39 protein-coding genes and 1 other RNA gene are annotated in these 52206 nt (G+C 72.1%); 22 read left to right on the forward strand and 18 right to left on the reverse strand.

Annotated features, from left to right (window positions below; translation table 11 throughout):
* Positions 1–144 precede the first annotated feature (144 nt).
* The 5 genes from IO20_RS0130445 to IO20_RS0130465 are packed head-to-tail and all read right to left on the reverse strand — an operon-like array spanning position 145 to position 5558.
* Positions 145–1455: a DUF58 domain-containing protein gene (locus IO20_RS0130445; protein WP_030556520.1), complete on the reverse strand. Its 1311-nt coding sequence runs from the start codon at positions 1453–1455 to the stop codon at positions 145–147.
* A 12-nt stretch (positions 1456–1467) separates the two neighbouring features.
* Positions 1468–2451, reverse strand: coding sequence for an AAA family ATPase (locus IO20_RS0130450; RefSeq protein ID WP_030556518.1), 984 nt, complete (start codon positions 2449–2451; stop codon positions 1468–1470).
* Complete coding sequence (locus IO20_RS0130455; RefSeq protein WP_030556516.1) at positions 2448–3644, reverse strand: DUF4350 domain-containing protein; 1197 nt, start codon at positions 3642–3644, stop codon at positions 2448–2450. Before IO20_RS0130455 ends, IO20_RS0130450 begins: the two co-directional genes overlap by 4 nt.
* Positions 3641–4333 (reverse strand): DUF4129 domain-containing protein, encoded by a 693-nt coding sequence (locus IO20_RS0130460; RefSeq protein WP_030556515.1) that lies wholly within the window; start codon positions 4331–4333, stop codon positions 3641–3643. Before IO20_RS0130460 ends, IO20_RS0130455 begins: the two co-directional genes overlap by 4 nt.
* Positions 4334–4337: 4 nt before the next feature.
* Positions 4338–5558 carry a DUF7847 domain-containing protein gene (locus IO20_RS0130465; protein ID WP_030556513.1) on the reverse strand — a complete coding sequence of 407 codons (1221 nt, stop codon included), beginning with the start codon at positions 5556–5558 and terminating at the stop codon, positions 4338–4340.
* Positions 5559–5888: 330 nt separating this feature from the next.
* Between IO20_RS0130465 and mtrA the strand changes: the two genes are divergently transcribed.
* The 6 genes from mtrA to IO20_RS0130495 all read left to right on the forward strand — a co-directional run bounded on the left by mtrA (position 5889) and on the right by IO20_RS0130495 (position 13321).
* Positions 5889–6566 (forward strand): two-component system response regulator MtrA, encoded by a 678-nt coding sequence (gene mtrA / locus IO20_RS0130470; protein ID WP_030224028.1) that lies wholly within the window; start codon positions 5889–5891, stop codon positions 6564–6566.
* A gap of 1 nt (position 6567) precedes the next feature.
* On the forward strand, positions 6568–8586 hold the full coding sequence (gene mtrB, locus IO20_RS0130475; protein WP_078946283.1) for an MtrAB system histidine kinase MtrB: 2019 nt from the start codon (positions 6568–6570) through the stop codon (positions 8584–8586).
* Between the two features lie 118 nt (positions 8587–8704).
* Positions 8705–10468, forward strand: a complete 1764-nt coding sequence (locus IO20_RS0130480; RefSeq protein ID WP_051875075.1) for an LpqB family beta-propeller domain-containing protein — start codon at positions 8705–8707, stop codon at positions 10466–10468.
* Positions 10469–10579: 111 nt separating this feature from the next.
* The gene (locus tag IO20_RS0130485; protein WP_030556507.1) at positions 10580–11389 is read left to right on the forward strand and encodes a ComF family protein; all 810 of its coding nucleotides are present in this window, start codon (positions 10580–10582) and stop codon (positions 11387–11389) included.
* A 293-nt stretch (positions 11390–11682) separates the two neighbouring features.
* Entirely contained in the window at positions 11683–12363 is a 681-nt protein-coding gene (gene hpf / locus IO20_RS0130490; protein WP_030556506.1) for a ribosome hibernation-promoting factor, HPF/YfiA family, read from the forward strand.
* A gap of 205 nt (positions 12364–12568) precedes the next feature.
* On the forward strand, positions 12569–13321 hold the full coding sequence (locus tag IO20_RS0130495; protein WP_030556504.1) for a response regulator: 753 nt from the start codon (positions 12569–12571) through the stop codon (positions 13319–13321).
* Between the two features lie 13 nt (positions 13322–13334).
* On the opposite strand, the gene IO20_RS0130500 is transcribed toward IO20_RS0130495, so the two are convergent.
* Positions 13335–14507 (reverse strand): winged helix-turn-helix domain-containing protein, encoded by a 1173-nt coding sequence (locus IO20_RS0130500; protein ID WP_030556502.1) that lies wholly within the window; start codon positions 14505–14507, stop codon positions 13335–13337.
* A 75-nt stretch (positions 14508–14582) separates the two neighbouring features.
* Positions 14583–15170 (reverse strand): GNAT family N-acetyltransferase, encoded by a 588-nt coding sequence (locus IO20_RS0130505; RefSeq protein WP_030556500.1) that lies wholly within the window; start codon positions 15168–15170, stop codon positions 14583–14585.
* Positions 15171–15409: 239 nt separating this feature from the next.
* Between IO20_RS0130505 and secA the strand changes: the two genes are divergently transcribed.
* Entirely contained in the window at positions 15410–18220 is a 2811-nt protein-coding gene (secA, locus tag IO20_RS0130510; RefSeq protein ID WP_030556498.1) for a preprotein translocase subunit SecA, read from the forward strand.
* Positions 18221–18308: 88 nt separating this feature from the next.
* Here the strand turns inward: secA and IO20_RS41675 are convergent, their stop codons facing one another.
* Positions 18309–18845: an Rv3235 family protein gene (locus IO20_RS41675; protein WP_245685113.1), complete on the reverse strand. Its 537-nt coding sequence runs from the start codon at positions 18843–18845 to the stop codon at positions 18309–18311.
* A gap of 274 nt (positions 18846–19119) precedes the next feature.
* Between IO20_RS41675 and IO20_RS0130520 the strand changes: the two genes are divergently transcribed.
* Both IO20_RS0130520 and IO20_RS0130525 read left to right on the forward strand, forming a co-directional pair.
* Positions 19120–19626 carry a DUF6912 family protein gene (locus IO20_RS0130520; RefSeq protein ID WP_030556058.1) on the forward strand — a complete coding sequence of 169 codons (507 nt, stop codon included), beginning with the start codon at positions 19120–19122 and terminating at the stop codon, positions 19624–19626.
* A gap of 57 nt (positions 19627–19683) precedes the next feature.
* Positions 19684–20352, forward strand: a complete 669-nt coding sequence (locus IO20_RS0130525) for an HAD family hydrolase (RefSeq protein ID WP_030556059.1) — start codon at positions 19684–19686, stop codon at positions 20350–20352.
* A 154-nt stretch (positions 20353–20506) separates the two neighbouring features.
* On the opposite strand, the gene IO20_RS0130530 is transcribed toward IO20_RS0130525, so the two are convergent.
* Positions 20507–21061: a DJ-1/PfpI family protein gene (locus tag IO20_RS0130530; protein WP_030556060.1), complete on the reverse strand. Its 555-nt coding sequence runs from the start codon at positions 21059–21061 to the stop codon at positions 20507–20509.
* 431 nt (positions 21062–21492) lie between these two features.
* On the opposite strand from IO20_RS0130530, the gene IO20_RS0130535 reads away from it, so the two are divergent.
* The gene (locus tag IO20_RS0130535) at positions 21493–26454 is read left to right on the forward strand and encodes an NAD-glutamate dehydrogenase (RefSeq protein WP_030556062.1); all 4962 of its coding nucleotides are present in this window, start codon (positions 21493–21495) and stop codon (positions 26452–26454) included.
* A 101-nt stretch (positions 26455–26555) separates the two neighbouring features.
* On the opposite strand, the gene IO20_RS0130540 is transcribed toward IO20_RS0130535, so the two are convergent.
* From IO20_RS0130540 to IO20_RS0130550, 3 genes are read right to left on the reverse strand one after another with little or no spacing between them, the layout of a single operon-like run.
* Positions 26556–27872, reverse strand: coding sequence for a glycosyltransferase 87 family protein (locus tag IO20_RS0130540; RefSeq protein WP_030556064.1), 1317 nt, complete (start codon positions 27870–27872; stop codon positions 26556–26558).
* A 42-nt stretch (positions 27873–27914) separates the two neighbouring features.
* Positions 27915–28616 carry an ABC transporter ATP-binding protein gene (locus IO20_RS0130545; protein ID WP_425423759.1) on the reverse strand — a complete coding sequence of 234 codons (702 nt, stop codon included), beginning with the start codon at positions 28614–28616 and terminating at the stop codon, positions 27915–27917.
* A 22-nt stretch (positions 28617–28638) separates the two neighbouring features.
* Entirely contained in the window at positions 28639–29559 is a 921-nt protein-coding gene (locus IO20_RS0130550) for an ABC transporter permease (RefSeq protein WP_030556068.1), read from the reverse strand.
* A gap of 140 nt (positions 29560–29699) precedes the next feature.
* On the opposite strand from IO20_RS0130550, the gene IO20_RS0130555 reads away from it, so the two are divergent.
* On the forward strand, positions 29700–30308 hold the full coding sequence (locus IO20_RS0130555; protein WP_106978694.1) for a TetR/AcrR family transcriptional regulator: 609 nt from the start codon (positions 29700–29702) through the stop codon (positions 30306–30308).
* A gap of 55 nt (positions 30309–30363) precedes the next feature.
* Here IO20_RS0130555 and IO20_RS0130560 read toward each other — a convergent pair whose 3' ends face one another.
* The 4 genes from IO20_RS0130560 to IO20_RS0130575 all read right to left on the reverse strand — a co-directional run bounded on the left by IO20_RS0130560 (position 30364) and on the right by IO20_RS0130575 (position 38043).
* Complete coding sequence (locus IO20_RS0130560; protein WP_030556072.1) at positions 30364–31239, reverse strand: carbohydrate ABC transporter permease; 876 nt, start codon at positions 31237–31239, stop codon at positions 30364–30366.
* Positions 31236–32570: a carbohydrate ABC transporter permease gene (locus IO20_RS0130565; protein ID WP_078946256.1), complete on the reverse strand. Its 1335-nt coding sequence runs from the start codon at positions 32568–32570 to the stop codon at positions 31236–31238. The genes IO20_RS0130560 and IO20_RS0130565 overlap by 4 nt, the downstream gene beginning before the upstream one ends.
* Positions 32571–32579: 9 nt before the next feature.
* Positions 32580–33944, reverse strand: coding sequence for an ABC transporter substrate-binding protein (locus tag IO20_RS0130570; RefSeq protein ID WP_030556075.1), 1365 nt, complete (start codon positions 33942–33944; stop codon positions 32580–32582).
* 124 nt (positions 33945–34068) lie between these two features.
* Positions 34069–38043: an FtsK/SpoIIIE domain-containing protein gene (locus IO20_RS0130575; RefSeq protein WP_030556077.1), complete on the reverse strand. Its 3975-nt coding sequence runs from the start codon at positions 38041–38043 to the stop codon at positions 34069–34071.
* A gap of 446 nt (positions 38044–38489) precedes the next feature.
* Here IO20_RS0130575 and IO20_RS0130580 point away from each other — a divergent pair, with 446 nt between their 5' ends.
* The 4 genes from IO20_RS0130580 to IO20_RS0130595 all read left to right on the forward strand — a co-directional run bounded on the left by IO20_RS0130580 (position 38490) and on the right by IO20_RS0130595 (position 43898).
* Positions 38490–40211, forward strand: a complete 1722-nt coding sequence (locus IO20_RS0130580) for a serine/threonine-protein kinase (RefSeq protein WP_030556079.1) — start codon at positions 38490–38492, stop codon at positions 40209–40211.
* A 118-nt stretch (positions 40212–40329) separates the two neighbouring features.
* Positions 40330–41571 carry a serine/threonine-protein kinase gene (locus tag IO20_RS0130585; RefSeq protein ID WP_030556080.1) on the forward strand — a complete coding sequence of 414 codons (1242 nt, stop codon included), beginning with the start codon at positions 40330–40332 and terminating at the stop codon, positions 41569–41571.
* Positions 41572–41646: 75 nt separating this feature from the next.
* Positions 41647–42750, forward strand: coding sequence for a peptide chain release factor 2 (gene prfB / locus IO20_RS0130590; protein ID WP_030556082.1), 1104 nt, complete (start codon positions 41647–41649; stop codon positions 42748–42750).
* Positions 42751–43136: 386 nt separating this feature from the next.
* On the forward strand, positions 43137–43898 hold the full coding sequence (locus IO20_RS0130595; RefSeq protein WP_030556084.1) for an LPXTG cell wall anchor domain-containing protein: 762 nt from the start codon (positions 43137–43139) through the stop codon (positions 43896–43898).
* Between the two features lie 141 nt (positions 43899–44039).
* Here the strand turns inward: IO20_RS0130595 and IO20_RS0130600 are convergent, their stop codons facing one another.
* On the reverse strand, positions 44040–44222 hold the full coding sequence (locus IO20_RS0130600; RefSeq protein WP_030556085.1) for a hypothetical protein: 183 nt from the start codon (positions 44220–44222) through the stop codon (positions 44040–44042).
* A gap of 235 nt (positions 44223–44457) precedes the next feature.
* Between IO20_RS0130600 and ftsE the strand changes: the two genes are divergently transcribed.
* From ftsE to IO20_RS0130625, 6 genes are all read left to right on the forward strand, one after another.
* Positions 44458–45147: a cell division ATP-binding protein FtsE gene (gene ftsE, locus IO20_RS0130605; RefSeq protein WP_030223113.1), complete on the forward strand. Its 690-nt coding sequence runs from the start codon at positions 44458–44460 to the stop codon at positions 45145–45147.
* A 23-nt stretch (positions 45148–45170) separates the two neighbouring features.
* Positions 45171–46088: a permease-like cell division protein FtsX gene (gene ftsX / locus IO20_RS0130610; RefSeq protein WP_030556088.1), complete on the forward strand. Its 918-nt coding sequence runs from the start codon at positions 45171–45173 to the stop codon at positions 46086–46088.
* A 77-nt stretch (positions 46089–46165) separates the two neighbouring features.
* On the forward strand, positions 46166–47353 hold the full coding sequence (locus IO20_RS0130615) for a S41 family peptidase (RefSeq protein ID WP_030556089.1): 1188 nt from the start codon (positions 46166–46168) through the stop codon (positions 47351–47353).
* 18 nt (positions 47354–47371) lie between these two features.
* On the forward strand, positions 47372–47911 hold the full coding sequence (gene smpB, locus IO20_RS0130620; protein ID WP_051874975.1) for an SsrA-binding protein SmpB: 540 nt from the start codon (positions 47372–47374) through the stop codon (positions 47909–47911).
* A 113-nt stretch (positions 47912–48024) separates the two neighbouring features.
* Positions 48025–48418: a transfer-messenger RNA gene (ssrA, locus tag IO20_RS38110) on the forward strand.
* Positions 48419–48609: 191 nt separating this feature from the next.
* On the forward strand, positions 48610–49686 hold the full coding sequence (locus tag IO20_RS0130625; RefSeq protein WP_211270444.1) for a glycoside hydrolase family 18 protein: 1077 nt from the start codon (positions 48610–48612) through the stop codon (positions 49684–49686).
* Positions 49687–49690: 4 nt separating this feature from the next.
* On the opposite strand, the gene IO20_RS0130630 is transcribed toward IO20_RS0130625, so the two are convergent.
* The gene (locus IO20_RS0130630) at positions 49691–51013 is read right to left on the reverse strand and encodes an MFS transporter (protein WP_245685114.1); all 1323 of its coding nucleotides are present in this window, start codon (positions 51011–51013) and stop codon (positions 49691–49693) included.
* A gap of 83 nt (positions 51014–51096) precedes the next feature.
* On the opposite strand from IO20_RS0130630, the gene IO20_RS0130635 reads away from it, so the two are divergent.
* The gene (locus IO20_RS0130635; RefSeq protein ID WP_037636652.1) at positions 51097–52080 is read left to right on the forward strand and encodes a LysR family transcriptional regulator; all 984 of its coding nucleotides are present in this window, start codon (positions 51097–51099) and stop codon (positions 52078–52080) included.
* Positions 52081–52206 lie beyond the last annotated feature (126 nt).

The raw sequence follows: 52206 nt of genomic DNA on the forward strand, positions 1-52206 counted from the left end.
GTACTGCAGGGGGGACCCTGTGGGAGAGTAGGACGCCGCCGAACAATCATTGTGGGAAAGCCCCGCACCTCATGGTGCGGGGCTTTTCTGCGTTCACCACCAGGCAGCCCTTTCGGGGGAACCTGCGCTGGTCCGGGGGCTTGATCAGAGGCGGCCGGCCGCCTTCAGGGCGAGGTAGGCGTCGGCCAGAGCCGGGGCCAGGGTGTCGGGGGAGGCATCGACCACTGTGACGCCGCGGCGTTGCAGTTGGTCCGCCGTACGGGCGCGCTGTGACTGCGTCTGAGTGGCTGCCGCAGCCTCGTAGACGCCGTCGATCGTGCCACGGGCCGCCGCCATTCCGGCGGCGTGCGGGTCGGCGACAGAAGCCAGCAGGACCGTGTGGCGCTGGGTGAGCTGCGGCAGGATCGGGAGGAGGCCTTCCTCGACCGGTGCTGCGTCGAGGCTCGTCAGCAGGACGATCAGGGAACGGCGAGGTGCGCGTGCGAGGGCGGTGGCCGCCAGTCCCCGGGCGTCGGTCTCCACCAGCTCGGGCTCGAGCGTGGCCAGGGCGTTGACCACCGCGGGCAGGACGTCGCCCGCGGAGCGGCCCTGGACCTGGGCGCGGAGACGGCGGTCGTAGGCCAGCAGGTCCACGCGGTCGCCGGCTCGGGAGGCGAGCGCCGTGAGGAGCAGGGCCGCGTCCATGGAGGCGTCCAGGCGGGGGACGTCGCCGACGCGGCCGGCCGAGGTCCGGCCGGTGTCGAGGACGATGAGGATGTGGCGGTCGCGTTCCGGGCGCCAGGTGCGGACGGCGACCGTGGATTGGCGGGCGGTGGCACGCCAGTCGATCGAGCGGGTGTCGTCACCGGGGACGTACTCGCGGAGGCTGTCGAACTCCGTGCCCTCGCCGCGGGTCAGCACGCTGGTGCGGCCGTCGAGTTCGCGGAGTCTGGCCAGCCGGGACGGCAGGTGCTTGCGGCTTGTGAACGGGGGCAGGACGCGGACGGTCCAGGGGGCTTCGTGGTTGCCCTGGCGGGCCGCGAGTCCGAGGGGGCCGTACGAGCGGACCGTGATGCGCTCGGCGTGGCGGTCGCCGCGGCGGGTCGGGCGCAGGCTGGTGGTGAGGCGGCGGCGTTCGCCGGCAGGGACCGTGAGCCGTTGGCGCGAGGAGGCCTGTTCGGTGCCGGGGAGCCAGCTGCTGGGCGGCCAGGCGTCGCGGAGCTGGGCACGCAGACGTCGGCGCGACCGGTTGGTGACGGTGAGCTGGACCTCCGCCGCGTCACCGAGTCGAACGGATGTGTCGCCACTTCGGGTGAATTGGAGCGTTCGTACTGGCGCGGCCAGGGCGTAGTCGCACAGAATTGCGAGCGAGAGGGGCGCGTTGACCGCCAGCATTCCCGTCCAGCTGGGGGCGAGGATGCCGACGGGGAGCGATCCGAGGGCCGCGAGCAGTGCGGTTCGTCCGGTGAGGGCCATGGGGCGCCGTTCTCAGCGGGGGACGGGGACGTGGGCGAGGATCGAGTTGATGACGGAGTCGGGGGTGACCCCCTCCATCTCGGCCTCGGGCCGCAGGTGGATGCGATGACGCAGGGTGGGGAGAGCGAGGGCCTTCACATCGTCCGGGGTGACGTAGTCCCGGCCGGTGAGCCAGGCCCAGGCGCGGGCGGTGGACAGCAGGGCGGTGGCGCCTCGGGGGGAGACCCCGAGCGTGAGTGAGGGGGATTCACGCGTGGCACGACAGATATCGACGACATAGCCGGCGATCTCGGTGGAGACCGAAACCTTGGAGACCGCGGCGCGGGCGGCCGCGAGCTGCGCGGGACCCGCGACGGGGCGGACGTCGGCGGCCTTCAGGTCGCGGGGATCGAAGCCCTCGGCGTGACGGCTGAGGACCTGGATCTCGTCCGCGCGTGAGGGCAGAGGCACCGTCAGCTTCAGCAGGAACCTGTCCAGTTGGGCCTCGGGAAGAGGGTAGGTGCCCTCGTATTCGACGGGGTTCTGGGTGGCGGCGACGAGGAAGGGTTCGGGCAGGGGGCGGGGTGTGCCGTCGACGGTGACCTGGTGTTCCTCCATCGCTTCCAGGAGGGAGGACTGGGTCTTCGGGGGCGTGCGGTTGATCTCGTCGGCGAGCAGGAGATGGGTGAAGACCGGACCGGGCTGGAAGGAGAACTCGGATGTCCGGTTGTCGTAGACCAGGGAGCCGGTGACGTCGCTCGGCATGAGGTCGGGGGTGAACTGGACCCGCTTGGTGTCGAGTTCGAGGGCGGCGGCGAGCGCGCGGACCAGCAGTGTCTTGGCGACGCCGGGGACGCCTTCGAGGAGGACGTGTCCCCGGCAGAGCAGGGCGACGACGAGACCGGTGACGGCGGGGTCCTGGCCGACCACGGCCTTCGCGATCTCGGTGCGCAGGGCCTCCAGGGAGGCGCGGGCGCTGTCCGAGTCCGTAGCGGTCTCGGGGGTCGGGGCGCTCATGAGGTGCGTACCTCTCTTTCGAGGGCGTCGAGTTGGTCCGCCAGGCGGATGAGGGTGGCGTCGTCGGCGGGGGCCGGGCCGAAGAGGAGGGTCCTGGTGTCCGCGGTGGTCTCGGGGAGACGGGCGGAGAGCGCGGGGAGGAGGCGCTCGGAGGAGTGGGCGTCCTGGAGGGGGACGCCGAGCAGCGGGGCGATCCGGGTTCGGGTCGCGGTGCGCAGGACGGTTGCGGCGCGGTCGCGCGCGTTCGCCTTGCGGTAGAGGCGGGCACGGCCCTCGGTGGCCTCGGAGGCGCGGATGGCGACGGGGAGGCTTTCGGTCACCAGGGGGCCGAGGCGGCGTGCCCGCCAGATGGCGGCGAGCAGGGCGGCGACCGCGAGTTGGAGTGTGCCCCACAGCCAGCCGGAGGGGATGAGGGCGAGGAAGTTGCCCGTGGTGTCGTCGTCGGGTGCGTCGGCGGCGGTGGCGTCGGTGAGAGAGGGGAGGTACCAGACCAGATGGGGTCGGGAGCCGAGGAGTTGCAGGGCGAGCGAGGCGTTGCCCTGCTGGTCGAGACGGTCGTTGTGGAGGATGGCGGGCGAGCCGAGGAGGACGGTGTCGGTGGCGTCCGGGCCCGGGATGCGGACCAGGGACGGCAGACCGTCGGCGGGGTAGCAGGCGTCGGCGTCGGGGCCGGTGACGTAGTAGCGCTCGCCGCCGAGATCGACGCTGCCGGCGCGGGTGGCGGCTTCCAGAGTGCAGGAAGGGGCGCGGTTCTCCACGGCGGTGCTGGTGGCGGCGGTGACGTTCGGGGCCAGGACCGGGAGGGAGGGGTCGCCGGCGCCGACGAGGACGGTGCGGCCCGCGGAGCTCGTGATGGTCTGCCGGAGCGTGGACTGTTGAGTGGCCGTCAGCAGATCGGGGGTGGTGACCAGGAGCGTCGTCGCCGTGTCGGTGGCGGCCGTGGCCTCGTCGAGGGTGGTGGCGAGGGTGATCGTGACGCCACGGGCCTTGAGGAGTTCGGCGACGGCGCGACTGCCGTGGGGGGCGGCGGAGCGGGGGTCGAGAGCGCCCTGGGAGTCGGAGGACCGCATCGTCGCGAGGACGACGCCCCCGATGAGGATCAGGGCGAGGACGAGGACCGCTCCGCGGGTGCGGGTCCACAGCTGACGGGTGGACAGGGCGGTCGACGTGGTGCCGGTGGCCGGGCGGCTCATGCGGGCGCCCCCGTGGCGGCGGTGTCGAGGGTGGGGCGGGTCCGCTCAAGGGCGGTGTCGAGTTCCTCGACGCGGCGGTACGCGGGCTCGTCGGCGGTGCGGCCACCGTACGTGACGTCGTCGAAAGTCCGGGCTGCGAGGCGCAGTTCGTCCGCGTGGGCGGGCAGGGAGCGGCCTGCCTCGGCGGCGGCCTCGTCCGCGGTGCGGCCGGGGCGGGGGTCGAGCAGGGTGCGTTCTTCGAGGGAGCGGACGATCGCCCGCATTCGTTCCTGGACCGCCTCGTTCCAGTGGCCTGCGGAAGCGTGGCGGGCGGCTGCCGTCCGGTGGTCGCGGGCGGTGCGGGGGCCGTCGGGGAAGAGGGAGTCGGCCGAACTGCCGGGTGTCCGGCGGGGGGTGCCGAGGCGCCACCAGAGGGCGGCGACCAGGGCGGCGGCGAGCAGGATCACCGTGACGAGGCCGAGGACGCCGCCCGGGGTGGCCCCGGACGCGGCGCCGAACAGGTCGTCGAGCCACTCCCAGAAGCGGTCGAGGCCGCGCTGGAGGAGGCTCGGGTCGTTCTCGTGGTACATCGGCCTGGACAGCTCCCGTTCCGCCGCCTCACGGGCGGGGACGCGGGAGATGTCCACCGGTACGTCGCCGTCGGCGAGCAGCCGCGTCGGTGCCGTGGCCGTTCCCCCCGTGACCGTCACGGCATCAGCCTCCGACGGTCTCGTCGCCAGGTGCGGGGCCGTAGCCGGGGAGGCCAGCGGCGCGTGCCAGTTCGAGGTCCAGGGCTTCGCGGCGGATGCGCTGGTCCACGTAGAGGAGCACCGTCACGCCGGCCGAGATCGGGTAGGTGATCGCGCTGGTGATCACGCCGCCGATGCCCGTGATGAGCAGGAACGGCCAGCCGGGCGCGGAGGACTCGGTGAGCAGGCCGGAGAAGCCGTCGCCGTCGACCGCGATGCCGATGATGATGAACGGAATCACGATGATCATCGCGAAGACGAAGATCAGCAGCTGGGTGACGAGGGTGATGCCGAAGATCCGCCACCACGCGCCCTGGACCAGCTTGGCCGAGCGCTTCAGGGCCTGGATCACGCCCTGGCGCTCCAGCATGAGGGCGGGGGAGGCGAGGGCGAAGCGGATCAGCAGCCAGACGGCCGTCGCCAGACCTCCGAAGCCGCCGAGCATGACCAGGGCCGCGCCGGCGGCGCCGCCGACGAGGAGCCCCGGGAGCAGGCCCACGAGGACGATGGCGGTGCTCATGGCCGCGACCAGCAGGGTCAGGCCGACGAGCTGGAGGAGGCGGGGCCGGGCCTCCTGCCAGGCGGAGCCCAGCGAGACCGGACGGCCGACGACCGCACGGCTGATGACGACGGTCAGCAGGGCGGCGCTGAACAGGGACGCCATCAGCGTCACGAGCAGGGCCGGGCCCGTACCGATCAGGGAGGCCTGGGCCGAGTCGAGAGACTGCTGGAGCGCCTCGGCGGGGGTGGCGTCCGGGTCGGCCGCGGGGACCGTGGGGGCGAGATAGCGCTGGGCCAGGATGCTGGCGATCTCGGAGATCACCGCGACCGTGACCGTGATCGCCAGGACCGTGCGCCAGTAGGTGCGGAGCGTCTTCACCGCGCCGTCGAGGATCTCGCCCATGCCCAGCGGGCGCAGGGGGATCACGCCGGGCTTCGCGGCCGGAGGGCTGCCCCAGTGGGCGTTCGGCGGCGGGGTGCCCCAGTTCGGCCCTGTCGTCGGTGTCCGGGGCGGGGGCGGGGTCTGACCGGTCGGCGGGGACCACTGGCCGGCGGGCGGCTGGTCCTTCGACCACTGCGGGGCGGAGCCGTTCGCGTCGGACGGAGCGGGCCGGGGAACCCCGGAGCCGTTCTGGTCGTCGGAGGGGGCGGATCCGGGCGAGGTCCAGCCCGGAGTGTCGTTCACGGTCGTCCACCTCGGAGGATTGGTCGCGGCGCCGGATCGGCGAACCGGCTCGGTCACGGCGGCCGACACCTGACTCGGCGGCGGGCCGGGTGCCATCGTGCCACGCGGGACCCGCCCGTGGGCGGGAGCGGTGTCGACCTTCGTACCTTCGTCCGGAGGTTCATTGTGCGAGCGGCAGGCTGCACACTGTGCGGATACCCGATCATCTCGCGCGAACCGTGCGGTGGCGGGCCGAGCGGGGCGCGATCGACGGGATCGTGGTCCGGGCTGCGGGAGGCGCTGTGGGGCAGGTCACGGCAGGTAACGATTGGCTAATGGGATGATGTCGATATGAAGGGACGCGTTCTTGTCGTCGACGACGACACCGCACTGGCCGAGATGCTCGGCATCGTGCTGCGGGGTGAAGGGTTCGAGCCGTCGTTCGTCGCGGACGGTGACAAGGCGCTTGCCGCATTCCGGGAGGCCAAGCCTGACCTGGTGCTGCTCGACCTGATGCTGCCCGGAAGGGACGGCATCGAGGTGTGCCGCCTGATCAGGGCCGAGTCGGGTGTGCCGATCGTCATGCTCACGGCCAAGAGCGACACGGTGGACATCGTCGTGGGTCTGGAGTCCGGGGCCGACGACTACATCGTGAAGCCGTTCAAGCCGAAGGAGCTCGTCGCCCGTATCCGGGCGCGGCTGCGGCGGTCCGAGGAGCCGGCTCCGGAGCAGCTCACCATCGGTGACCTCGTCATCGACGTGGCCGGGCACTCCGTGAAGCGGGAGGGGCAGTCCATCGCCCTGACCCCGCTGGAGTTCGACCTGCTCGTCGCGCTGGCGCGCAAGCCGTGGCAGGTGTTCACCCGTGAGGTTCTCCTCGAGCAGGTCTGGGGCTACCGTCACGCGGCCGACACCCGGCTGGTGAACGTCCACGTGCAGCGGCTGCGCTCGAAGGTCGAGAAGGACCCGGAGCGCCCGGAGATCGTGGTCACCGTGCGTGGCGTCGGGTACAAGGCGGGGCCGAGCTGACATGAGCATAGGCAGTACTGCTCCGAGGCCCGGGGACCCGGGAACGCGTACGGGGCGGGCTGCCGGGCCGAGGCGGGGGGGCTCGCGTTCCGGCCGTCCGCCGAGGGGTGGGCGGTTGTTCCGGGACGGGGCGCCCGGTGGCCCGGTCCTCCGGCTCTTCGCGCGCTGGGTGCGGCGTCCGCTGCTGCCCGCCGTGCGGCTGTGGCGGCGGAACATCCAGCTGCGGATCGTCGCGGGCACCCTGCTGATGTCGCTCGGGGTGGTGCTGCTGCTCGGCCTGGTCGTCATCGGCCAGGTCCGCAACGGCCTCCTCGACGCCAAGGAGAAGGCCGCCCAGAGCCAGGCCGCCGGCGGGTTCTCCGCCGCCCAGGACAGGGCGGCGACCACCCCCTCGGCGCCTGGTCAGCAGGACGGCGGGCGGGCCGGCGCGTCCGTGAACTGGCGGTCCACGCTGGTCGAGCAGCTCGCCAGTGGCGGCCAGAGCGCCTTCAACGTGGTCGCGCTGTCCCTCGACACCGACGACACGGCGAGCCGTGGCGTACGCGCGTCCGGCGAGGTCGACCCGGCCAAGAGCATCCCCGCCGACCTGCGGCACCAGGTGGCCCAGGGCGCGGACACCCTCCAGAAGTTCACCAGCATCCACTACACCAGCGGAAAGGCGTCCGAGGCCGGTCTGGTGATCGGCAAGCGGCTGAACGACGCCGAGGGCGACCAGTACGAGCTGTACTACCTCTTCCCGCTGACCCAGGAGGAGGACTCCCTCACCCTGGTCAAGGGCACCCTGGCGACCGCCGGGCTGTTCGTCGTCGTCCTGCTCGGCGCCATCGCCTGGCTCATGGTGCGCCAGGTCGTCACGCCGGTACGGATGGCCGCCGGGATCGCCGAGCGGCTCTCGGCGGGCCGCCTGCAGGAACGGATGAAGGTCACCGGCGAGGACGACATCGCCCGGCTGGGCGAGGCCTTCAACAAGATGGCGCAGAACCTCCAGCTCAAGATCCAGCAGCTGGAGGAGCTGTCGCGGATGCAGCGGCGGTTCGTGTCGGACGTGTCGCACGAGCTGCGCACCCCGCTGACCACGGTGCGGATGGCCGCCGACGTCATCCACGAGGCCCGGGTCGACTTCGACCCCGTCACCGCCCGTTCGGCCGAACTCCTCGGCGACCAGCTCGACCGGTTCGAGTCGCTGCTCTCCGACCTCCTGGAGATCAGCCGGTTCGACGCGGGCGCGGCGGCCCTGGAAGCCGAGCCGATCGACCTGCGGCAGGTCGTGCGCCGGGTCATCGGCGGCGCCGAACCCCTCGCCGAGCGCAAGGGCACCCGGATCGTGGTCGTCGGCGACGAGCAGCCCGTGGTGGCCGAGGCGGACGCCCGCCGGGTCGAGCGGGTGCTGCGCAACCTCGTCGTCAACGCGGTCGAGCACGGCGAGGGCCGTGACGTGGTGGTGAAGCTGGCCGCCGCCGGTGGGGCCGTCGCGGTCGCCGTACGCGACTACGGCGTCGGGCTCAAGCCGGGCGAGGCCACGCGGGTGTTCAACCGGTTCTGGCGGGCCGACCCGGCCCGCGCGCGCACCACGGGCGGCACCGGCCTCGGCCTGTCCATCGCGGTCGAGGACGCCCGGCTGCACGGTGGCTGGCTCCAGGCCTGGGGCGAGGCCGGTGGCGGTTCGCAGTTCCGGCTCACCCTGCCGCGTACCGCGGACGAGCCGCTGCGCGGCTCCCCGATACCCCTGGAGCCCGAGGACTCACGGCGCAATCGCGAGCAGGCGGCCGCGGGCCGCGTCCAGGACGGCACCCGCCTCACGGCGGTGCCGGCGCAGGCCGCGGGCGACCGGCCGCAGCTGCCCGTACCGCCGAGGCTGCCCGCGCCGTCGCGGGCGACCGTGGATCCGACGGCCCTGCCCGGCAGTGGCGCACGAGTGGTGGCACGCACGGCGGCGGACGGCGACGGCGGTGGGGCGGGTACGGCGACGGCCGGCGCGAACGGGAACGTGGAGCGGGAGGACGGGACACGTGGGCGTTGACTCCCCAGTGGGGCGCGCGGGGCGGGGCTTGCGGGAGGGGCACCCGGGGTCTGGACGGAGTGCGCGCGCGGTGGTGCTCGCCGCGTGCGGCGGACTCCTGGCGACCGGTTGCGCGACGATGCCCGACAGCGGGGACGTGCAGCCGGTCAAGGGGGTCAACCAGGGCGACTCGCAGGTGCGGGTCTACGCCGTCGCGCCCCGGGAGAACGCGGATCCGGACGAGATCGTCGACGGCTTCCTCGAAGCCATGACCAGTGACGACCCCGGCTTCGCCACCGCCCGCAAGTACCTCACGAAGCAGGCCGCGCGGACCTGGAAGCCGGAGGAGAGCATCACGGTGCTCACCACCGCGCCGGACCGTGACCAGGCCGACCGCAACGCCGACCCCGAGGAGCAGGGCCGCGCCTACCCGCTCTCCGGCCGCAAGATCGCGACCGTGGACGCCCGGCACGCGTACCAGCCGATCAGCCCCGCCAAGTACCTGACCTCGATCCACGTCGTGCAGCAGCCCACCGCCAACGGCAAGGGCAAGGAGTGGCGCATCGACGGCCTGCCGCCCGGCCTGGTCCTCGGCGAGGCCGATTTCCTGCGCAACTACCGGTCGGTCAACAAGTACTACTTCGCCTCGGGGGAGGACTGGGTCGTCGCCGACCCGGTCTACATCCGCCAGCGTCAGGACCCCGTCACCCGGATGGACCCGGTGACGCAGACGGTCAAGGCGCTCCTCGAAGGCCCCACGAACTGGCTCAAGCCGGCCGTCGACTCGCGCTTCCCCTCCGGCACGGAGCTGCAGAAGGGCGTCACCACGCTGACGACCGACGACCAGTCCACGCTGAAGGTGCCGCTCAACCGCAAGGCGGACCGGGTGGGCGCCGAGGCCTGCCGGCGGATGGCGGCGCAGCTGCTGTTCACGCTGGGCGACCTGACGTCCGTACGCGTCGAGCAGGTGGAGCTCCAGGACTCGAACGACCGGACGCTGTGCCGCCTCGGCAAGGGACAGGCGGCCGATTTCGCCGCGGTCCGCAACACGGACAGGGAAGAGCACCCGTACTTCGTCGACGAGCACCACAAGCTGATGATGCTGGTCGTCGGGGGCAAGGAGGCGAACGCGCCCGTCGAGGTGCCCGGCCCGCTCGGCAAGGGCACCACGCCGCTCCAGTCGGTCGCCGTCGACCGGGGCGAGACCCGCGCCGCAGGGGTCGGGCAGACCGGCCGGGAGCTCTTCGTCTCCTCCATCACCACGGAGGAGGACGCGTCGCCCGCGCTCCTGAGCAGCAAGGGCGCCAAGCCCGCCGACCGGCTGTCCGCGCCCAGCTGGGACGGCAGGGGAGACCTCTGGGTCGCCGACCGCGATCCGGCGGCGCCCCAGCTGTGGATGGTGCCGGGCGGCACCGGTGATCCGGTCAAGGTGCGCACGCCGTGGCTGCAGGACGACGCGAGGATCGAGTCGCTGCGGGTCTCCGCCGACGGGGTCCGGATCGCTCTGGTGGTCACCAGGGGCGGGGACACGACCCTGCAGATCGGCCGGGTCCAGCGGCAGACGACGGGCGACGAACCGGTCGTCTCCGTGCTCGACCTCCAGCCCGCCGCGCCCCGGATGGAATCGGTCACGGCCGTCTCCTGGGCCGGGCCGAGCCGGCTCGTCGTCGTCGGCAAGGAGGCGGGCGGCGTCCAGCAGATCCGCTACCTCCAGACGGACGGTTCGACCTCGGCGAGCCTGGTGCTGCCCGGTCTGAACGGGGTGACCTCGGTGGCCGCCCCGCACGTCGACAACGTGCCCCTGGTGGCCGACTCCGGCGACGACGGCGTCGTCCGGCTCGCACCGGGCACCAACTGGCAGCCGGTGGTCAAGACGGGGACCTCGCCCGTCTACCCGGGGTAGCGACTCCGAGGCGCGGGCCCTCCGGAGGTGACATACCAAGGGCCTACCTGACGTACTTCGCGGTTTTCCACAGGGGTGGCCCGCTGGGTCGTGAAGGCGCACAGTGGAGCCATGCGGGGCTGGTGGCGCGAGATCGCCGGGCTGGTGCTGCCGGTCGCCTGCGGAGGCTGCGGCCGGCCGCGCACCGAGCTGTGCCCGTCCTGTGCGGCCGCGCTGACCGGGGCCGGTGCGGGACCGCGCAGGGTGCGCCCTTCGCCCGAGCCCGCCGGTCTTCCCGTGGTCCACGCCGTCGCGCCGTACGCCGACGTCGTACGGGAACTGCTCCTGGCCCACAAGGAACGCGGGGCCCTCCCCCTCGCCCGGCCCCTGGGCAACGCCTTGGCCGATGCCGTGGAGGCGGCCGCCGGTGCCGCCAAGAGCCCGGAGGCGGCTCCCCTGCTCCTCGTACCGGTGCCGTCCTCCCGGCGCTCCGTACGGGCGCGTGGCCACGATCCGACGCGGCGGATCGCGCTGGCCGCGGCGGCGCGGCTGCGGTCCGCGGGACGGCGGGCGCGGGTCGTGCCCGTGCTGCGGCAGCGGCGGTACGTGGCGGACCAGGCGGGGCTGGGAGCGCGTGGGCGGCTCGCGAACCTCTCCGGCGCCCTGGAGCTCGTGCCGGGCGGCGGACGGCTGCTCGGGGCGGGAGAGGTGGTGCTGGTGGACGACCTGATGACCACGGGGGCCTCGCTGGCGGAGGCCGCGCGAGCCCTCGGAGCCGTCCACCGTCCGTTCATTCCCGGAATACCGCAGGGTTTACCGGCGGGTTCCGCGCAGCATGGATTCGAACAGCGGGCGGCGGCTGTGATCGCATCCTCTCCCGCTTCGTTCGAATTAAACCGGAACTTGTCGGGGAGTTGGATCGTTGCAGGTGGTGAGAGGTGAAAGCACCCGTACGGAGGTATATCGCGGTAGCGGGTGCCGACACCCGTCCGAAGGGGCTATGTTCGGTTGTGGGGAATGGTGGAAGCCATCGCCTCGACGAATACTGGTTGCGCCTGCAGGACAGGAGTTCAGAGCGAATTAACCTCTTGTCGATGGGGTGGGGATCTTGTCGACTGGGGAGGAGGAGGTGAAAGTCGCCAAGTCCGAGCTCCGGTAATCGACCGGAGTCTGGTGCAAAGGGAGATGCCCGGCGGCCCAGGGGCCGACCAGGCGATCCGGGAACGGAGTTCTGCGTGGACATCGTCGTCAAGGGCCGCAAGACCGAGGTGCCCGAGCGGTTCCGCAAGCACGTGGCCGAGAAGCTGAAGCTGGAGAAGATCCAGAAGCTCGACGGCAAGGTGATCAGCCTCGACGTCGAGGTGTCCAAGGAACACAACCCGCGGCAGGCCGACAGGTCCGACCGCGTGGAGATCACCCTCCACTCCCGAGGCCCGGTGATCCGGGCGGAAGCTGCGGCAGGCGACCCGTACGCAGCGCTCGACCTCGCCAGCGACAAGCTCGAGGCGCGACTGCGGAAGCAGCACGACAAGCGGTACACCCGCCGCGGAAGCGGCAGGCTTTCGGCGGCCGAAGTCGGGGACGTGGTTCCCGGCGTCGCCCAGTTCAACGGAGACGGCCAGCTGGTCGCCGACGAGTCCGAGAAGGTGCCCACCACGATGATGGGCTCGATCGAAGTCCAGGGCGAAGGCCCGCTGGTGGTCCGCGAGAAGACCCACCGGGCCGCACCCATGACGCTCGACCAGGCGCTCTACGAGATGGAGCTGGTCGGCCACGACTTCTATCTCTTCGTCGACTCCGACACGAAGCAGCCGAGCGTCGTCTACCGACGACACGCGTACGACTACGGCGTCATCCATCTCGAGGGCGACCCGCTTGCCGAGGCCGGCGGTGCCGGCGGTGCGCTCGGCGGCTGACGGCCGGCCGCCGCACTCACCCGGTCGCCCCTCACGGTGCCCCTGGAGCGCCCTTCGCGCCCCCAGGGGCACCCCCGTGCGTGCACGGGATCACTCCATCGACGCCCGGGCATGAAATCATGGCGTGCACGCCAACCGGTGCTCGACGAGTACGGGTTGGGGGACCGGAAACGAATTCAGGCCACGGCCTTCAGGGGGAGGAACGATGGCGGACAGCTTCGGGCCGGTGCTCAGCGGGCGTGAGCACGGTAGTGCGGTCCCGGAGGGATCGGATTCGGACAGCGGTGCATTCCGCAAAGAGCCGATCAGGGTCCTCGTGGTGGACGACCATGCCCTCTTCCGCCGGGGACTGGAGATCGTCCTCGCGCAGGAGGAGGACATCCAGGTCGTCGGAGAGGCCGGCGACGGGGCGGAGGCCGTCGACAAGGCCGCCGATCTGTTGCCCGACATCGTCCTGATGGACGTGCGGATGCCGCGGCGCGGGGGCATCGAGGCGTGCACCTCCATCAAGGAGGTGGCACCCAGCGCGAAGATCATCATGCTGACGATCAGCGACGAGGAGGCCGACCTCTACGACGCGATCAAGGCGGGCGCCACCGGCTACCTCCTCAAGGAGATCTCCACCGACGAGGTCGCGACGGCCATCCGCGCGGTCGCGGACGGGCAGTCGCAGATCAGCCCCTCGATGGCGTCGAAGCTGCTCACCGAGTTCAAGTCGATGATCCAGCGCACGGACGAGCGCAGGCTCGTGCCCGCGCCCCGGCTGACCGACCGCGAGCTGGAGGTCCTCAAGCTCGTCGCGACCGGGATGAACAACCGGGACATCGCCAAGGAGCTGTTCATCTCCGAGAACACGGTGAAGAACCACGTGCGCAACATCCTGGAGAAGCTGCAGCTGCACTCCAGGATGGAGGCCGTGGTCTACGCGATGCGGGAGAAGATCCTCGAGATCAGGTAGGGCGCGGGGGCGCTCAGGACAGGGCCCGCACCAGCTCGGGTGCGAGCTCGGGGTGGTTCACCCGGTCCGGCACCACCGACACCGCGTCGCAGCCGACCCACTCGGCCGCCTCGCGCAGCGCCTGCGCGACCGCGGGCACGGCCTTGGGGCCGTCGAGCGTCACCTGGCGGGCGACGAGCGTCCTGCCCTCGCGCGCGGGGTCCACCCTGCCGACCAGACGGCCGCCGGCGAGGACCGGCATCGCGAAATAGCCGTGCACCCGCTTCGGCTTCGGCACGTACGCCTCCAGGCGGTGGGCGAAGCCGAAGATCCGCTCCGTCCTTGCCCGCTCCCAGATCAGCGAGTCGAACGGCGACAGCAGCGTCGTACGGTGCCGGCCGCGCGGCGGGGAGGCCAGCGCCGCCGGGTCCGCCCAGGCGGGCTTCCCCCAGCCCGCGACCGTGACCGGCACGAGCCCCGACGCCTCGACCACCGCGTCGAACTGCTCACCCTTGATCCGGTGGTAGTCGGCGATGTCCGCGCGCGTGCCCACGCCCAGCGCCTCGCCGGCCTGCCGCACCAGGCGCCGCACGCACTCGGTGTCGTCCAGGTCGTCATGGAGCAGGGCCTGCGGGATCGCCCGCTCGGCCAGGTCGTACACCCGCTTCCAGCCGCGCCGCTCGACCACGACCACCTCGCCGAACATCAGCGCCCGCTCGACGGCGATCTTGGTCTCGGACCAGTCCCACCACTCGCCCTTGTTCTTCGCGCCGCCCAGTTCGGTCGCCGTCCGGGGGCCCTCGTCCCGCAGCTGGGCGATGACCTTGTCGTACGCGCCCGCCGAGAGGTCGTGGTGCCAGTGCGGGCGGTCGCGGTAGGCGCGGCGGCGGAACGCGAAGTGCGGCCATTCCTCGACGGGCAGGATGCAGGCCGCGTGGGACCAGTACTCGAAGGCGTGCGCGTCGGTCCAGTACGCGTCCTCGACCGTCGTACGGCCGACGGCGCCCAGGCGCGCGTACGGGATGAGCTCGTGGGAGCGGGCCAGTACGGAGATCGTGTCGAGCTGCACCTGGCCCAGGGCCCGCAGGACCCCGCGCACCCCGGCACGGCGGTCGGTGGCGCCCAGGAAGCCCTGGGCGCGCAGCGCGATCCGGCGGGCTTCGTCGGCGGACAGTTCGGCGGCGGTGTGGCGGGGCACAGTCGTCATGGACCGCACCCTAGGCCCCGGCACCGACAGTCGGCTCGGCCTTCGCTCCGGAGGGCCGGGCGTACCACTCGGGGGTCAGGTCCTGGCGGGCAGGTCGGGGGCCGGGAGGTAGGGCAGCGGGCTCGGGAGGCCGAAGTCGGAGGGGAGCAGGGCGCCGACCCAGCAATCGCGGAGCGTCCCCTTGTTGACCAGGGCGGCGCGCTGGACGCCCTCGACGACGAAGCCGACGCGCTCGGCCACCGCGCGCGAAGCGGCGTTGCCGACCTCGGCGCGCCACACCAGGCGGGTGCAGCCGAGACCGGTGAAGGCCCAGTGGGCGAGGGCGCGGGCGATCTCTGTCATGTAGCCGCCGCCGCGGTGCTCCTCGGCCAGCCAGAAGCCGATCTCCCAGGCGCCGCCGTCGCGGCTGCTCAGGGAGGCGGCGGCGAGCAGCGGGCCGCCGGCCAGGGGCTCGACGGCGAACGCGTACTCGGTGTCCTCGCGCCAGCCGTCGGGCACCAGCCGGTTCAGGAAGAAGTCGGCGTCCTGGCGGGTGTAGGGATCGGGGACGGTGGTCCAGCGCCGGATGGCGGGGTCCTGGCAGATCTCGTACACGGCCTCGGCGTCGCCGGGGACGAAGTTCCGCAGGCGGAGCCGGTCGGTGGTGAGGGTGATGGGTTCCATGCCGGGATTGTGGTGACCTCGCGGACCGGAAGCGAACACTTTTCGGATGGGGCGGCACCTTCCGCCCACCTCGTGCGTTCTCTTTCCGGGTGGACGTACGGCTCCGGCACTGTAGGCCTCCCTTCGCGAGGGCGGTCTCGCTTACGATGGCCGTTGCGGTGGGGACCACCTGCCGTGCCCGCGCTCGCGTCCATGACAAGACCCAGTGCCAGGCCCGACCGGCAAGGAGAGCAGCCTCAGTGTCCGTCTTCAACAAGCTCATGCGTGCAGGCGAAGGAAAGATCCTGCGCAAACTGCACCGCATCGCGGACCAGGTCAACTCCATCGAAGAGGACTTCGTCAACCTCTCCGACGCCGAGTTGCGCGCGCTCACCGATGAGTACAAGCAGCGGTACGCCGACGGTGAGAGCCTCGACGACCTGATGCCCGAGGCCTTCGCGACGGTGCGCGAGGCCGCGAAGCGTGTTCTCGGTCAGCGTCACTACGACGTCCAGCTGATGGGCGGCGCCGCCCTCCACCTCGGCTACGTCGCCGAGATGAAGACCGGTGAGGGCAAGACCCTCGTCGGCACCCTCCCGGCGTACCTCAACGCGCTGTCCGGCAAGGGCGTCCACCTGATCACGGTGAACGACTACCTGGCCGAGCGCGACTCCGAGCTCATGGGCCGGGTGCACAAGTTCCTCGGCCTCAAGGTCGGCTGCATCCTCGCCAACATGACGCCGGCCCAGCGCCGCGAGCAGTACGCCTGCGACATCACGTACGGCACGAACAACGAGTTCGGCTTCGACTACCTGCGCGACAACATGGCGTGGTCCAAGGACGAGCTCGTCCAGCGCGGCCACAACTTCGCCTGTGTCGACGAGGTCGACTCCATCCTCGTCGACGAGGCCCGTACGCCGCTGATCATCTCCGGCCCGGCCGACCAGGCGACGAAGTGGTACGGCGACTTCGCGAAGCTCGTCACCCGCCTCTCCAAGGGCGAGCCCGGCAACCAGCTCAAGGGCATCGAGGAGACCGGCGACTACGAGGTCGACGAGAAGAAGCGCACCGTCGCGATCCACGAGGCCGGTGTCGCCAAGGTCGAGGACTGGCTCGGCATCGACAACCTCTACGAGTCGGTCAACACCCCGCTCGTCGGCTACCTGAACAACGCCATCAAGGCCAAGGAGCTGTTCAAGAAGGACAAGGACTACGTCGTCATGGACGGCGAAGTCATGATCGTCGACGAGCACACCGGCCGTATCCTCGCCGGCCGCCGCTACAACGAGGGCATGCACCAGGCGATCGAGGCCAAGGAGGGGGTGGCGATCAAGGACGAGAACCAGACCCTCGCCACGATCACCCTGCAGAACTTCTTCCTCCTGTACTCGAAGCTGTCGGGCATGACCGGTACGGCCATGACCGAGGCCGCCGAGTTCCACCAGATCTACAAGCTGGGCGTCGTCCCGATCCCCACGAACAGGCCGATGATCCGCAAGGACCAGTCCGACCTGATCTACCGGACCGAGGTCGCCAAGTTCGCCGCCGTCGTCGACGACATCGCGGAGAAGCACGAGAAGGGTCAGCCGATCCTCGTCGGCACGACCTCCGTCGAGAAGTCCGAGTACCTCTCGCAGCAGCTCTCCAAGCGCGGCGTGCAGCACGAGGTCCTCAACGCGAAGCACCACGACCGCGAGGCCAGCATCGTCGCCCAGGCCGGTCGCCGGGGCGCCGTCACCGTCGCCACGAACATGGCCGGACGCGGTACGGACATCAAGCTCGGCGGCAACCCGGACGACCTCGCCGAGGCCGAGCTGCGCCAGGCGGGTCTCGACCCGGTCGAGCACGTCGAGGAGTGGGCCGCGGCCCTCCCCGGTGCCCTCGAGCGCGCCAAGAAGGCCGTGCAGGCGGAGTTCGAGGAGGTCAAGGACCTCGGCGGGCTGTACGTGCTGGGCACCGAGCGCCACGAGTCCCGCCGCATCGACAACCAGCTCCGCGGCCGCTCCGGCCGTCAGGGCGACCCGGGCGAGTCCCGCTTCTACCTCTCCCTCGGCGACGACCTGATGCGTCTGTTCAAGGCGCAGATGGTCGAGCGCGTGATGGCCATGGCCAACGTGCCGGACGACGTGCCGATCGAGAACAAGATGGTCACCCGGGCGATCGCCTCCGCCCAGTCGCAGGTCGAGACCCAGAACTTCGAGACGCGCAAGAACGTCCTGAAGTACGACGACGTCCTCAACCGGCAGCGCCAGGTCATCTACGGCGAGCGCCGGCGCGTCCTGGAGGGCGAGGACCTGCACGAGCAGATCCAGCACTTCATGGACGACACGATCGACGACTACATCCGCCAGGAGACCGCCGAGGGCTTCGCGGAGGAGTGGGACCTCGACCGTCTGTGGAACGCGTTCAAGCAGCTCTACCCGGTGAAGGTCACCGTGGAGGAGCTGGAGGACGCGGCCGGAGACCGTGCGGGCATCACCGCCGAGTTCATCGCCGAGTCCATCAAGGGCGACATCCACGAGCAGTACGCCTCGCGGGAGAAGGAGCTCGGCTCGGACATCATGCGCGAGCTGGAGCGGCGCGTGGTGCTGTCCGTCCTCGACCGCAAGTGGCGCGAGCACCTCTACGAGATGGACTATCTCCAGGAGGGCATCGGCCTCCGGGCCATGGCGCAGAAGGACCCGCTGGTCGAGTACCAGCGCGAGGGCTTCGACATGTTCACCGCCATGATGGAGGGCATCAAGGAGGAGTCCGTCGGCTACCTGTTCAACCTGGAGGTCCAGGTCGAGCAGCAGGTCGAGGAGGTCCCGGTGCAGGCGACCGCCCCCTCGCTCTCCAAGGAGGACGCCGTTCCCGCGGCCGCGGGGCGTCCGGAGATCCGCGCCAAGGGGCTCGACGCCCCGCAGCGGCCGGACCGGCTGCACTTCTCCGCGCCGACCGTGGACGGCGACGGCGGTGTCGTCGAGGGCGACTTCGCCTCCGACGACGTGGACTCCGGTGACGGGATGACCCGTGCGGAGCGGCGCAAGGCCCAGAAGAACGCGGGCGGTGGGCGTCGCCGCAAGAAGTGACGCCGTGCCGCTGAGACGGTGACGGTGAGCCCCTTCGGCTCGCCGTCGTACGAGGGGTCGGTCGCCCGGTGGGCGGTCGGCCCCTTCGTCATGCGTGCCGGGTGGGCGCGGCCCCCGCGCCGAGGCCGTCGAGTTCGACCGCGGCGCAGCGCCAGCGCTGGTCGGCGCCGCGCTCCAGACGGAAGGCCATCGCCCGGACGCGGGGGCCGGTGGCGATGGTCGCGAAGGCCTCCACCGCGGTCCGGCCGGCGTCCACCTGGACCGAGCAGCGGCGCAGGACGGGACGGGGGCCGAGGGACCGCAGGGGCGTCTCGGGGGCGATCCTGACCAGCTGCTCGTACGCCTCGCCGACGGTGTGGCCGAGCATCCAGTGGACCGGCCGTTCTCCGCTGAGCACGGCGAGCAGGCGCTCGGCGAAGACGGTGTGCGGGGGGAGCGTGCGCGGGGGAGCCGTGCGGGGGTGGGCCCCCGCGGGGCCGCGGGGGCGGGTGCCGGCGGGGCCGCCGGGGGCGGTGCGGGGGCGTGGGGCGCGGGGGCGGGTGCTCGCCGTGCCGGGGTGGGGCTGCGGCGTGGTGGCGGGTGCGGGTGCGGCTGCGGCTGCGGTGCTGGCGAGCGTGGCGTTCATGGCGGTCCCCTGTCGTTGCGTGACCGGTTGGTACCAGTCAGTAACTTCCGTTGGGGATCTTGTACGGGTGGGCCCGGAGCCACCGCAAGGTGCCCGGTGCCGGGAAGTGGACCGGAAGGGGAATCACCTATCCGGGTGACGCCGTGAAAAATCGGCTCTCCGGGGCCCGGAACCTCCCCGCCCGCGGTGGACGAGGGCGGGGAGCGGGCGGGAACCCCGAAGGGGGACTCCGCACGTATCCTGAGGGCCTCTCCGACTACGAAAGCGGCCAGCCATGCGCGTGTACGTCCCCCTGACCCTCCCCGGTCTCGCACAGGCGCACAAGGCGGGCGAGCTGGGCCCCGGCCCGCTGACGGCCTACGCCGTGACCCCCGCCCTGCGCGAGTGGTACGTCTCCGACGACATCGAGGAGCTGGAGTACGCGGCGCTCAACCGGGCCGCCTCCGCCTCCCTGCGCCTCGTGGCCGGCGACCCCGACGCCCCCCGGCGCCGGATCGTCGTCGCCGTGGACGTGGCCGACAAGGACGCGGTCACGGACCCCGACCGGGGGCTCGACGCGGGCTCCATCGGCGAGGTCCGCATCGCCGGGTCCGTCCCGCTCGCCAAGGCGGCCGCGGTGCACGCCGACGCGGACGACGCGCAGGCCGACGTGACGGCCGCCGCAGACGCGCTGGGGGCGGCGGACCAGGGCGATGACGACGCGCAGTTCGTCGTGGACGGGGCCGAGGACCACGAGCTGCTGTGGTTCGGGGTGCAGGAGATCCCCGCGCTGCTGGGCTGAGCGGCTCGGAGCCACCGCCGAGTCTTCGCTGTCGGACCCGCCGGGTACCTTCTTGGGATGGGGAAGCGCGACGGCTTGCGCGGCAAGCATCTGGTCTGGGACTGGAACGGCACACTGCTCGACGACATCGGCGCGGTCATCGGGGCGACCAACGCCGCCTTCGCCGAGCTCGGGCTCGAACCGATCACCCTGGAGCGGTACCGGGAGCTGTACACGGTGCCGGTGCCGAAGTTCTACGAGCGGCTCATGGGGCGGCTGCCCACCGACGCGGAATGGACCGTCATGGACGGCGCCTTCCACCGGCACTACTGGCAGCGCGCCGAGGACTGCGGGCTGACCTCCGGTGCCGCCGAGCTGCTCGCGGCGCGGCAGGCGTCCGGGTTCACGCAGTCGCTGCTGTCCCTCGCGCCGCACGCGGAGCTGATACCGCTGGTGCGGCGGCACGGGATCGCCGAGCGGTTCCTGCGCATGGACGGGCGCGTCGACGCCTCGACGGACGGGAAGTCCGGGCACATGGTGCGGCACCTGGCGGCGCTTCGCGTCGCCGCGGAGAGGGTCGTCGTCATCGGTGACGCGGCGGACGACGCGGTGGCGGCGGCGCATGTGGGGGCCCGGGCGGTGCTGTACACCGGGGGCTCGCACAGTCGGGCTTCGCTCTCGCGGGTCGGGGTGCCGGTGGTGGACTCCCTGGAGGAGGCCGTCGCCGTCGCGGAGGAGCTGGTCTGACGGCCGACGGTCGGTGGGGCGCCGGGTGCGGCCCGGTGGGTGGTTGTGCCCACCCGTTCCGCCCCGGCGGAACGCATGGACACAACCACACCGGACGGGCGGTGCCGGCCCACAACCACGCCAGGCGGCGTCAGCCCACGACCACCGGAGCGGGTCAGCCCTTCGCGCGGAGGACCTTCAGGAATTCGCGCATCCAGGTGGGGTGGTCCGGCCAGGCCCGGGAGGAGACCAGGAGGCCGTCGACGACCGCCGCGCTGTCCTGGAAGGTCGCACCGGCCGCCTGCATGTCGAGTTCGAGCGCAGGGTACGCCGTGACCCGGCGGCCCTCCAGGCCGCCGACCGCCGCCGTCAGGAGCGGGCCGTGGCAGATCTGGGCCACCGGCTTGTCGGCGTCGAAGAAGGCCTTGAGGACCTTGCGGAGCTCCGGGTCGTTGCGCAGGTACTCCGGCGCGCGGCCGCCCGGGATCACCACCGCCACGTACGCGCCCGGGTCGACCTCCGAGAAGGCCAGGTCGGCGGGCCAGGTGTAGCCGGGCTTCTCGGTGTACGTGTCGAAGCCGGGTTCGAAGTCGTGGACGACGAACCGGAGCTGCTTGCGCGCCGGGGCCGCGATGTCGACCTCGTATCCCTCTTCGAGCAGTCGCTGGTAGGGGTACAGCACCTCCAGCGACTCCGCCGCGTCCCCGGTCACGATCAGGATCTTCGCCATGGCTCTCCCAGATCACAGATGGTCGGTCTGCCGTGCCGTGCCCATGCTCGGGTACACGCTGCCCGTGGCGGGGCACTTTGCCAAGAGGACATGTGTCGCTGTCCATAACGTCAAACTTCCACCCCCTCTTTTGTACACATACGGACCATGACGGCCCGGGGGTCGAGGACGATAGGCTTTTCCCGTGATCAGCGCGATACGCCGAGGGGGCAATGCAGCCCCCGGCTGCCGCCCGGCCCGCGACAGCGGCCGGGCCGACCGTGCGTTCGCCGATCCTCTCCGTCCGGGCGCGCCGCGCTCTGTGGCCGATAACGACCCGGGCATCTCTCATCCGGGCATAACGTCGACTTCGACCGGAATCACCGCGTCGTGGCGTTGTCCCCTTCCTTCCACCGACGTCACGCAACGGCGCGCGACCAGGAGTCAGAGGCATGCAGACCAAGCTGGACGAAGCCAAGGCCGAGCTGCTCGAAAGGGCTGCCCGGGTAGCTGAGCACAGCCCGGTCGGGGGGCGACTTCCGACGGGCCCGGAGGGTGAGCGCCCGGACCGGGACGCTGTGCTCGAGTACCTCCAGCGCTACTACCTGCACACGGCGCCGGAGGACCTCGGCGACCGGGACCCGGTCGACGTGTTCGGTGCCGCGCTCTCTCACTACCGGCTCGCGGAGAACCGCCCGCAGGGCACCGCGAACGTGCGCGTCCACACTCCGACGGTCGAGGAGAACGGCTGGACGAGCAGCCACTCCGTCGTCGAGGTCGTCACCGACGACATGCCGTTCCTCGTCGACTCCGTCACCAACGAGCTGTCCCGCCAGGGCCGCGGCATCCACGTCGTGATCCACCCGCAGGTCCTCGTCCGCCGTGACGTGGCCGGCAAGCTCATCGAGGTCCTCTCGGCCCAGATCCACGGCGAGCTGCCGCACGACGCGCTCACCGAGTCCTGGATCCACGTCGAGATCGACCGCGAGACCGACCGCGCCGACCTCAAGCAGATCACCGCGGACCTGCTGCGCGTCCTGTCCGACGTCCGCGAGACGGTCGAGGACTGGGAGAAGATGCGCGATGCCGCCCTGCGCATCGCCGACGGCCTCCCGGACGAGCCCACCGCGTCCGACCTGCGCCCCACCGAGGTGGAGGAGGCCCGCGAGCTGCTGCGCTGGCTGGCCGACGACCACTTCACCTTCCTCGGCTTCCGCGAGTACGAGCTGGTCAACGGCGACGCCCTGTCCGCCGTCCCCGGCACCGGCCTCGGCATCCTGCGCTCCGACCCGCACCACAGCGGTGACGACGAGGGCCACCACGCCCACCCCGTCTCGCCGTCCTTCAGCCGGCTGCCCGCCGACGCCCGCGCCAAGGCGCGCGAGCACAAGCTGCTGATCCTGACGAAGGCCAACAGCCGGGCGACCGTGCACCGCCCCTCGTACCTCGACTACGTCGGCGTGAAGAAGTTCGACGCCGACGGCAACGTCGTCGGCGAGCGCCGCTTCCTCGGCCTGTTCTCCTCGGCCGCCTACACCGAGTCCGTCCGCCGGGTCCCGGTCGTCAAGCGCAAGGTGCAGGAGGTCCTGGAGGGCGCCGGCTTCTCGCCCAACAGCCACGACGGCCGCGACCTCCTCCAGATCCTGGAGACGTACCCCCGCGACGAGCTGTTCCAGACCCCGGTCGACCAGCTCCAGGCCATCGTCACCAGCGTCCTGTACCTGCAGGAGCGGCGCCGACTGCGCCTCTACCTGCGTCAGGACGAGTACGGCCGCTACTACTCGGCCCTCGTCTACCTGCCGCGCGACCGCTACACGACCCGCGTCCGGCTGCGGATCATCGACATCCTGAAGGAGGAGCTCGGCGGCATCAGCGTCGACTTCACCGCCTGGAACACCGAGTCGATCCTGTCCCGGCTGCACTTCGTCGTCCGCGTCAAGCCCGGCACCGAGCTGGCGAAGCTCACCGACGCCGACGTCGACCGCATCGAGGCCCGGCTCGTCGACGCCGCCCGCTCCTGGGCCGACGGCTTCGGCGAGGCGCTCAACGCCGAGCTGGGCGAGGAGCGCGCCGCCGAGCTGCTGCGCCGCTACGGCAACGCCTTCCCCGAGGGCTACAAGGCCGACCACTCGCCGCGCGCGGCCGTCGCCGACCTCGTCCACCTGGAGGCGCTGGCCCGGACCGAGGGCAAGGACTTCGCGCTCTCCCTGTACGAGCCGGTCATCGCGGGTCCCGGCGAGCGCCGCTTCAAGATCTACAAGACGGGCGACCCGATCTCCCTGTCCGCCGTCCTGCCGGTGCTCAACCGGCTCGGCGTCGAGGTCACCGACGAGCGCCCCTACGAGCTGCGCTGCGCCGACCGCACGCACGCCTGGGTCTACGACTTCGGTCTGCGGCTGCCCGCCCCGACCGGCAACGGCCTCTCCTTCGGCGACGACGCCCGCGAGCGTTTCCAGGAGGCCTTCGCCGCTACTTGGATGGGTCAGGCGGAGAACGACAACTTCAACTCGCTCGTCCTCTCCGCCGGGCTCACCTGGCGCCAGGCGATGGTGCTGCGCGCCTACGCCAAGTACCTGCGCCAGGCCGGTTCGACGTTCAGCCAGGACTACATGGAGGACACCCTCCGCAACAACGTCCACACCACCCGGCTGCTCGTCTCCCTCTTCGAGGCCAGGATGGCCCCGGAGCGCCAGCGCGCCGGCACGGAGCTGACCGACGGCATCCTGGAGGAGCTGGACGGCGCCCTCGACCAGGTCGCGAGCCTGGACGAGGACCGGATCCTGCGGGCCTTCCTCGCCGTCATCAAGGCCACCCTGCGGACCAACTTCTTCCAGAGGAACGCCGAGGGCGAGCAGCACTCCTACGTGTCGATGAAGTTCGACCCGCAGGCCATCCCCGAGCTTCCGGCACCGCGCCCGGCCTTCGAGATCTGGGTGTACTCCCCGCGCGTCGAGGGCGTCCACCTGCGCTTCGGCAAGGTCGCCCGAGGCGGTCTGCGCTGGTCGGACCGGCGTGAGGACTTCCGTACGGAGATCCTCGGCCTGGTCAAGGCGCAGATGGTGAAGAACACCGTCATCGTGCCGGTCGGCGCCAAGGGCGGCTTCGTCGCCAAGCAGCTCCCGGACCCCTCCGTGGACCGGGACGCCTGGCTGGCCGAGGGCATCGCCTCGTACAAGACCTTCATCTCGGCGCTGCTCGACATCACCGACAACCTGGTCGCGGGCGAGGTCGTGCCGCCGGTCGACGTGGTCCGCCACGACGAGGACGACACCTACCTCGTGGTCGCCGCCGACAAGGGCACCGCGACCTTCTCCGACATCGCCAACGGGGTCGCCGAGTCGTACGGCTTCTGGCTCGGTGACGCCTTCGCCTCCGGCGGTTCCGCCGGCTACGACCACAAGGGCATGGGCATCACCGCCCGCGGCGCCTGGGAGTCCGTCAAGCGCCACTTCCGCGAGCTGGGCCACGACACCCAGACCGAGGACTTCACGGTCGTCGGCGTCGGCGACATGTCCGGCGACGTCTTCGGCAACGGCATGCTGCTGAGCGAGCACATCCGGCTCGTCGCGGCCTTCGACCACCGGCACATCTTCATCGACCCGAACCCGGACGCGGCCGTCTCGTACGCCGAGCGCCGCCGGCTCTTCGAGCTGCCCCGCTCGTCCTGGGCCGACTACGATCCGGCGCTGCTCTCCGCGGGCGGTGGCATCCACGCCCGCAGCGCCAAGTCGATCCCGGTCAACGCGCACGTCAGGGCCGCCCTCGGCATCGAGGACGGCGTCACCAAGATGACCCCGGCCGAGCTGATGAAGGCGGTGCTCCACGCGCCCGTCGACCTGCTGTGGAACGGCGGCATCGGCACGTACGTCAAGTCCTCCGTCGAGTCCAACGCCGACGTCGGCGACAAGGCCAACGACGCCATCCGCGTCGACGGCCAGGACGTCCGCGCCAAGGTCATCGGCGAGGGCGGCAACCTCGGCGCGACCCAGCTGGGCCGCATCGAGTTCGCCCGGGTCGGCGGCCCCGAGGGCCACGGCGGCAAGGTCAACACCGACGCCATCGACAACAGCGCCGGCGTCGACACCTCCGACCACGAGGTCAACATCAAGATCCTGCTCAACGGGCTCGTCTCCGAGGGCGACATGACCGTCAAGCAGCGCAACAAGATCCTCGCGGAGATGACCGACGAGGTCGGCACGCTCGTCCTGCGCAACAACTACGCGCAGAACACGGCCCTGGCCAATGCCGTCGCCCAGTCGCCGTCCCTCCTCCACGCCCACCAGCGGTACATGCGCCGCCTGGGCCGCGACGGCAGCCTCGACCGCTCCCTGGAGTTCCTGCCCAACGACCGGCAGATCCGCGAACTGCTCAACACCAACCGGGGCCTGAGCCAGCCGGAGCTCGCCGTCCTCCTCGCGTACACCAAGATCACGGTGGCCGACGAGCTGATCGGCACGGAGCTGCCGGACGACCCGTACCTGCGCGGGCTGCTCCACGCGTACTTCCCGACGCTGCTGCGCGAGAAGTTCACCGAGGCCGTCGACAACCACGCGCTGCGCCGCGAGATCGTCACCACGATCCTGGTCAACGACACCGTCAACACCGGTGGCTCGACCTTCCTGCACCGCCTCCGCGAGGAGACCGGCGCGTCGATCGAGGAGATCGTCAGGGCGCAGACCGCCGCCCGCGTCGTCTTCCGGCTCAGCCAGGTGTGGGACGCCGTGGAGGCGCTCGACAACCAGGTGCCGGCCGAGGTGCAGACCCGGATGCGGCTGCACTCCCGCCGGCTCGTCGAGCGCGGCACGCGCTGGCTGCTCAACAACCGGCCGCAGCCGCTCCAGCTCACCGAGACCATCGAGTTCTTCGCCGACCGTGTCGAGGAGGTCTGGGCGCAGCTGCCGTCGCTGCTGCGCGGCGCGGACCTGGAGTGGTACCAGTCGATCCTGGACGAGCTGACCGCGTTCGGTGTGCCGGAGGAGCTCGCGCTGCGGGTCGCAGGCTTCTCCTCCGCGTTCCCGATCCTCGACGTCGTCGCCATCGCGGACCGGACGGGCAAGGAGCCGCTCGCGGTGGCCGAGGTCTACTACGACCTGGCCGACCGGCTGCGGATCACCGACCTGATGGACCGGATCGTCGAGCTGCCCCGCAGCGACCGGTGGCAGTCGATGGCCCGCGCCTCGATCCGTGAGGACCTGTTCGCGGCGCACTCGGCGCTCACGGCGGACGTCCTGGCGGCCGGGAACGGCACGTCGAGCCCGGAGGAGCGGTTCAAGGCCTGGGAGCAGAAGAACGCGGCGATCCTGGGCCGCGCGCGGACGACCCTGGAGGAGATCCAGGGTTCGGACACCTTCGACCTGGCGAACCTGTCCGTGGCGATGCGGACCATGCGCACGCTGCTGCGTACGCACAGCTAGGCATGCGTGAGGAAGGGCCCCGCCGGATGTCCGGCGGGGCCCTTCCGTCGTTCCGTGCTCTCCGTCGTTCCGTGTGCTTCTCCGTCGTTCCCGGCCTTACGTCATTCCACGGTGGTCGCGACCGTCGAGGTCCACAGGCGGCGGGCGGCGAGCAGGGCCGCCGCGAGCAGCAGGGCGTTGCGGAGCACCATCACGGCGAGCCCCTGGGCGGTGCCCGCGATGACCTGGTCGTACAGGACGGGGTACGCGAGCGAGCTCAGCGCGGCGGCCGGCAGCAGGAGCAGCGCCACCGGGCGCATCACGGTGTCGCGGCAGGTCAGGCAGACGGCGGCGAGTCCGAGCAGCCAGATCATGTACTGGGGGCTGATCACCCGGCTGGTGGCGGTGAACAGCAGGACGGCGGTGAAGGCCGCGTCGAGCGGGGTGGCGGGGGTCCAGCGGCGGGCCTGGAGGCGCCACAGGAGCAGCCAGCCGAAGGCGATGACGGTGAGCAGCAGGGCGAGGTGACCGATGCTGGAGACGTACGGGCCGACGTACTCGAAGGCCCCGTAGCGGAACTCGACCCTGCCCGGCCAGGCGCCGGTGGCCTGGGCGAGCGCGAGCGCCGTGCCGCCGAGGGACTCGATCTGGATGCCCCGGTCGCCCTGCTGGCGAAGGAAGCCCAGGGGCCCGGAGAAGAAGAGCGCGAGGGTGGCGAGGAGGGCGACGGCCGCGACGGCGGCGGCGGTCCAGGCCTCTTTGGTGGTACGGCCCCGGGGGGTGCCGATCAAAGCGAGCACCGGCCAGACCTTGACCATCGCGCCGATCCCGGCGAGCGCGCCGCCGAGCTGGTGGGCGGCGGTGGAGCGGCCGCCGAGGGCGAGCAGGGCGAGGACGGCGAGGGCGGTGGTCTGGACGTCGTACCGGGCGAGCGGCAGGTGGAGGAGGAGCGGCAGGCCGCAGACCCAGAACCAGGCGCCGTGGGTGAGCCGGGCGCTGTCGGCGCGGGCGAGGGCGCAGGCGATGACCGCGTCGGCGAGGAGGGCGAGGGCGACGAACGCCTGGAAGTAGGTCAGCCAGGGGAGGACGCCCGGCGACATGATCACCAGCCCCGCGCCGGGCGGGTACTGCCAGGTGACGTCGCCGGCCGGGAAGGTGCCCTGCGCGAACTGCCCGTACCAGTGGTGGTAGAGGTCCACCTCGCGGCCGACGCCGCCGATGCCGAGGGTGTCGCGGAGGAGCAGCAGGACCATGCCGACGCGGGTGAGCAGCCAGACGGAGGCGAGGGCGAGGAGGGGGCCGCTGCCGACCGTGACGAAGGTGGCGGAGGTGAAGGTGTCCGACGCGAAGGGGGAGCCGGTCAGCGCGGGGGGCTCGGTTCCGGTGCGCGGTGGCGGTGGCGGCGGTTGCGGGGGCGACTGGGGGTGATCGTTCGTCATCCTTCCGCACTGTAGACCGCTATGCGCTGTTTGCCCTGTTTCTCATGTCTGCCGTGTTTTCCCCGCTCCGGTGAAGTCCTCGTACGCCGCCACCACCTCGCGCGCCGGGCCGTCCATCCGGAGCGTGCCGGCCTCCAGCCACAGCGCCCGCTCGCAGGTCTCCGTGATGGTGGAGTTCGAGTGGCTGACCAGGAACACCGTCCCCGCCTCCGCCCGCAGTTCGTCGATCCGCCGTTGGCTGCGGCGGCGGAAGCGTGCGTCGCCGGTGGCCAGGGCCTCGTCGATGAGCAGGACGTCGTGGCTCTTCGCGGCGGCGATGGCGAACCGCAGCCGGGCCCCCATCCCGGAGGAGTACGTCCGCATGGGGCGGGAGATCGCGTCGTCCTTCTCGTTGACGCCGGAGAACTCCACGATGTCGTCGTAGCGCTCCCGGACCTCGGCGCGGCTCATGCCCATCGCGAGGCCGCCCAGGATCACGTTCCGCTCGCCCGTCAGATCACCCATCAGGGCCGCGTTGACGCCGAGGAGCGAGGGCTGCCCCTGGGTGTAGACCTGGCCGCGCTCGACGGGCTGGAGGCCCGCGACGGCCTTCAGGAGGGTGGATTTCCCAGATCCGTTCGAACCGATCAGGCCAATTGCCTCGCCTTTGTACGCGGCGAAGCTGACGCCCTTCACGGCGTGCACGCGCCGGGTGCCGGAGGGGCCGTTCCGGACCGTGTACGTGATGTGGACGCCGTCGGCCACGACGGTGGGTACGCGTTCGGTGTCAGCCACGTCCGTACGACTCCTCCGCCTTCCAGAACCAGATGAAACCGCCCCCGAAGGCCAGCAGGGCCCAGCCGGCGGCGAGTGCCCAGACGTGCGGCGGCAGCTGGGCCGAGGTGTAGCTCCCGATCAAAGCGAAGCGCATGAGGTCGATGTAGACGGCCGCCGGATTGCACTGCAGGGCCAGCACCACGCCCGCGGGGAAGCGTCCGTCGCTCGCCAGGTTCTGGATCGACCACATGGCGCCGGAGGCGTACATCCAGGTGCGCAGCACGAACGGCATCAGTTGCGAGACGTCCGGGAGGCGGGCGGCGAGCCGGGCCAGGACGAGCGCCGCGCCCGTGTTGAACAGGGTTTGGAGGAACAGCGCGGGGATCGCGAGGAGCCAGCTCGGGGCGGGGAACTCGCCGAAGCCGAACAGGATCACGACGAGCGCGGCGAGCGACAGCAGGAACTGCTGGAGCTGCTGCAGTGCGAGCGAGATGGGCAGGCTCGCGCGCGGGAAGTGGAGGGCGCGGACCAGGCCCAGGTTGCCGCTGATCGCCCGGGTGCCGGCGGTGAGCGTCTGGGAGGTGAAGGTCCACACGAAGATGCCGGTGATGAGGAAGGGGACGTAGTCCGGAACGCCGTGCTTGGCGTTCATCAGGACCCCGAAGATCGCGTAGTAGACGGCGGCGTTGAGCAGCGGGGTCATCAGCTGCCAGACCTGGCCGAGGCGCGCCTGGCTGTACTGGGCGGTGAGGCGGGCGCTCGCGAAGGCGGTGATGAAGGCGCGGCGGGACCAGAGCTGCCGTGCGTACGCAGGGAGGGAGGGGCGGGCGCCGCTCACGGTGAGGCCGTGGCGCAGGGCGAGGGCGCGGAGGTCCTGTGGGGGAGCCGCCGAAGGGAGGGCTTCCGGTGGGGCGAGGCTCTGGGTGGTCACGGGCGGGTCTTCCGACGAAGGGTGCGGGCATCCTCGGCGATGGAACGGGTCCGTATCGTCGCTACGGGGACAGTAGGACTCCAAGCGTCGGAACGCAACCGTATCGTCGTGACGCTTTCGGGGCGTCGCCGTTGGTTAGGATGCCGTTCATGACCGATCCGACCCCCCGCCGCGCCCCCGCCGGCGCCGCCGTGCTCCGTGAGGACGTCACCGAGGCCATCCGCGCCGCCGTCTTCGAGGAGCTGGCCGCCGTCGGCTTCGCCCGGATGTCCATCGAGGGCATCGCGCGCCGCGCGGGAGTCGGCAAGACCGCCGTCTACCGGCGCTGGAAGTCCAAGCTCTCCCTCGTCCTGGACCTCGTCGGCGCGTTCGCCGCCCAGGGCATGCCGGCCCCCGCCACCGGCTCCCTCCACGGGGACGTGCGCGCCCTCCTCGAAGTGGCCTCGGGCGCCCTGCGCCACCCGGTCGCCTCCCAGGTCATTCCCGACCTGCTCGTCGAGGCCGCCCGGCACCCCGAGATCGCGGAGGCGGTCACCGCCGCGCTGCTCGACGGCCAGCGGGGCGTCGTCACCCGCATCGTCCGCGAGGCCGTCGCGCGCGGCGAACTCCCCGAGGGCGCCGACCCGGGCCGCGCCCTCGACCTGATCGTCGGACCGCTCTACTGGCGGCTCGCCGTCGTCCGTACGGAACTGCCCCCGGGGTACGTGGACGATCTCGCGCGGTCGGCGGTGGCGGCGCTCAGGGCCTGAGCCGGCGGCGCCCCGGCCAGGGCCGGTGGCGGCGCCGCGCGTCCGAGGGGGACCGCTACTTCACCGCGCCCGCCATCACCCCCGACGCGAACTGGCGCTGGAACGCGAAGAACACCACCAGCGGAACCACCATCGACACGAAGGCGCCCGGCGCGAGCACGTCCACGTTGTTGCCGAACTGCCGCACCTGCTGCTGGAGCGCCACCGTGATCGGCGGCGACTGCGAGTCCGCGAAGATCAGCGCGATCAGCATGTCGTTCCACACCCACAGGAACTGGAAGATGCCGAGCGAGGCGATCGCGGGACCGCCGAGCGGCAGCACCACCCGGGTGAAGAGGCGGACCTCGCCCGCCCCGTCCAGCCGCGCCGCTTCGAGCAACTCGCGCGGGATCTCCGCGAAGAAGTTCCGCAACAGGAAGATCGCGAACGGCAGGCCGAAGGCCGTGTGGAAGAGCACCACCCCGAGGGTCGTCTCGAAGAGCCCCACCGCGCCGAAGAGCTTCGACACCGGCACCAGGGCCACCTGCACCGGGACCACGAGCAGGGCGACCACGCCGAGGAACCACCAGTCCCGGCCCGGGAACTCCAGCCACGCGAACGCGTACCCGGCGAACGAGCCGATGGCGAGCACGAGCAGGGTGGACGGGACGGTGATCATGACGGTGGAGGCGAGGGAGCCGGTGATCGTGTCGTTCGCGAGGAGATGCGCGTAGTTCTCGGTGGTCAGCCGGGCCGGGGCCGTGAACACCTGCCACCAGCCGCCCGCCGCGATGTCCGAGGGCGAGCGCAGCGAGGAGAGCAGCAGCCCCACCGTCGGCAGCAGCCAGAACAGGCCGGTGAGCACGAGGAACACGCGTACCGCGCCCCCGGCGGCACGGGCGGCGATCCGCGCCACGGCGGGCCGGGTCCTGACGTCGGCGGAACGGCTCATCGGCGGGCCTCCCGGCGCAGGCGGCGGATGTTGAAGACCATCACCGGCACCACCAGGAGCAGCAGCAGGACGGCGATGGCCGAGCCGATCCCGAGATCGGCGTCCGTACCGAAGGACGAGCGGTACAGCTGGAGCGCGAGCACGTTCGCGTCGTCCTGGGCCGAGCCCGGCGCGATGACGAAGACCAGGTCGAAGACCTTGAGGACGTTGATCATCAACGTCACCAGGACGACCGCGAGGACCGGCGCGAGCAGTGGCACCGTGATCCGGCGGAACACCTGCCACTCGTTGGCCCCGTCCACCCGCGCCGCTTCGAGCAGCTCGCGCGGTACGGCGGCGAGACCGGCGCCGATCAGGACCATCGCGAACCCGGCCCACATCCACACGTACGCGCCGATGACCGCAGGGGTGACGAAAGACGGTCCCAGCCACTCCACGCCGTTGTACTGCTCCCGGAAGTTGCTCGCCGGAAGCCGCAGTACGGCTCCGTCAACCCGGTCGGCGGGCAGTGCGAAGGTCCCGTCGGCGGCGGCCGTGGCCCTGGCGACGACCTCCCCGTCCCGTACGGCCTCGATCCGCAGCCCGGCCAGGCCCAGTTCGGCCGGGTCGACGGCGTTCGGCCGCCCGCCGCCGCCCCGGGTGAAGTCCAGCCAGGCCGTGCCGACGACCGTGCCCGCCGCGGGAGCGGGCTCCCGGGCAGGGCGGGCCTCCTCCGGCATCTGCGCCGGAGCCACCCCGATCAGCGGAAGCCGTACGGGCTCCCCGGCGCGCACCGGCTCCTCCGTGACGAACGCGCCGCCGCCGGCCGCCTTCAGCGGATGCACGGGCAGCGGCCGGGCCCGTGGAAAGCCGGAGGACTCGGCGAAGGTGTCGTGCACCCCCACCCAGACGGCGTTGGCGACCCCGCGGTCCGGGTCCTGCTCGTAGACGAGCCGGAAGATGATCCCGGCGGCGAGCATCGAGATCGCCATCGGCATGAAGACGACCAGCTTGAACGCCGTACCCCAGCGCACCCGTTCGGTGAGCACCGCGAAGACCAGACCGAGGGCGGTCGCGACGGCCGGGGCGAGAACCAGCCAGATCAGGTTGTTGCGGACGGCGGTGCGCAGGGAGTCGTCGGTGACGAGGGAGAGGTAGTTGTCCAGACCGACGAAGGAGTCGCCGGAGCGGTCGAAGAGCGAGCGCTGGACGGAGTACCCGATCGGGTAGACGACGAGCGCGCCGAGCAGGAGCAGGGCGGGGAGCAGGAAGCCCGCGGCCACCGTTCTGCTCCTGCCGTTGTTCCTGCTCCTGTTCCGGCTGCCCTTGCGGGTGGGGGCGGTGCTCGGCATGCCGGGGCCTCAGCTCTTCGCCGCGGCCCGGTACGCCTTCTCCGCGTCCGCCTCGAGACGCGCCTGCGTGCCCGCGATGTCCTTGGGGTTCTTCAGGAAGTCCTGGAGCGCCTTCCACTCGCCCTTGCCCGGCGTCCCGCCGAAGGACTGCGGCATCTGGTCCGACATGTCGAAGCGGAAGTCGTCACCGGCGCCGATGAGCGCCTTCGCGATCTCGCGCTGGACGTCGTTCGGGTACGCCGCCGGGTCCAGGTTCTTGTTGGGGGAGAGGAAGCCGCCCTCGGCCGCCCAGATCTTCGCCGCGTCCGGGGAGGCGAGGAAGGCGAGCAGCGCCTTCGCGCCCTTGGTGTCCTTGAGGGCCACGGCGGCGTCGCCCGCCGTCACCACGGGGCTGCTGCCCGAGCCGACGGTGGGGAAGGGGAAGACCTTCGCGTCCGTGCCGATCTTCGCCTCGGTCTGCGCGATGTTGACGGCCGCGAAGTCGCCCTCGAAGACCATCGCCCCCTTCGGCTGGTCGCCGCCGGTGAAGGTCTGGGTGACCGAGGTCGGGTACTCCGTCTGCAGCGCCCCGCTCGTGCCGCCGGCGAGCAGCGCCGGCTTGCCGAACAGTTCGCCGAGCGTGGTCAGGGCCGCGGTCACCGACGGGTCGGTCCACTTGATCGTGTGCTTCGCGAGCTGGTCGTACTTGGCCGGGCCTGCCTGCGAGAGGTAGACGTTCTCGAACCAGTCGGTGAGGGTCCAGCCGTCCGCGCCGCCCACCGACACGGGGGTGACGCCGGACGCCGAGATCGTCTCGGCCGTGGTCAGGAACTCCTTCCAGGTCTTCGGCTCGGTGGCGCCCGCGTTCTCGAAGACGGCGGAGTTGTACCAGACCAGGGACTTGTTGGCGGCCTTGAAGTAGACCCCGTACTGGGTGCCGTCGACCGCGCCGAGCTCCTGCCAGCCGCGCGAGTAGTTCGCCGCCAGCTGGGCCTCGGCCTCCGGGCCGACCGGCTTCAGCCACTTCTGGGCGGCGGCCTGCTGGATCGCGCCCACCTGCGGCAGCATCGCCACGTCCGGCGGCGACCCGCCCGCGATCTTCGTACCGAGGAAGTTCACGATCGGGTCCTGGGCCGGCACGAAGGTGACGGTCGCGCCGGTGCGCTTCTCGAACTCCCGCAGGACCTTGGTGAAGTTCTCCTGCTCGGGGCCCGTCCATACGGCGGCGACCTCGATCTTCTCGCCCTTGAGGGGAAGCGCGCCGCCGCTCGGCGCGGGGTTCCCCTGGTCCTTCTCGGCTCCACCGCCGCCGCACGCCGCGAGGGCGAGTGCGGCGAGTGCGGTGAACGCCGTCATGGTCACCGCGGCCCTGCGTGGACGAAGAGTTGTACGCATCGCTGCCCCGTCTCTCCCGTGCGCTTCGCTGTCCCGTGCCGACAGGTCTACGCCGGGTGGAGGGGGCCCCGCAATACCGCCTTCCGGTTCAAGAGGGCGATCGTGACGGCCTCGTGACGTGCCGTCAGCCGTGTGTCGCGGGGGTGAGCGGGGGTACGGGCGTCGCCTCGACCGAGCGGGCCGCCCGGTCGAGCGCGCTCGCGAGGAGGGCCAGGTCCGTCGGTCCGTTGCCCAGCTCGCGGACCGGGCGGCGGGTGGGCGGGTCGCCCATCCGCTCCCACTCCAGCGGGACGACCGTCGGGCGGAGCGTCGCCGTCCGGGGGATCCGGCCGGTGACGCGGCCCGCCTGGAAGGGGGTGACCCGGCCGTCCGGATGTCCGAGCCGCCCGCGCCCGGCCGCCGGTACGTCGGGCCCGGCGGTCACCGGGGGCGCGTCGAGCACGATCCGCAGCCGGGCCCCGTGGGCCAGCTCCGTGTCGGCGGTCCGGTCGGGGCGCGCGGAGGTCGCGACGAGGTGTACGCCGAGCCGCTCGCCGTTGCGCGCGACGGCCTCCAGGGCCCGCACGACGGACCCGGCCGCGGGTCGGCCGGAGGCGCCGAGCGCGGGGGCGACGAGGGCGTCGAAGTCGTCGACGAGGACGACGAGCCGGGGGAGGTGGGCGGGGCCACCGGCCCGGACGGCGGTCGGCTCGCCGATGGCGGGCCGGTCGCCGATGCCGGGCCGGGGGATCCGGCCGCCGGCGTCGATGCCCGACGTGCGGCCGGTGCGACCGGCCGCTTCGTCGGCCGTGGAGCGGGGGACGCGGCCGCTCGGGCTGTCCGTGAGGTCTCCGTCGCCCGTGCGCAGGGTGCGGCTGCTGGGGCGGTCGTCCAGGTGGCCGCTGTCCCGCCGGGGCAGGCGCCCGCTGGGCGTGTCGCCCAGGAAGGCGTCACCGCCCTGACGGGTCCGCGCACCGGCCCGCTCGTCGGGCGAACCGTCCACGGACCGGGGCACGCGCCCGCCGGGGTGGTGGGCGAGGTCGCCGTCACCCGTGCGGAGCGTCCGGCTGCTTGGCCGCCCGCCGAGGTCGTCGGCGCCGGGGTACGGGGTCCGGCCGCTCGCCCGGTGGTCGAGGTCTCCGGGGTACGCCGTCCTGCCGCTCGGGCGCCCGCCGAGGTCGTCGGCGCCGGGGTACGCGGTCCGGCCGCTCGCCCTGCCGTCGAGGTCTCCCGGGTACGGGGTCCTGCCGCTGGGCCGGCTGCCGAGGCTGTCGGCGGCGTCCGGGTACGGAGTGCGGCCGCTCGGGCGGCCGTCGAGATCTCCGGAGTACGTGATCCGGCCGCTGGGGCGGCCGCCCAGGTCCTCCGGTGGCGGGTACGGGTCGCCCGTGCGCCCGCTCCGGGTGCTCGGGAGGGCGCCGATCGTGCCGTCGCCCGTGCGCAGGGTCCGGCCGCTCGTACGGCCGTCGAGATCGCCCGCTTCCTGGAGCCGGACGGTCGCGCGAGCGCCCTGCGGCACGGACTCCGCCGCGCTCGGCGCGCGCTGGCCGATCATCCGGTCGGCGGCGGAGGGCGCCGCGCGGGGCCCCCGGCGGTCGGCGAAGTGGCCGTCGCCGAGCAGCTCGGCCCGGCGCTTCAGTTCCGCGCCGAGGGCCTGCGCGAACTCCCGCATCCGCACCGGGTCGGAGGCGACCAGGTGCTCGGTGACGTGCGGCAGCTCCGTACAGACGGCGAGTCCCTCGCCGCGCTCGCCGCCCGCCCCGTCCACCAGGAGGAGTCCTAGCCGGTCCGGGCGCCCGCCGGCCGCGAGCGAGGCGGCGATCGAGCGGAGCAGCTCCGTCCGTCCGCTTCCCGCCGGGCCCTCGATCAACAGGTGCGGGCCCTCCCGGGTCAGGTCCACGGCCAGCGGGCCGCGCGGACCGGCGCCCAGGACGGCCGTGCCGTCCCCGGCGGAGGCCCAGCGGGCCATCAGCGACGCGGGGGTGGCGCGGGCGAGCCCGAGCTCGTCGAGGAGCCGTACCGACGGGGGCAGCGCCGCGGCCCGGCCGTGCGGCTGCGCCGCCGTGTCCGTACGCAGCGGGGCCAGCGCGCGGCCGAACCGCTCGGCCCAGGCGACGGAGACCGCGTCGACGACGCCGACGGTGCCGTGGCCCGCGACCCGTCCGCCGGAGGTCCGCAGCAGCCGCAGCGCCGTCGCCACGTCGCCGCTGAGGAGCACGGCGGCCCCGCACTCGCGGAACGCGAGGGACGCGGCGCACGCCGTCTCGTAGGTGGCGGCCACCGGGGAGACCGGGGAGGCCGAGGGCGCCTCGGCGAGGCACAGCAGATGGATGCCGGCCGCCGCTCCGGCTCCGGCCAGCCGCGCCACCGTCTCGCGCAGCGCCGCCGAACCGGGGTCGCCGTCCACGACCACGACCGTCGTCGTCCCCTCGTGGCGGGCCGCGGCCTCGGCGACGGACGCGCGGTCGGCGTTGGGCCAGCCGGGACCGAGCGGACCGTCGTCGAGCCGGCGGGTCAGCTCCGCCGTACGGGCGTGGGCCTGCTCGCGGTCGTACGCCAGGAGCAGCCGGCAGTCCTGGCCGTGGGCCGGCCGGACGTGCGGGAGCCAGCCGAGCCAGCCCCAGGCGCGCCGCCGCTCGTCGAGCGAGCGGTTCCGGTCGGCGCTGATCAGCACGATCTCCAGGTCGGCGGGGGAGTGCAGCGCGGCGAGCTGGGCGACCACCGACCGGGCGAGACCGGCGAGCCGGTCGGCGGGGCCCGCGAGGCCGAGGGAACCGGCCTCCCGCAGGTCCACGGTGACCGGGACGCCGGAGAGCTCCGCGCGGTCTGTCGTGCCGAGCCGCACCACCAGGGATTCGGGGTGGTCCTGACCGCGCTCCCAGAGCCGGGGCCCGGGGCCGAGGGCGGTGAGGAGCACGGTGGCCGGATCGGGCCAGGTGCCGGCCACCGGTACGGGCGCGGGGGCGCCGTCCCGCGGGTCGGCGCCGGTCCGTCGGCCGGTGTGGGTTTCCGGGGCCGTACGGGCGTCGGGGGCGGGTTCCGGGAGCTCCTCGCGTCCGCCGGCCAGTCGTCGGGCCCACGCGCCGAGCCCGCGCTTGCCCGCCGCACGGGCGGACGCGGCCGGGGGCGTCGGGGCGGCCGGGTCGTCGCCCGGGGCCTGGCGCGACGGGCGGGTCCTGCTGTGGGCCTCGCCACCGCTGCCGGGTCCCTCGTACCCGCCGGGGTGGTCCCCCGCGCGCGCGTGGCCCGGGGATCCGGCGCCGTACGGGCCGTCGTACGCGTCCTGAGCCGCGCTGTCGAACAGGACCCCGCCCGCGCCGCCGTGGGTGGTGTCGTCCGCGGGGCTTCGGGGAGCCGTGCCGGGCACGCCCGCGTGGACCGTGCGCGCGCTCCGGTCGGTGCGGTCGGTGGGCGCGGAGGCGTCTCGGCCGTCCCGGCCCTCGTCACCGTCCCGCCCGTTCGTCCCGACCGTGACCCGCAGATGGCCTTCGCCGTCGGGTGCCGGGGTCGTCGCGCCCGTACCGCTGAGGTCGTCGCCGGGGCCGGTCAGACGCAGCGCGGACTCGCCGAGCCGCAGCAGCGCGCCCGGACGGAACCGGACGGGGCGGTCGCCGACCGGCACGCCGTCGAGGGTCGTGCCGTTCGTCGAGCCGCGGTCGGCGACCGTGACCCGGCCGTCCTCGCCCACGGTCACCACACAGTGCGCGCGGGAGACGTCCGGGTCGTCGAGCGGTACGTCGGCGTCGACGGAACGGCCGATTCTGATCGGTCCGCCGTGCAGCAGGTGCACCCCTCCGGCGTCCGGACCCGCCACCACGTGCAGCCGGGCGGCGGCCGTCTCGCCGGCGCGGTCGTCGGGGCCGGGGACCTGCAGGGAGAGCACCGCGCCGTCGACCAGCGGGGGTTCGCCGAGCACACAGCGGCGGGTGTCGAGCCGCTCCGCGCCCGCGTAGAGCACGGTCGTGCCGGAGGCCGAGGTGTCGGGGCCCGTGACGGCGGCGGCGAGATTCGAGGCCACGGCGGCGAGCGCCGTCCCGGGCGGGGCCGTGACGAGCACGTCGCAGGCGCGCCCGGCGCCGTGGCCGGCGTACGGCGCGAGGACGGTCAGCCGGATCTGCATCGCCGTCAGCGGTCCCTTCTGCGCGAGATGCCCGGCAGGGGAACCGCCCGTGTCGCCCCCCACCCGGCACGGACGCGTCGCCCGGTACAGGTCGGCACGGCGCGGGGGCTCCCGACCCCACCGATGCGACGTGCTGGAGGCATCCTCGCACCTGCCACCGACAACCCGCCCCCGGGTCGGCCGGAAGTGATCTTGAATGGTCGGCTGTGCACGCAAAAGTGCCCGGTTGAGCATGCCTTCGGAACATGCGCGGCAACCGTCGCGGCCTCGGAAGCGTCTCCTTTCGGACAGAACCGGCATCGGAACCGGCCTGTGGACGACCGGCCTGTACCCCGATCGGCGGCACTAAAGTGGGTCGGACACCCGGACGGGTCACAACAGAGGACAGGGGCCCCGGGAATCGATCCGGACCACCCCAGGACCACGATCAGCAGGGAGCGCGTGACGTGCGGCCTATCGGCAGCAAGTACCTGCTCGAGGAGCCGCTCGGCCGCGGCGCCACGGGCACCGTCTGGCGAGCCCGCCAGCGGGAGACGGCGGGCGCCGAGGCGGCCGTGCCCGGCCAGCCCGGCGAGACCGTGGCGATCAAGGTCCTCAAGGAGGAGCTGGCCAACGACGCGGACATCGTGATGCGCTTCCTGCGCGAGCGGTCCGTGCTGCTCCGGCTCACCCACCCGAACATCGTGCGGACCCGCGACCTGGTCGTGGAGGGCGACGTCCTCGCGCTCGTCATGGACCTCGTCGAGGGCCCCGACCTGCACCGGTACATCAGGGAGAGCGGCCCGCTCACCCCGGTCGCCGCCGCCCTCCTGACCGCCCAGATCGCCGACGCGCTCGCCGCCAGCCACGCCGACGGCGTCGTCCACCGCGACCTGAAGCCGGCCAACGTGCTGCTCGCCGAGCAGGGCGGCCAGATGCACCCGATGCTCACCGACTTCGGCATCGCCCGCCTCGCGGACTCCCCGGGCCTGACCCGCACCCACGAGTTCGTCGGCACGCCCGCGTACGTGGCTCCGGAATCCGCCGAGGGCCGCCCGCAGACCTCCGCCGTCGACATCTACGGCGCCGGCATCCTGCTCTACGAGCTGGTCACCGGCCGCCCGCCGTTCGCGGGCGGCACCGCCCTGGAGGTCCTGCACCGGCACCTCAGCGAGGAGCCGCGCCGCCCCTCGACCGTGCCGGGACCCCTGTGGACCGTCATAGAGCGCTGCCTCAGCAAGGACCCGGACCGGCGGCCGAGCGCCGTGAACCTCGCCCGAGGCCTGCGCGCGGTCGCCGCCGGCATCGGCGTGCACGCCACCCCCGCCCAGATCGAGGCGGCGGACGGCGTCGGCGCGCTCCTCGCCCCCGACCCGGCGCCCGCGCCGGTCCCCGAGACCCCGGGGGCCGCGGACCCGACCCAGGTGCTGCCCAGCGGCGCCGGGACGCCGCCGCGGTACGACCCCGCGGGCGCGACCAGCGTCATGCCGACCAGCGGCCCCTCGGGCGCCGCCGACCCGACGGCCGTCATGCCGCCCGTGCCGCCGCAGCCGCCGCAGGGCGCGCCATCGGAGGAACCGCACCCCTGGCAGAACCAGCTCCGCGCGGCCCGCGACCGCAACGAGCAGACGCAGGTGCAGTACCTGGACCCCAGCGAGGACCCGCTGCGCCGCCGCCCGCAGCGGCAGCCCCAGCAGCCGCCGCAGGGCCGACAGCAGGGCGCCCCGGGCGGCTACGGGCAGCAGCAGCCGCCGCAGCCGTACCAGCAGCAGCGTCCCGCCCCGCAGCGCCCGGCCCCCCAGCCGTATCCGCCGCAGCACCAGCAGCCGCAGCAGTACGCGCCGCCGCCCGCCCCGCAGCAGTACGCCCCGCCCCAGCAGCAGTACCAGCCGCCGCAGCCGCCGCCCCAGGCCCCGGCGCCGCGCGAGCCGCGCCCGCCGCGTCAGCGCAGTGCCAACCCGGTGCGGATCCCCGGCCTCGGCTGCCTCAAGGGCTGTCTCGTCATGATCGTCCTGTTCGTGGTCGCGGGCTGGCTCGTCTGGGAGCTGACCCCGCTCCAGGACTGGATCGCCGAGGGCAAGAGCTACTGGGAGGCCATCGGCGACGGCATCTCGACGGTGACCGACTGGATCTCCACGATCGGCGAGGCCACCGACACCGGGGGTACTACCGGCGGTACAGGGCAGTAATACCGAGTAATACTGCCGATTTATCGACTTCCGAGGGGTGATTTCCGCTCGGAAGTGACGTCCGGCGGCTGCGGACGCGTAACTTTGCACGCGAACCGCAGCCGCTGAGGGAGCAGTCTTGGCACGGAACATCGGCAGCCGCTACACCACCCACCAGATCCTGGGGCGGGGCAGTGCCGGAACGGTGTGGCTCGGCGAGGGGCCCGAGGGTCCCGTCGCCGTCAAACTGCTGCGCGAGGACCTGGCCTCCGACCAGGAACTCGTCGGCCGCTTCGTCCAGGAGCGCACCGCCCTGCTCGGCCTCGACCACCCCCGGGTCGTCAAGGTCCGCGACCTCGTCGTCGACGGCAACGACCTGGCCCTCGTCATGGACCTCGTCCGCGGCACCGACCTGCGCACCCGCCTGGACCGGGAGCGGCGGCTCGCCCCCGAGGCCGCCGTCGCGATCATCGCCGACGTCGCCGACGCCCTCTCCGCCGCGCACGCCGCCGGAGTCGTCCACCGGGACGTCAAGCCCGAGAACATCCTGCTCGACATGGAGGGCCCGCTCGGACCCGGCGGCGCCCACCCCGCCCTGCTCACCGACTTCGGCGTCGCCAAGCTGATCGACACCCCCGGCCGTACCAAGGCCACCCGGATCATCGGCACTCCCGACTACCTCGCCCCCGAGATCGTCGAGGGCCTCCCGCCGCGCGCCGCCGTCGACATCTACGCCCTCGCGACGGTCCTGTACGAGCTGCTCGCCGGCTTCACCCCGTTCGGCGGCGGCCACCCCGGCGCCGTCCTGCGCCGCCACGTCACCGAGACCGTCGTCCCCCTCCCCGGCATCCCCGAGGAGCTGTGGCAGCTGCTCGTGCAGTGCCTGGCGAAGGCGCCGGCCTCCCGGCTGCGCGCCTCCGAGCTGGCCGCCCGCCTCAAGGACGTGCTGCCGCTGCTCAAGGGCATCCCGCCGCTCGACGTGGACGAGCTGGACTCGGACCAGGGATCGGCGGCGGACCCGGAACCGGAGGCGTACGCCACCGGTACGGGCGCGGGGGAACCGGCACCGCGCCGCGCCGCCGTCCCGCTCGTCCCGGGCGCCTCCGCCGACTCCAACCGCGACACCCACACCTCCATGCGGGTCCCGGCCCCCGACGAGCTCTCCGGCGGGCCGCTCGGCACCGCGAGAGCCCCGAGACCCGCGGGCGCGCGCCGCCCCGGCTCGGCCCGGCACAAGGCGGGCGCCGTCCGCAAGCGCCGGATCACGCTCACCGTCGCGGCGGTCTTCGTCGCGGGGGCGCTCGGCGCCGGTGGCTACCTCGCCGTCTCGGGGGACGCGGACGCGCCGCCGCAGGACTCGAAGCAGTCCTCGCTGCCGTAGGACCTGTCGGGCCGTCGTGGTCGGCCGTCGTGGCCAAAGGTTCGGCTCCTTGCCCGGAGCCGTTACGCTGGACGCGTGGCAGTCGTCGATGTATCCGAAGAGCTGAAGTCCCTCTCCTCGACCATGGGGTCGATCGAGGCCGTCCTGGACCTCGAGAAGCTGAGGGCCGACATCGCCGTGCTCGAAGAGCAGGCCGCGGCCCCGTCCCTGTGGGACGACCCGGAGGCGGCGCAGAAGATCACGAGCAAGCTTTCGCACCTCCAGGCCGAGGTCCGCAAGACCGAGACCCTGCGCGGCCGCATCGACGACCTCGCGGTGCTTTTCGAGCTCGCCGAGGAGATGGACGACCCGGACACCCTCGCCGAGGCCGAGACGGAGCTCGTCTCCGTCCGCAAGGCCCTCGACGAGATGGAGGTCCGCACCCTCCTGTCCGGCGAGTACGACGAGCGTGAGGCGCTGGTCAACATCCGCGCGGAGGCGGGCGGCGTCGACGCCTCCGACTTCGCCGAGCGGCTCCAGCGCATGTACCTGCGCTGGGCGGAGCGCCACGGCTACTCCACCGAGATCTACGAGACCTCGTACGCGGAAGAGGCCGGCATCAAGTCGACCACCTTCGTGGTGAAGGCGCCGTACGCCTACGGCACGCTCTCCGTCGAGCAGGGCACCCACCGCCTGGTCCGCATCTCGCCCTTCGACAACCAGGGCCGCCGCCAGACCTCCTTCGCCGGTGTCGAGATCCTGCCGGTCGTCGAGTCCTCCGACCACGTCGAGATCGACGAGGGCGAGCTGCGCATCGACGTCTACCGCGCGTCGGGCCCCGGCGGCCAGGGCGTCAACACGACCGACTCGGCCGTGCGCATCACGCACCTCCCGACCGGCATCGTCGTCTCCTGCCAGAACGAGCGCTCCCAGATCCAGAACAAGGCGAGCGCCATGAACGTCCTCCAGGCCAAGCTCCTGGAGCGTCAGCGCCAGGAGGAGCGGGCCAGGATGGACGCCCTGAAGGACAGCGGCAGCTCTTGGGGCAACCAGATGCGCTCGTACGTCCTGCACCCGTACCAGATGGTCAAGGACCTCCGTACGGAGTTCGAGGTCGGCAACCCGCAGGCCGTCCTCGACGGTGAGATCGACGGCTTCCTCGAGGCGGGCATCCGCTGGCGCAAGCAGCAGGACAAGTAGCCTCGGCACAGCACGCGTTCGGGCCCCGCACCTTCCGGTGCGGGGCCCGTCGTCGTCCGACGGAGTCCGTCGTCGTCCGGCGGATTCGCTGACGCAAGCGGAAACACGGTGTGCGGGGCGCTTTGTCGACAAGGGAACTGGTGCCGGGGGGCCCGGAGTTCTGGGTTTACGTCACAGTTGCATCCCCGCATGTGGGGCACTCCGTGATCTTTCGGGCATCGCACGCGCAACGACCTTGACGCTGCATCGGAAACTCGGAAGGGTGGCGTACTGGCATGCGCATTTCCGGGGCGTGTGTGAACGGGGGCCGGCCAGCAGTGAGCCGCTTCTGTCGCTGCCCCGAGCGCTGCCCCATGACGAGATGAGCTACTGGGGGTAGCAGCTAGATGACCAAGCAGATGCGAGTCCGTATCGCGCGCATCGCCGCCGGTGCGGTGATCGCCGCCGGCGCGTCGCTCACCGCGGCGGGTGCGGCGCAGGCCGTGGGCGCCTTCGGCAACAGCCCGACCTCGGATCCCACGTGCCTTCCCGGGAGCCCCGGTTGTGAGATCACGCCTCCGCCGGTGACGACGCCTCCGGTGGAGACGACCCCGCCGGTGGAGACCACGCCTCCCGTGGAGACGACCCCGCCGGTGGAGACGACCCCGCCGGTGGAGACCACGCCTCCCGTGGAGACCACGCCTCCGGTGGAGACGACCCCGCCGGTGGAGACCACGCCTCCCGTGGAGACGACCCCGCCGGTGGAGACCACGCCGCCCGGCGGTGGCGAGACCACCAACCCCGGCGGTGGCGAGACCACCAACCCCGGCAACGGCAACGGCAACGGGAACGGGAACGGCAACCCCGGTTCCACCGACTCGCCCGTGACCCCGGACGAGGACGGTACCGACTCCGGTAGCGCCGACCCCGGCACCTGCACCGTCGACCTCGACGGCGCCGAGTGCGTGGACAGCGGCAACAGCAACACCGACACCAACAACGCCGGCTCGCAGCCCGTGCAGCAGGGTCAGGCGAAGGAGGAGCTCGCCGAGACCGGTGCGGCCGAGACCTCGTTCCTGGTCATCGGTGCCGCGACGATGATCGCCGGCGGCATCGGCTTCCGCATGCTGCCGCGCCTCGTCGCCGGTGGCGGTCGCGCGGCCGTCTGACGGACCCGCGTGAGCGCGTGAGCGTACGTGCGTGAAAGGGGAAGGGCCGGGGAGATCTCTCCCCGGCCCTTCCTCGTACGTCCGGCTCGTGTGGCGTCCGCGTGACACCCGGATGCGCCCAGAGCGATCCGAAAGGCGGCTCTAGGCCGTGCGGACCATCGCGAGCAACGCGATCATGGCCAGCAGGGCGACCGCCAGCGTCAGCAGCATCGCGGGCGACGGACCCTGTGGGGTCAGGCGCTCCCGGTTCGCGCGGCAGACGGGGCAGCGGCCCTCGGCGACCGGGGCCGCGCAGTTGGCGCACACCAGTCGGTCATAGGTCATGCGCTCTCCTCCTCCCGCACTGGGGGCTACACCTGGACAACGTCCGGAGGGGTCCGGGCGTTCCCCCTACCACTGTGCCAGCTCCCCGGCGTTTCGGCGCGCCCCGTCGGATCGTCCCGCCCCCGTGCGCGGGGGCGAAAAGGATAAACGTCGCAAGCCAGGACCGCGACTGCGCGGGCCTTCCCCGTTCGCGTAAGGTCACGCACACCTACTCCCGGCCGACCGTGGTGCATCCGTGATCCGATTCGACAACGTCTCCAAGTCCTATCCGAAGCAGAACCGCCCCGCGCTCCGGGATGTCTCCCTGGAGATCGAGAAGGGGGAGTTCGTCTTCCTCGTCGGTTCCTCAGGCTCCGGAAAGTCGACTTTCCTGCGGCTGCTCCTGCGTGAGGAGCGCGCCAGTCAAGGCCAGGTGCACGTCCTCGGCAAGGACCTCGCCCGCCTGTCCAACTGGAAGGTGCCGCACATGCGGCGTCAACTCGGCACCGTCTTCCAGGACTTCCGCCTGCTGCCCAACAAGACCGTCGCCGAGAACGTGGCCTTCGCCCAGGAGGTCATCGGCAAGCCGCGCGGCGAGATCCGCAAGGCCGTGCCGCAGGTGCTCGACCTGGTCGGGCTCGGCGGCAAGGAGGACCGGATGCCCGGCGAGCTCTCCGGTGGTGAGCAGCAGCGTGTCGCCATCGCCCGCGCCTTCGTCAACCGCCCGATGCTGCTGATCGCCGACGAGCCCACCGGCAACCTCGACCCGCAGACCTCGGTCGGCATCATGAAGCTGCTCGACCGCATCAACAGGACAGGGACCACCGTCGTCATGGCGACCCACGACCAGAACATCGTCGACCAGATGCGCAAGCGCGTCATAGAGCTCGAGAAGGGTCGCCTCGTCCGCGACCAGGCGCGCGGCGTCTACGGATACCAGCACTGAGCAGGTAGGGGACAGAACACACCATGCGCGCTCAGTTCGTGCTCTCGGAGATCGGCATCGGTCTCCGGCGCAATCTCACGATGACCTTCGCCGTCGTCATCTCCGTGGCCCTCTCGCTCGCCCTCTTCGGCGGTGCCCTGCTCATGCGTGAGCAGGTCAGCACGATGAAGGACTTCTGGTACGACAAGGTCAACGTCTCCCTCTTCCTCTGCAACAGGGCCGACGCGGCCGACGGGGTCAAGTGCCCCAAGGGCGCGGTCACGGCACAGCAGAAGGAGCAGATCAAGGCCGATCTGCAGAAGATGGACATCGTCGAGACCGTCTACTACGAGTCGACCGACGAGGCGTTCAAGCGGTACAAGGAGGAGTACGGCGAGACGGCCATCGCCTCCGTCATCACGCCGGACCAGATGCAGGAGTCCTTCCGGGTCAAGCTCAAGGACCCGGAGAAGTACAAGGTGATCGCCACGGCCTTCGCGGGCCGTGACGGGATCGAGTCCGTCCAGGACCAGCGGGACACCCTGGAGGACCTGTTCGACCTGATGAACGGCATGAACATCGCCGCTCTCTGCGTCATGGGCCTGATGCTCGTCATCGCGTTGATGCTGATCGTCAACACGGTCCGCGTCTCGGCCTTCAGCCGCCGGAGAGAGACCGGCATCATGCGGCTCGTCGGCGCGTCGAGCTTCTACATCCAGATGCCGTTCATCATGGAGGCCGCCTTCGCCGGGCTCCTGGGCGGCGCGGTCGCCTGTGTGCTGCTGCTCGTCGGCCGGTACTTCCTGATCGACAACGGCATCGCGCTCGCGGAGAAGATGCAGCTCGTCAACTTCATCGGCTGGGACGCCGTCCTCGCCAAGCTGCCGCTCGTGATCGCCATCGGTCTCCTCATGCCCGCGGTGGCCGCTTTCATCGCGCTGCGCAAGTACCTGAAGGTGTGAGAGACACCTCTGCCGGTGGATGGCGCCGTACGGTCAAAGCCCGTGCGGCGCCATCGCCTTGTCCTAGAGTGGGCGCCATGCCGGCCGGCACCGACCACCTCTGTATCCGGCCCCGCGGAGTACTCCGTGGGGCCGTTCTGACGTTGGTCTTCGCCGGAGTCCTCGCCACCGCCGCCGCCACCGGCTCACTGCCCCGGCAGGAGCCCGCAGGCGAGTCCGCGGGGGCGTCCACGCGCGCGGGGCAGCGGTCCCCGGCAGGCGCGCCCGTCGACAGCGCCGCCCTGAACCGTGCCGCCGCCGCGGCCATGGCCGACGGGAAGTCGGGCAAGCAGGCCGCCGAGGAGTTCGTCAGCCGCAGCGGCGACCGCTGGGGCGCGGTGTACGACAAGAAGGAGTACGCCGAGTTCGAGCAGGCCCTCGACGGGGCCTACACCGGCGTGGGGCTCTCCGCGGGCCGGGCCGGCGGGGACCGCGTCCAGGTGACCCGGGTGCAGCCGGGCGGCCCCGCCGAGCGGGCCGGGCTCAAGGCCGGCGACCGGCTCGTCGCGGTCGACGGACGCCCGGTCGACGGCCTCGCGGTCTCCCAGGTCGTCGCCCTGCTGCGCGGCGACGGCGTACCGGGCTCCGCCGTCTCCCTCCGGGTCGAGCGCGGGCGCGCCGCCTGGACGCGGACCCTGCACCGGGCCCGGCTGGCCACGGACCCGGTCACCGTCCGCCGCCTGGACGACGGAACCCTGCTCATCCGGGTCGCCGCCTTCACCAAGGGCGCCGGTACGCGCGTGCGTGACGCGGTACGCGCCGCCCCGGCCGGCGCCGGAGTCCTCCTGGACCTGCGGGGCAACGCGGGCGGCCTGGTCGCCGAGGCCGCCGTGGCCGCCTCCGCCTTCCTCGACGGCGGTCTGGTCGCCACGTACGACGTGGAGGGCGAGCAGCGGGCCGTGTACGCGGAGGGGGGCGGCGACACCGGCCGGCCCCTGGTGGCGCTGATCGACGGGGGCACGATGAGCGCGGCCGAGCTGCTCACCGGCGCCCTCCAGGACCGGGGCAGGGCGGTCACGGTGGGTTCGCGCACCTTCGGCAAGGGGGCGGTCCAGATGCCGAGCACCCTGCCGGACGGTTCGGTCGCCGAGCTGACCGTCGGCCACTACCGCACACCGGCCGGACACACGGTGGACGGCCGCGGCATCACTCCGGACCTGACGGCCGGGGAACGGGCCGAGGAACGAGCGAAGACGGTATTGAGTGGCCTCGGAGGGGGCTCGTAGTGCGAAAATGACCGCACTATGGCAAAGGGACTCGTGAACGTGCAGGGCAAGCCTGCGAAGAAGACGACGGACAAGGCGCCGGAGCGCAAGCTCATCGCGCAGAACAAGAAGGCGCGCCACGACTACCACATCGTCGACACCTACGAGTGCGGTGTGGTCCTCATGGGCACCGAGGTGAAGTCGCTGCGGATGGGCCGGGCCTCGCTGGTCGACGGCTTCGTGCAGATCGACAACCACGAGGCGTGGCTGCACAACATCCATGTGCCCGAGTACATGCAGGGCAGCTGGACCAATCACTCGGCGAAGCGGAAGCGGAAGCTGCTGCTGCACCGGGAGGAGATCGACAAGCTGGAGTCGAAGTCCCAGGAGACGGGTCACACGATCGTGCCCCTCGCGCTGTACTTCCTGAACGGCCGGGTCAAGGTCGAGATCGCGCTCGCCAAGGGCAAGAAGGAGTTCGACAAGCGGCAGACCCTGCGCGAGAAGCAGGACACCCGCGAGACCAACCGGGCCATCGCGGCGGCCAAGCGCCGGCAGCGGGCGGCCAAGATCGCCTAGGGCCCGTCCTGGCGGTGCGGGTCGCGGCTAATACGCTGGCACCAGTGCCCGTCGGTCACGTACGATGGGCCGTGCACGCCTCGCAAGGGGGGTGCACGTTGATAAAAAAACATGGGGATGATCGGTTTCGACAGCGGATACCGATGCAGAGGAAGCGTGCCGAGGAAGCGGCAATGATCTCGTAAACCATATGTCGCAACCAATAATCGCCAACTCCAAGAGCGATAACTCCCGCTTCGCCCTCGCTGCCTAATTTTTAGGTAACGACAAGAAGCCTCTGTGAGGAGCGTCAGCCCGGGGGTGGTCCCGACCCGGATCCTGGCGTCATTTAGGGATCTAAACCTCTCACCCCGGTCACGGGGGTAAGAGGGAAATCAAACAGTGACTGAGCCCGTCGGAGACTTGTCCGCGTGATCTCCGGGGCTGAGAAACTCGTAGCGGACTGCGCACGGAGAAGCTCTGTTTCCGTACCGTTGGACGCGGGTTCGATTCCCGCCATCTCCACCGAGAGTCCGAAGGGCGTTGCCCGCTCGGACACCTCACCCCATGTGGGCCGAGGCCCGGCAGTCGTCACGACGACCGCCGGGCCTTTGTCGTGCCCGGCCTTCGGGCGCCTCCGCAGGCCCTCTTGTCGGCTTGGTCTGGACCTGCCACTCTGCCGTGGCCGCCCCCACGCAACGGCACTCCCGGAGGTACGTATGCGCCACAGACCTCTCTCGGTCCTGCTCATGCTCTTCGCCCTCCTCGTCCCCGTCGCCACCCCGGCGTCCGCCGCCGCACCCGTGCAGGTCTACGGGGCCTGGCACTGCGGGGACGACTACTGCACCTGGGGCACGGTCCGCGACGTCGCCGAGTTCGACGCCAAGAACCACTGGCTGGTCGACCGCGGTGACGGACGCCCCTCCGTCAACCTCGTGGTGCTCAGCTTCGTGGAGCCGCTGAAACTGCTGCGCCGCACCACCGACGCCACCACCGCCGACGGCGTTCCCGTCGGGATGAACCGCGAGATCGTCGAGTACTTCACCTCGCGCGGGATCCGCGTGATGCTGTCCATCGGCGGGCTCACGTACACCGACGAATGGGACGCGGCCCTCACGGAGAACGCCACCCAGCTGGGTCTGCGCGCCGCCGCGGTCGCCGCGGACCTCGGCGTCGGCATCGAGATCGACTACGAGCAGAACACCGCCCCGAACCTCACCGGGCTGCAGGCCTTCATCGACGCCTACCGCTCCGTGCACCCCTACGACGCCTCCGGTACGCGGCCGGCCGCCCGGCTCACCATCGACACCGCCGCCGGCGACCGCTGGCTCATCGACATCAACCGCAAGGCGACCGCCGACTGGCTGCGCACCGACAAGCCCGTCCTCGACTACGCCAACGCGATGGTGACGGCCCGGCCCACCTCCGCGAGCTCGCACATCGCGAACTGGCAGGAGCACATCGACGGCAAGTCCCAGTACGCGCCGCCGGTCGCCCCGCTCGCGCCCGCCAAGTTCACGGCCGGGCTCTACCTCGCGTACGGGCGCAGCCCGCTGCCCGAGTGCACCGACTTCGCGAACTCGCTGCAGCGGGCGACCGGGGACTGGGTGCGGAACGCGGCCCCGAACGGGGCGGGGACCACGTCCGGCCTGCTCGGCTACATGTTCTGGGCCGCGGAGAAACCGTCCACGCGGGGCCTCGGGACGCAGGAGCCCAACGGGTGCGCGGGCGGTGCCGGGGCGGGTGCCACCGCGTACGGGGTGCAGGTGCCGATGCCGCCGCTGCGACAGTCCTGATCCGTCAGGCCGGAGCGCGGCGGCCGACCCCGGTCGCCGCGCAGAGGGTCAGAGCCAGGGTCGCCGCCGCGAGCGGTATCAGGAAGCCGAAGGCGGGGAAGGGGGCGTGGTCGGCGGCCCACCCGCCGGTGGCCGAGCCCGCCGCGATGCCGCCGAGGAGGGCGGTCACCGCCAGGGTCATGCCCTCGTTGAGCTGCGACGCGGGCGTCAGGCGCTGGACCAGGCCCATGCCCGTCACCATCGTCGGAGCCGTCGCCATGCCCGCCACCAGGAGCCCGGCGGCGAGCGCGAGCAGCGAGCCGGTCGAGGCGGCGAGCAGCGGCAGCGTCATGAGGACGGCCATCGCGGCCAGGCAGGTGCGGAGCCGGGCGGTGCGCCGGGCCCGGCCGTAGAGGAGGCCCGCCGCGCAGGAGCCCGCGGCCTGGAGGGCGAGGACGGGTCCCGCGACGGGGCCGTCCACGTACGCGAGGGTCACCACCTCCATCGAGCCGAAGACCGCTCCGGTGGCCAGGAAGGCCGCCATGAGGGCGACCATGCCGGGGACCCGCAGCGGGGAGCCGGCGGTGGTGCGCGGTGCGATCGGCGGTTCGGTGGAGCGCTGGGCGGCGAAGACCAGGACGCCGCCGAGGAAGAGGGCGGCGGCCGTGAGCGTGCCCGCCTCGGGGAAGAAGGCCGAGCAGAGGACCGCGGCGACGACCGGGCCGAGCATGAAGCAGAGTTCGTCGGCGGCCTGCTCGAAGGAGTTGGCGGTGTGCAGGGCGTCCTGGTCGCCCTTCAGGAGGTGCGCCCACCGGGCCCGGGACATGCCGCCCGTGTTCGGGGCGGTGGCGGTGAGGGCCGTCGTGGCGAACAGGGTCCAGAGGGGTGCCCGCTGGTGCACGCACAGCAGCAGGACCAGATGGCCGAGGACGGCGTAGGCGGTGGCGGGGACCGCGATCCTCGCCTGGCCGTACCGGTCGACGAGCCGGGCGATCCAGGGGGCCGTGACGGCCCCTGCGGCCATGCCGGTGGCGGTGACCGCGCCCGCGAGCGCGTACGAGTGGTACGCCGCCGCGATCATGATCACGGCGCTGACGCCGAACATGCCCATGGGCAGCCGGGCGATCAGGTTGCCCGCGGTGAACGCGCGTGTGCCGGGGAGGGTGAAGAGGCGCAGGTACGGGTTGCCGGGGGCGACTTTCGGCCGGTCGTGTGCGTGGTGGCGATCGCCGTCGTGCTGGCGGTCGCCGTCGTGGTCGTGGGGGCGGGGGGTGGTGGCCGGCCGGTTGCGGTAGCGGGGGGCGACGGCCGGGCCGGCGGGGGTCAGGGTGAGGTCCGGTGGCGGCATGGCTCAAGGTTCGGGGGAGCGGGCCCGAGGGGTCCAACACCTGTTCGGTGACCATTCACGCGCCTGTGTTGTTGAATGGGCCGGTGGTCGCCCCCTCCTCCTCTTCCCCCTCGTCCCCGTACGACGCCGATCCCCGGCTGCTGCGCGCCTTCACCGCCGTCGCCGAGGAACTCCACTTCACCCGGGCCGCCGCCCGCCTCTACGTCGCCCAGCAGGCCCTCAGCCGCGACATCCGGCGCCTGGAGCGCGAACTGGGCGCCGAGCTCTTCGTACGGACCACCCGGCAGGTGTCCCTCAGCCCGGACGGCGAGCGCCTCCTCCCGTACGCGCGGCGGGTGCTCGCCGCCCACGACGAGCTGACCGAGGCGTTCCGCTCCGCTTCCCGGCCCCTCCTCGTCGACCTGAACACCCCCGGCCTCGCGCACGAGCGCGTCCTGCGCCGGGCCCGTGAACTCGCCCCCGAGCAGGAGCTGATGGCCCGCTACGAGAGCGGGCTCACCGGAGCCGTGCGGCACATCGTCGCCGGACGGCTCGACACCTCCTTCGGCCGGTACGGAGGGCTCGACGCCGGGCTGCGGGCGCGGCTCGGCTCCCAGTTCGTGCGGTACGAGCGGATGGCCGTGATACTCCCCGAGGACCACCCGCTCGCCGGTCTGCCCGAGGTGCCGCTCGCCGGTCTCGCCGGGGAGCGGATCTACGCGGGCGCGGGCAACGAACGCACGCTGGAGTGGACCGACCTCGCCGCCCGGCTCTTCGCCGGACGCGGCATCGAGGTCGCCCCGCCCGCGCCGCTGGCGATCGGCCACGAGGAGTTCCGCCGCATCATGGCCAAGCACCGCAACCCGGTCCTCGCCGTCGTCGACTTCCCGCCCATGCCGGGCTGCGTCCTGCGGCCGCTCGTCGACCCCGTACCCCTGTCACCCGTGAGCCTGGTGTGGCGCAAGGGGCTGCGCCATCCCGGCCTCGACGCGCTGCGGGCCGCCGCCGCCGAGCTGGGGGCGGAAGAGGGATGGCTGGAGCGCCCCTCCGGCTCCTGGCTGCCCCAGGACGAGCCGGGACTGGCCTGAAGGGGACTTGACGGGTACCTACAAGGGCCGGCGAGTGAGCCGAAGGGGCGCGGCCGGGGGAACAGGGCCGAGCGCGCGGAGCCTCCCGAGGAACGAGGGAGGCGAGCACGGTCGGCCCTGTGAGCC

The sequence above is a fragment of the Streptomyces exfoliatus genome, from assembly GCF_000725545.1.
GTDB lineage: Bacteria > Actinomycetota > Actinomycetes > Streptomycetales > Streptomycetaceae > Streptomyces > Streptomyces exfoliatus.

Excerpts from the sequence above, each read along its gene's own strand:
- IO20_RS0130480 (WP_051875075.1), top strand. The coding sequence starts at position 8,705 with ATGCCCGACAGCGGGGACGTGCAGCCGGTCAAGGGGGTCAACCAGGGC.
- IO20_RS0130535 (WP_030556062.1), top strand. The coding sequence starts at position 21,493 with ATGCAGACCAAGCTGGACGAAGCCAAGGCCGAGCTGCTCGAAAGGGCT.
- IO20_RS0130505 (WP_030556500.1), bottom strand. The coding sequence starts at position 15,170 with ATGGAACCCATCACCCTCACCACCGACCGGCTCCGCCTGCGGAACTTC.
- IO20_RS0130485 (WP_030556507.1), top strand. The coding sequence starts at position 10,580 with ATGCGGGGCTGGTGGCGCGAGATCGCCGGGCTGGTGCTGCCGGTCGCC.
- IO20_RS0130520 (WP_030556058.1), top strand. The coding sequence starts at position 19,120 with ATGCGCGTGTACGTCCCCCTGACCCTCCCCGGTCTCGCACAGGCGCAC.
- IO20_RS0130630 (WP_245685114.1), bottom strand. The coding sequence starts at position 51,013 with ATGCCGCCACCGGACCTCACCCTGACCCCCGCCGGCCCGGCCGTCGCC.
- IO20_RS0130575 (WP_030556077.1), bottom strand. The coding sequence starts at position 38,043 with ATGCAGATCCGGCTGACCGTCCTCGCGCCGTACGCCGGCCACGGCGCC.
- IO20_RS0130600 (WP_030556085.1), bottom strand. The coding sequence starts at position 44,222 with ATGACCTATGACCGACTGGTGTGCGCCAACTGCGCGGCCCCGGTCGCC.
- IO20_RS0130525 (WP_030556059.1), top strand. The coding sequence starts at position 19,684 with ATGGGGAAGCGCGACGGCTTGCGCGGCAAGCATCTGGTCTGGGACTGG.
- ftsX (WP_030556088.1), top strand. The coding sequence starts at position 45,171 with ATGCGCGCTCAGTTCGTGCTCTCGGAGATCGGCATCGGTCTCCGGCGC.
- mtrB (WP_078946283.1), top strand. The coding sequence starts at position 6,568 with ATGAGCATAGGCAGTACTGCTCCGAGGCCCGGGGACCCGGGAACGCGT.
- mtrA (WP_030224028.1), top strand. The coding sequence starts at position 5,889 with ATGAAGGGACGCGTTCTTGTCGTCGACGACGACACCGCACTGGCCGAG.
- IO20_RS0130560 (WP_030556072.1), bottom strand. The coding sequence starts at position 31,239 with ATGAGCCGTTCCGCCGACGTCAGGACCCGGCCCGCCGTGGCGCGGATC.
- IO20_RS0130565 (WP_078946256.1), bottom strand. The coding sequence starts at position 32,570 with ATGCCGAGCACCGCCCCCACCCGCAAGGGCAGCCGGAACAGGAGCAGG.
- IO20_RS0130625 (WP_211270444.1), top strand. The coding sequence starts at position 48,610 with ATGCGCCACAGACCTCTCTCGGTCCTGCTCATGCTCTTCGCCCTCCTC.
- IO20_RS0130500 (WP_030556502.1), bottom strand. The coding sequence starts at position 14,507 with ATGACGACTGTGCCCCGCCACACCGCCGCCGAACTGTCCGCCGACGAA.
- IO20_RS0130540 (WP_030556064.1), bottom strand. The coding sequence starts at position 27,872 with ATGACGAACGATCACCCCCAGTCGCCCCCGCAACCGCCGCCACCGCCA.
- smpB (WP_051874975.1), top strand. The coding sequence starts at position 47,372 with ATGGCAAAGGGACTCGTGAACGTGCAGGGCAAGCCTGCGAAGAAGACG.
- IO20_RS0130445 (WP_030556520.1), bottom strand. The coding sequence starts at position 1,455 with ATGGCCCTCACCGGACGAACCGCACTGCTCGCGGCCCTCGGATCGCTC.
- IO20_RS0130555 (WP_106978694.1), top strand. The coding sequence starts at position 29,700 with ATGCCGTTCATGACCGATCCGACCCCCCGCCGCGCCCCCGCCGGCGCC.
- IO20_RS0130530 (WP_030556060.1), bottom strand. The coding sequence starts at position 21,061 with ATGGCGAAGATCCTGATCGTGACCGGGGACGCGGCGGAGTCGCTGGAG.
- IO20_RS0130615 (WP_030556089.1), top strand. The coding sequence starts at position 46,166 with ATGCCGGCCGGCACCGACCACCTCTGTATCCGGCCCCGCGGAGTACTC.
- IO20_RS41675 (WP_245685113.1), bottom strand. The coding sequence starts at position 18,845 with ATGAACGCCACGCTCGCCAGCACCGCAGCCGCAGCCGCACCCGCACCC.
- IO20_RS0130570 (WP_030556075.1), bottom strand. The coding sequence starts at position 33,944 with ATGCGTACAACTCTTCGTCCACGCAGGGCCGCGGTGACCATGACGGCG.
- IO20_RS0130495 (WP_030556504.1), top strand. The coding sequence starts at position 12,569 with ATGGCGGACAGCTTCGGGCCGGTGCTCAGCGGGCGTGAGCACGGTAGT.
- IO20_RS0130595 (WP_030556084.1), top strand. The coding sequence starts at position 43,137 with ATGACCAAGCAGATGCGAGTCCGTATCGCGCGCATCGCCGCCGGTGCG.
- IO20_RS0130455 (WP_030556516.1), bottom strand. The coding sequence starts at position 3,644 with ATGAGCCGCCCGGCCACCGGCACCACGTCGACCGCCCTGTCCACCCGT.
- IO20_RS0130450 (WP_030556518.1), bottom strand. The coding sequence starts at position 2,451 with ATGAGCGCCCCGACCCCCGAGACCGCTACGGACTCGGACAGCGCCCGC.